This is a genomic window from Allobosea sp. NPDC055594 (assembly GCF_053618995.1).
Genome location: NZ_JBSHIO010000009.1, coordinates 55,874 through 112,902, shown reverse-complemented (window position 1 = coordinate 112,902; position 57,029 = coordinate 55,874). Strand labels below are relative to the sequence as shown.

50 protein-coding genes (3 of these 50 only partly in view) are annotated in these 57,029 nt (G+C 66.9%); 13 read left to right on the top strand and 37 right to left on the bottom strand.

Translation table 11 applies throughout. From position 1 onward, the window contains the following. Positions 1-45 carry the 3' portion of a cbb3-type cytochrome oxidase assembly protein CcoS gene (gene ccoS / locus ACWGRX_RS18725; RefSeq protein ID WP_452118773.1) on the top strand. It extends 210 nt beyond the left edge of the window, so only the last 45 of its 255 coding nucleotides appear in the window; its start codon lies beyond the left edge, outside the window; it ends in the stop codon at positions 43-45. On the opposite strand, the gene ACWGRX_RS18720 is transcribed toward ccoS, so the two are convergent. From ACWGRX_RS18720 to ACWGRX_RS18710, 3 genes are all read right to left on the bottom strand, one after another. Beyond that, on the bottom strand, positions 1-463 hold the 5' portion of the coding sequence (locus tag ACWGRX_RS18720; RefSeq protein ID WP_452118772.1) for a hypothetical protein. It extends 2 nt beyond the left edge of the window; 463 of the gene's 465 nt are visible here — the first part of the coding sequence; it begins with the start codon at positions 461-463; the stop codon is cut by the window's left edge — 1 of its three bases falls inside, at position 1. The genes ccoS and ACWGRX_RS18720 overlap by 47 nt on opposite strands. Positions 464-608: 145 nt before the next feature. Beyond that, positions 609-1,088: an RrF2 family transcriptional regulator gene (locus tag ACWGRX_RS18715; RefSeq protein ID WP_452118771.1), complete on the bottom strand. Its 480-nt coding sequence runs from the start codon at positions 1,086-1,088 to the stop codon at positions 609-611. Positions 1,089-1,233: 145 nt separating this feature from the next. Further along, on the bottom strand, positions 1,234-1,653 hold the full coding sequence (locus ACWGRX_RS18710) for a group III truncated hemoglobin (protein WP_452118770.1): 420 nt from the start codon (positions 1,651-1,653) through the stop codon (positions 1,234-1,236). Between the two features lie 195 nt (positions 1,654-1,848). On the opposite strand from ACWGRX_RS18710, the gene ACWGRX_RS18705 reads away from it, so the two are divergent. Both ACWGRX_RS18705 and ACWGRX_RS18700 read left to right on the top strand, forming a co-directional pair. After that, complete coding sequence (locus ACWGRX_RS18705) at positions 1,849-3,219, top strand: aminotransferase-like domain-containing protein (RefSeq protein ID WP_452118824.1); 1,371 nt, start codon at positions 1,849-1,851, stop codon at positions 3,217-3,219. A 121-nt stretch (positions 3,220-3,340) separates the two neighbouring features. Further along, a complete protein-coding gene (locus ACWGRX_RS18700; RefSeq protein WP_452118769.1) occupies positions 3,341-3,757 on the top strand; it encodes a DUF983 domain-containing protein in 417 nt (138 codons plus the stop codon). Positions 3,758-3,776: 19 nt separating this feature from the next. On the opposite strand, the gene ACWGRX_RS18695 is transcribed toward ACWGRX_RS18700, so the two are convergent. From ACWGRX_RS18695 to ACWGRX_RS18685, 3 genes are all read right to left on the bottom strand, one after another. Further along, entirely contained in the window at positions 3,777-4,814 is a 1,038-nt protein-coding gene (locus tag ACWGRX_RS18695; RefSeq protein WP_452118768.1) for a threonine aldolase family protein, read from the bottom strand. An 83-nt stretch (positions 4,815-4,897) separates the two neighbouring features. Next, complete coding sequence (locus tag ACWGRX_RS18690; protein WP_452118767.1) at positions 4,898-6,280, bottom strand: aldehyde dehydrogenase family protein; 1,383 nt, start codon at positions 6,278-6,280, stop codon at positions 4,898-4,900. Between the two features lie 164 nt (positions 6,281-6,444). Further along, a complete protein-coding gene (locus tag ACWGRX_RS18685) occupies positions 6,445-8,100 on the bottom strand; it encodes an acetolactate synthase large subunit (RefSeq protein WP_452118766.1) in 1,656 nt (551 codons plus the stop codon). A gap of 956 nt (positions 8,101-9,056) precedes the next feature. Between ACWGRX_RS18685 and ACWGRX_RS18680 the strand changes: the two genes are divergently transcribed. Then, positions 9,057-9,545, top strand: coding sequence for a response regulator transcription factor (locus ACWGRX_RS18680; RefSeq protein WP_291635197.1), 489 nt, complete (start codon positions 9,057-9,059; stop codon positions 9,543-9,545). Between the two features lie 28 nt (positions 9,546-9,573). Here the strand turns inward: ACWGRX_RS18680 and ACWGRX_RS18675 are convergent, their stop codons facing one another. From ACWGRX_RS18675 to ACWGRX_RS18640, 8 genes are all read right to left on the bottom strand, one after another. After that, positions 9,574-10,791: a glycosyltransferase gene (locus ACWGRX_RS18675; protein ID WP_452118765.1), complete on the bottom strand. Its 1,218-nt coding sequence runs from the start codon at positions 10,789-10,791 to the stop codon at positions 9,574-9,576. Next, a complete protein-coding gene (locus ACWGRX_RS18670) occupies positions 10,769-11,995 on the bottom strand; it encodes an MATE family efflux transporter (protein WP_452118764.1) in 1,227 nt (408 codons plus the stop codon). The genes ACWGRX_RS18675 and ACWGRX_RS18670 overlap by 23 nt, the downstream gene beginning before the upstream one ends. A 3-nt stretch (positions 11,996-11,998) precedes the next feature. Beyond that, on the bottom strand, positions 11,999-14,242 hold the full coding sequence (locus tag ACWGRX_RS18665) for an NAD-dependent epimerase/dehydratase family protein (protein ID WP_452118763.1): 2,244 nt from the start codon (positions 14,240-14,242) through the stop codon (positions 11,999-12,001). Continuing rightward, positions 14,239-15,504, bottom strand: coding sequence for a glycosyltransferase family 4 protein (locus ACWGRX_RS18660; RefSeq protein WP_452118762.1), 1,266 nt, complete (start codon positions 15,502-15,504; stop codon positions 14,239-14,241). The genes ACWGRX_RS18665 and ACWGRX_RS18660 overlap by 4 nt, the downstream gene beginning before the upstream one ends. Next, positions 15,501-16,466: an NAD-dependent epimerase/dehydratase family protein gene (locus tag ACWGRX_RS18655; RefSeq protein ID WP_452118761.1), complete on the bottom strand. Its 966-nt coding sequence runs from the start codon at positions 16,464-16,466 to the stop codon at positions 15,501-15,503. The genes ACWGRX_RS18660 and ACWGRX_RS18655 overlap by 4 nt, the downstream gene beginning before the upstream one ends. Before the next feature lie 17 nt (positions 16,467-16,483). Then, a complete protein-coding gene (locus tag ACWGRX_RS18650; protein WP_452118823.1) occupies positions 16,484-18,649 on the bottom strand; it encodes a GumC family protein in 2,166 nt (721 codons plus the stop codon). A 169-nt stretch (positions 18,650-18,818) separates the two neighbouring features. Further along, entirely contained in the window at positions 18,819-20,228 is a 1,410-nt protein-coding gene (locus ACWGRX_RS18645) for a mannose-1-phosphate guanylyltransferase/mannose-6-phosphate isomerase (protein WP_452118760.1), read from the bottom strand. Between the two features lie 37 nt (positions 20,229-20,265). Beyond that, positions 20,266-21,573: a polysaccharide biosynthesis/export family protein gene (locus ACWGRX_RS18640; RefSeq protein ID WP_452118759.1), complete on the bottom strand. Its 1,308-nt coding sequence runs from the start codon at positions 21,571-21,573 to the stop codon at positions 20,266-20,268. A 529-nt stretch (positions 21,574-22,102) separates the two neighbouring features. On the opposite strand from ACWGRX_RS18640, the gene ACWGRX_RS18635 reads away from it, so the two are divergent. The 5 genes from ACWGRX_RS18635 (at position 22,103) to ACWGRX_RS18615 (ending at position 27,765) form a co-directional block, all read left to right on the top strand. Continuing rightward, a complete protein-coding gene (locus tag ACWGRX_RS18635; protein WP_291647747.1) occupies positions 22,103-23,083 on the top strand; it encodes a UDP-glucuronic acid decarboxylase family protein in 981 nt (326 codons plus the stop codon). Next, positions 23,080-23,907 carry a WecB/TagA/CpsF family glycosyltransferase gene (locus ACWGRX_RS18630; RefSeq protein ID WP_452118758.1) on the top strand — a complete coding sequence of 276 codons (828 nt, stop codon included), beginning with the start codon at positions 23,080-23,082 and terminating at the stop codon, positions 23,905-23,907. Before ACWGRX_RS18635 ends, ACWGRX_RS18630 begins: the two co-directional genes overlap by 4 nt. Before the next feature lie 39 nt (positions 23,908-23,946). Continuing rightward, complete coding sequence (locus ACWGRX_RS18625; RefSeq protein WP_452118757.1) at positions 23,947-24,939, top strand: NAD-dependent epimerase/dehydratase family protein; 993 nt, start codon at positions 23,947-23,949, stop codon at positions 24,937-24,939. 45 nt (positions 24,940-24,984) lie between these two features. Beyond that, a complete protein-coding gene (locus tag ACWGRX_RS18620; protein WP_452118756.1) occupies positions 24,985-26,457 on the top strand; it encodes an exopolysaccharide biosynthesis polyprenyl glycosylphosphotransferase in 1,473 nt (490 codons plus the stop codon). A gap of 222 nt (positions 26,458-26,679) precedes the next feature. Further along, on the top strand, positions 26,680-27,765 hold the full coding sequence (locus ACWGRX_RS18615) for an acyltransferase family protein (RefSeq protein WP_452118755.1): 1,086 nt from the start codon (positions 26,680-26,682) through the stop codon (positions 27,763-27,765). Between the two features lie 15 nt (positions 27,766-27,780). Here ACWGRX_RS18615 and ACWGRX_RS18610 read toward each other — a convergent pair whose 3' ends face one another. The 6 genes from ACWGRX_RS18610 to ACWGRX_RS18585 form a co-directional block, all read right to left on the bottom strand. Then, the gene (locus ACWGRX_RS18610; RefSeq protein WP_452118754.1) at positions 27,781-29,259 is read right to left on the bottom strand and encodes a right-handed parallel beta-helix repeat-containing protein; all 1,479 of its coding nucleotides are present in this window, start codon (positions 29,257-29,259) and stop codon (positions 27,781-27,783) included. Continuing rightward, entirely contained in the window at positions 29,241-30,608 is a 1,368-nt protein-coding gene (locus tag ACWGRX_RS18605) for an O-antigen ligase family protein (protein WP_452118753.1), read from the bottom strand. Before ACWGRX_RS18605 ends, ACWGRX_RS18610 begins: the two co-directional genes overlap by 19 nt. Positions 30,609-30,823: 215 nt before the next feature. Continuing rightward, entirely contained in the window at positions 30,824-31,987 is a 1,164-nt protein-coding gene (locus ACWGRX_RS18600) for a GNAT family N-acetyltransferase (protein ID WP_452118752.1), read from the bottom strand. A 28-nt stretch (positions 31,988-32,015) separates the two neighbouring features. Continuing rightward, a complete protein-coding gene (locus tag ACWGRX_RS18595) occupies positions 32,016-33,224 on the bottom strand; it encodes an FAD-dependent oxidoreductase (RefSeq protein WP_452118751.1) in 1,209 nt (402 codons plus the stop codon). A gap of 7 nt (positions 33,225-33,231) precedes the next feature. Then, entirely contained in the window at positions 33,232-34,335 is a 1,104-nt protein-coding gene (locus tag ACWGRX_RS18590) for a GNAT family N-acetyltransferase (RefSeq protein WP_452118750.1), read from the bottom strand. A gap of 197 nt (positions 34,336-34,532) precedes the next feature. Next, entirely contained in the window at positions 34,533-35,816 is a 1,284-nt protein-coding gene (locus ACWGRX_RS18585; RefSeq protein WP_452118749.1) for a GNAT family N-acetyltransferase, read from the bottom strand. 573 nt (positions 35,817-36,389) lie between these two features. On the opposite strand from ACWGRX_RS18585, the gene ACWGRX_RS18580 reads away from it, so the two are divergent. From ACWGRX_RS18580 to ACWGRX_RS18570, 3 genes are all read left to right on the top strand, one after another. Next, positions 36,390-37,496 carry a helix-turn-helix transcriptional regulator gene (locus ACWGRX_RS18580; RefSeq protein WP_452118748.1) on the top strand — a complete coding sequence of 369 codons (1,107 nt, stop codon included), beginning with the start codon at positions 36,390-36,392 and terminating at the stop codon, positions 37,494-37,496. Positions 37,497-37,715: 219 nt separating this feature from the next. After that, positions 37,716-38,252, top strand: a complete 537-nt coding sequence (locus ACWGRX_RS18575) for a hypothetical protein (protein ID WP_452118747.1) — start codon at positions 37,716-37,718, stop codon at positions 38,250-38,252. A gap of 23 nt (positions 38,253-38,275) precedes the next feature. After that, positions 38,276-38,689, top strand: coding sequence for a hypothetical protein (locus tag ACWGRX_RS18570; RefSeq protein ID WP_452118746.1), 414 nt, complete (start codon positions 38,276-38,278; stop codon positions 38,687-38,689). A gap of 7 nt (positions 38,690-38,696) precedes the next feature. On the opposite strand, the gene ACWGRX_RS18565 is transcribed toward ACWGRX_RS18570, so the two are convergent. From ACWGRX_RS18565 to ACWGRX_RS18495, 15 genes are all read right to left on the bottom strand, one after another. Beyond that, entirely contained in the window at positions 38,697-39,389 is a 693-nt protein-coding gene (locus ACWGRX_RS18565) for a response regulator (RefSeq protein ID WP_452118745.1), read from the bottom strand. 84 nt (positions 39,390-39,473) lie between these two features. After that, the gene (locus ACWGRX_RS18560) at positions 39,474-41,606 is read right to left on the bottom strand and encodes an ATP-binding protein (RefSeq protein WP_452118744.1); all 2,133 of its coding nucleotides are present in this window, start codon (positions 41,604-41,606) and stop codon (positions 39,474-39,476) included. A 291-nt stretch (positions 41,607-41,897) separates the two neighbouring features. Next, the gene (locus tag ACWGRX_RS18555; protein WP_452118743.1) at positions 41,898-42,347 is read right to left on the bottom strand and encodes a hypothetical protein; all 450 of its coding nucleotides are present in this window, start codon (positions 42,345-42,347) and stop codon (positions 41,898-41,900) included. Next, positions 42,344-43,972, bottom strand: coding sequence for an ABC transporter ATP-binding protein (locus ACWGRX_RS18550; RefSeq protein ID WP_452118742.1), 1,629 nt, complete (start codon positions 43,970-43,972; stop codon positions 42,344-42,346). Before ACWGRX_RS18550 ends, ACWGRX_RS18555 begins: the two co-directional genes overlap by 4 nt. An 89-nt stretch (positions 43,973-44,061) precedes the next feature. Then, positions 44,062-45,051: an MvdC/MvdD family ATP grasp protein gene (locus tag ACWGRX_RS18545; RefSeq protein ID WP_452118741.1), complete on the bottom strand. Its 990-nt coding sequence runs from the start codon at positions 45,049-45,051 to the stop codon at positions 44,062-44,064. A 134-nt stretch (positions 45,052-45,185) separates the two neighbouring features. Continuing rightward, entirely contained in the window at positions 45,186-45,416 is a 231-nt protein-coding gene (locus tag ACWGRX_RS18540) for a hypothetical protein (protein WP_291638160.1), read from the bottom strand. A 165-nt stretch (positions 45,417-45,581) separates the two neighbouring features. Then, a complete protein-coding gene (locus ACWGRX_RS18535; RefSeq protein WP_452118740.1) occupies positions 45,582-45,911 on the bottom strand; it encodes a hypothetical protein in 330 nt (109 codons plus the stop codon). Beyond that, positions 45,908-47,470: a fused MFS/spermidine synthase gene (locus ACWGRX_RS18530; protein ID WP_452118739.1), complete on the bottom strand. Its 1,563-nt coding sequence runs from the start codon at positions 47,468-47,470 to the stop codon at positions 45,908-45,910. Before ACWGRX_RS18530 ends, ACWGRX_RS18535 begins: the two co-directional genes overlap by 4 nt. After that, positions 47,467-48,078, bottom strand: a complete 612-nt coding sequence (locus tag ACWGRX_RS18525) for a fused MFS/spermidine synthase (protein ID WP_452118738.1) — start codon at positions 48,076-48,078, stop codon at positions 47,467-47,469. The genes ACWGRX_RS18530 and ACWGRX_RS18525 overlap by 4 nt, the downstream gene beginning before the upstream one ends. Positions 48,079-48,263: 185 nt before the next feature. Then, positions 48,264-49,208: an arginase family protein gene (locus ACWGRX_RS18520; protein ID WP_452118822.1), complete on the bottom strand. Its 945-nt coding sequence runs from the start codon at positions 49,206-49,208 to the stop codon at positions 48,264-48,266. Between the two features lie 70 nt (positions 49,209-49,278). After that, complete coding sequence (locus ACWGRX_RS18515; RefSeq protein WP_452118737.1) at positions 49,279-50,235, bottom strand: agmatinase; 957 nt, start codon at positions 50,233-50,235, stop codon at positions 49,279-49,281. Positions 50,236-50,277: 42 nt separating this feature from the next. Beyond that, on the bottom strand, positions 50,278-51,048 hold the full coding sequence (locus ACWGRX_RS18510) for an amino acid ABC transporter ATP-binding protein (protein WP_452118736.1): 771 nt from the start codon (positions 51,046-51,048) through the stop codon (positions 50,278-50,280). Continuing rightward, the gene (locus tag ACWGRX_RS18505) at positions 51,045-51,770 is read right to left on the bottom strand and encodes an amino acid ABC transporter permease (RefSeq protein ID WP_452118735.1); all 726 of its coding nucleotides are present in this window, start codon (positions 51,768-51,770) and stop codon (positions 51,045-51,047) included. The genes ACWGRX_RS18510 and ACWGRX_RS18505 overlap by 4 nt, the downstream gene beginning before the upstream one ends. A 1-nt stretch (position 51,771) precedes the next feature. Beyond that, on the bottom strand, positions 51,772-52,431 hold the full coding sequence (locus ACWGRX_RS18500) for an amino acid ABC transporter permease (RefSeq protein WP_291638167.1): 660 nt from the start codon (positions 52,429-52,431) through the stop codon (positions 51,772-51,774). A 25-nt stretch (positions 52,432-52,456) separates the two neighbouring features. Beyond that, complete coding sequence (locus ACWGRX_RS18495; protein WP_452118734.1) at positions 52,457-53,305, bottom strand: transporter substrate-binding domain-containing protein; 849 nt, start codon at positions 53,303-53,305, stop codon at positions 52,457-52,459. 273 nt (positions 53,306-53,578) lie between these two features. Between ACWGRX_RS18495 and ACWGRX_RS18490 the strand changes: the two genes are divergently transcribed. Next, positions 53,579-54,559 (top strand): LysR family transcriptional regulator, encoded by a 981-nt coding sequence (locus ACWGRX_RS18490; protein WP_452118733.1) that lies wholly within the window; start codon positions 53,579-53,581, stop codon positions 54,557-54,559. A 406-nt stretch (positions 54,560-54,965) separates the two neighbouring features. Here the strand turns inward: ACWGRX_RS18490 and ACWGRX_RS18485 are convergent, their stop codons facing one another. Together ACWGRX_RS18485 and ACWGRX_RS18480 are read right to left on the bottom strand one after the other, a co-directional pair. Then, entirely contained in the window at positions 54,966-55,793 is an 828-nt protein-coding gene (locus tag ACWGRX_RS18485; RefSeq protein WP_291647593.1) for an FkbM family methyltransferase, read from the bottom strand. 636 nt (positions 55,794-56,429) lie between these two features. Continuing rightward, a protein-coding gene (locus ACWGRX_RS18480; RefSeq protein WP_452118732.1) for an aldehyde dehydrogenase family protein crosses the window boundary here: on the bottom strand, positions 56,430-57,029 show its 3' portion. It continues 843 nt past the right edge of the window; 600 of the gene's 1,443 nt are visible here — the last part of the coding sequence; its start codon lies off the right edge, out of view; it ends in the stop codon at positions 56,430-56,432.

The window sequence follows — 57,029 nt, the reverse complement described above, 5'->3', positions numbered from 1 at the left end:
ATCTCAGGCCCGCGCCCGCCCGAAGCGCCTCCTCGGCCTCGTTGAGGCGCAGGGCCAGCGGCATCGCCGCGGCGGCGGTGGTCGCAGGTTCGAGGGCGCGCAGGACGAGCGCGCCGACATGCTCGGAAAGTTCCGACAGGCTCGCGGCCGCGTGAAAGGGCAGGACCTCCAAGGCCGCTTCCATGAAGACCTCGCAGGCATCCCGGACATGCTGCGGCTGCAGAGCCGGGAAGCTCTGATGCAGCGCGACGATGCCGCCGCCGTGATCACCGGTCTGTTCGAGCAGCGCGCCCAGAAAGTGAGCGAAGTCCCGCTCGAACTCTTCCCAGCGATTGCCGATGACCCGGTCGAGCCCGCTGCGAAGCCCGGCATGACGGCGCAGGCGCTCGCTCAGCGACTGGACGATCTCGTGCAGGATCTCGTCATCGACGAAGATCGACGGGTCCAGCACCAGCGCTGCCATGCCGGGTATCCTCTGCCTGCGAATGGTCCTGACGCCGCCAGTGGCGAATAAGATTCATTTATAATAGATCTTATCCATCGTGGCTACCACGTCCCTCGGTTGGTCGGCACGGCTGTCCTTTGCTTGAGGAGGCGATCCAGCTTCGTCAGGACGCGGCCTGGGCAGCCCGCCGCCGCGCCGGCTTGGCCGCTATAGGCTGCGCCGGTGCCGCGAGGCCGAAATCCTCAGGCTTCAGCACGAGGTCGGCCAGCGTATAGCGATCCAGCGTCGTGACGAAGGCGGCGAGTGCCTCGCCGAGCACGCCACGCAGCCGGCAGCGTGGCGTCACGAGACAGCGATTATCCGCGCCGAAACATTCGACCAGGGCGAAGTCCGGCTCGGTCACGCGCAGCACTGCCCCTATGCCGATCTCGCCGGGTGGCCTCGCCAGCGTCAGGCCGCCGGTGCGCCCGCGGATCGATTTGAGGAAGCCGGCATGCACCAGAAGATTCGCGACCTTCATCAGATGCGCGCGGGAAATCCCATAGACGGCGGCCGTTTCCTCGATCGTCACCAGCGTCCCGTCCCGGGTCGCCGCATACATCAGGACGCGCAGGGAATAGTCGGAAAAGTTTGTCAGGCGCATTGCGGCTTCCGGCGTTGTCGCGGGCGGCACTCGGTTCTCGGCGGAAGATGTAGCGCTGTGGCATCTTTCGCAACCGCCTTGCGACACTCCGCCCGCTGGCCGCTGGGGTCCAACAGCGCGCGGTCAGGCTCGCCGGCCTCGCTTTCTAGGCCGTCGCGGGCGCGCCGGCCCGGGCTGGCAGGTGCAGCGCTTTGTCTCCGATGTTGAGCCCGATCTGCAGGCTGTCGGCGACGCGGCGCGCCCGCCCGATGAAGAGCGCGGCGGCAGGGCCGGCGCAATGCGTGTTGACGACCCTTTCGAACAGCGCGAGCCAGCGCTCGAAATGCTCCGTCCGCAATCCGAGGCCGAAATGTGCAGTGTGCGGCTTGCCGGCATAGCGCCCGCTCATCAGCGTCAGCGAGGACCAGAAATCGACCAGGGTTGCGAGATGTGCGTCCCAGCCATCACCGATGCGCTCCTCGAAGATCGGACCGAGCAGTGCGTCCTGCCTGACGAGGCCATAGAAATCGTGCACGACCCGTTCGATCAGAGCCTCGGAGACTTGCTGCGGCAGGGGCGGGGCCAAGAAGGGATCTCTTTTAAGATTCATTTGAGATGATGCTTATAGCCATTTGGGGGCCGTCTGTAAATCCTATGGGCGCTCAGCTGGCCGGACCCGGCAGTTGCGACCTTGCGTCGAGGTGACAGGAGCGGCGTGCAACAATATACAGTCAATCATCCGTATTGCCTTACCTGTCATCCGAACCCCGATGCGAAGCCGATGGTCGACTGGACGCCGGATCTGACGCGCAGCGACAAGCCGCGCTATCTCGCCATCGCCGAGGCGATCGCCGAGGATATCGGCAATGGCCGGCTTGCCGCCGGCGATCGCCTGCCGCCCCAGCGCCAGCTGGCGGCGCGTCTTGCGATGGATTTCACCACCGTGGCGCGTGGCTATGTCGAAGCCCAGCGCCGCGGCCTGGTAGCTTCGCGCGTCGGCCAGGGCACCTTCGTCAAGGCGCCTGCCCAGGCGCGCCGGGCGGTGCCGGAGCTGGTCGATCTCTCGATGAACCTGCCGCCGGAGCCCGAGGATCCGGCCCTGATCGCCCGGATGCGCGCAGCACTGGTCGAGGTCGGGGGCGATCTGGTCTCGCTGCTGCGCTATCAGGGCTTTGGCGGTTCGCGCTCCGACAAGGCGGCCGCCGCCCTCTGGCTCGCTCGGCGCGGACTCACCCCTGGGTTCGAGCGTCTGTTCGTCGTGCCGGGCGCCCATTCGGCCTTGCTCGGCATCCTCAATGTGGTGGCGCGGCCGGGCGATGTCGTGCTCACGGAAGCGCTGACCTATCCCGGAATCCGGGCGATCGCGGCCCAGCTCGGAATCCGCTTGCTCGGCCTCGCCATGGACGGCGACGGCATCGTGCCCGCCGCCTTCGCCGACGCCTGCGAGAAATTCCGGCCGAAGGCGCTCTGTCTCAACCCTGTCCTGCACAATCCGACGACGCTGACGGTGCCGCAGGCACGCCGTGTCGAACTTGTTGCGATCGCCCGCCAGCATGGCGTCGCGATCATCGAGGACGATGCCTATGGCTTCGTTCCGGCCGCGCCGCCGCCGCCTTTCGCCGCGCTGGCGCCGGAACTGAGCTGGCATGTCGCGGGCCTGTCGAAATGCATCGGCGCGGGCTTGCGCATCGCCTATGTCGTGGCGCCCGATGCGCGCTCCGGCTGGCCCTTTGCAGCGGCCCTGCGCGCTGCGAGCGTCATGGCCTCGCCGCTGACGGCGGCGATCGCGACGCGCTGGATCGAGGACGGTACCGCCGACGCGATCCTGCGCTTCGTCCGGACCGAAGCCAGCGCCCGCCAGCGGCTTGCCGCGCAGATCCTGGCTCCGGGCAGCTATCGGGCCGATCCGCTGAGCTTCAATCTCTGGCTTGAACTGCCCGCGCCCTGGACCCGCTCGGCCTTCGCCGGCCATATGCAGGCGACCGGGATCGGCATCGCCGCCAGCGACGTCTTCGCCGCCGACGGTCATCCGCCGGAGGCGGTGCGGATCTGTCTGGGCGGGCCGCAAAGTCGCGGCGCCATCCGCAGCGCCCTGGAATTTATGGCGCATGCCCTGGAGAAACCGCCGGAGCTGAGCACGAGTGTGTTGTGAGCGCTGAGGCATAGGGTCGCAAGCCCGGCTGATGACAGGATTGAGTGCATACAATGATCGCAATGACTGCTATGAAGCATTTATGACCGATCAGGACGACCGGAACGCCCCGGAGGCGAAGATGACACCCCGCGTTTGGCCCAAATTATCGCCATACAAGACCGGCATGCGTGGGCGCTGCCCGCGCTGCGGCGAGGGCAAGCTGTTCGACGGCTTCCTGACGCTGAAGCCGCGCTGCGAGGCCTGCGGGCTGGACTACAGCTTCGCCGACCCGGCCGACGGGCCGGCCTTCTTTGTCATGATGTTCGTCTGCATCCCGGCGCTGTCCTTCGCGCTCTGGCTCGAGCTCGCCTATGAGCCCCCCGGCTGGGTCCATCTGATCACGACACTGCCGATCGTCCTGTTGACCTGCATCCCGCCGCTGCGGCCGCTGAAGGGCTGGCTCGTCGCCTCGCAATTCTTCTTCAAGGCCGAGGAGGGCCGGCTGGCCAAGCCGCGTCCCGCCAAGGCGCCTGCGCCCGAGACGGCGCCGCACTGAAACCCGGGCGGCGCCTGCCTCATTTCCGCAGCGAGGCGATGATCTCGAGCGCGCGCTGCACGTCGTCGCTGCTGACGTCGAGATGGGTGATCATCCGGACCAGGCTTGGCCCGAAAGCGCCCGCGCCGAGCCCTTTCGTCTTGGCTGCCGTCACGAAATCGACCGCGCTATAGCCGGCGCCGGCGACATCGAAGAAGACGATATTGGTCTCGATCCGGTCGTCGGCGAGCCGGATCCCCGGCAGTTGCGCCAGCCCGGCCGCGAGCGTCCTGGCATTGGCGTGGTCCTCCGCCAGCCGTGCGACATGATGGTCGAGGGCGTGGAGCCCGGCGGCGGCGAGGAAGCCGGCTTGCCGCATCGCCCCGCCGAGCCGCTGCTTCAGGCGCCAGGCCTCCCGGATGAAGTCGCGCGGACCGGCGAGGACGGCGCCGACCGGACCGCCGAGGCCCTTGGTCAGGTCGACCCAGGCGGAATCGAAGGTCTCGGCATAGTCGCGCGCACTGACGCCGGAGGCGACGACCGCGTTGAAGAGTCTCGCGCCGTCGAGATGGGTGACGAGGCCGCCGGCCTTCGCTGTCGCCGTGACCTGCCGCACGGTTTCGAGCGGCCAGATCGAGCCGCCGCCGAAATTCGAGGTCTGCTCGACGCAGAGCAGCCGCGGGCGCGGCCTGTAGCGGCTTTCGGGCTGGATCGCGCCGGTGACATCGGCGGCGCTGAAAATACCGCGCTTGCCGGGAAGTCCCTTGAGCATCACACCGGCCAGTGCGGCCGGGCCGCCGCCTTCCGAATTGATGATGTGGCTGGACTGATCGCAGATCACCTCGTCGCCCGGCCGGCAATGCACGGCGAGCGCGATCTGGTTGCACATCGTGCCGGAGGGCAGCAGTACCGCATCCTCCTGCCCGAGCATGTCGGCGACGCGCTCGCAGAGCCGGGTCACAGTCGGGTCCTCGCCTTTCTGTTCGTCGCCGACCTCGGCCGCCATCATCGCCGCGCGCATCGCCGGCGTCGGCCTGGTCTTGGTGTCGCTGAAGAAGTCGAGAAAGGCATTGGGCATGGCTTCGGTCTCTGTCGGGGGGCAGGGCGCGCGGGCGGCGGCGGCTCGCCACGGCCGCCCGAGCCTCGATACAGCCGGAGGGATCAGCGCCGGTTCAGCAAGATCATCTTCTCCTGCGTCATGTCGCGCATGGTGTAGGGGATGCCGCCGGTGCCGTAGCCGGATTCGCGCCGTCCGGCGAAGGGCATCCAGTCGGTGCGGAAGGTGGTGGGGTCGTTGATCATCACCGCCGAGGCATCGAGCCGCTCGGCGGCATGCAGGGCGATGTCGATGTCCTGCGCGAAGATGCTGGCCTGGAAAGCGACCGACAGGCCGTTCGCCCGGGCGATGGCGTCGTCCAGTTTCGCATAGGGATAGATGCTGACCACCGGTCCGAAGATCTCGAGTTGCGAAACCTTGGCGTCGATGGGGGGGGCGAGCAGCACGGTCGGCTCCAGCGTCGTCTCCGACAGCCGCTTGCCGCCGGTCGCGAGCTTCGCGCCGCCCTTGACGGCCTCCTCGATCCAGGCGGCGACGCGGTCGGCCTCGCGCGGCTGGATCAATGGACCGACTTCGGTGTCCTTCAGCACGGGGTCGCCGGTGCGCAGCGCGTCGACGCGTGCGACCAGCCGCTCGCTGAAAGCATCGACGATCTCGCGATGGACGAAGATGCGCTGCGTCGACACGCAGACCTGCCCGGCATGGTAATAGCCGCCCTTCACCAGCGGCTCGATGATCTTGTCGAGATCGGCGCTGCGGTCGACGATCGCCGGCGCCGCGCCGCCATGCTCCAGCGCCGAGCGGGCGCCATGCGCCAGTTTCGCATGCAGATACCAGCCGACCTTGGCCGAGCCGATGAAGCTGAGGAAGGCGATGCGCCTGTCGGTGGCGAGCTTTTCCGCCAGCTCCGTGCTTTCCGGAATGAAGCTCTGGCACCAGGCTTCCGGCAGCCCGGCCTCGTGCACCAAAGCGACGAAGTCGCGGCAGCTGAGCGGCGTCGTTCCCGCCGGCTTGACGATCACCGGACAGCCGGTCGCGATCGCCGGGACGACCTGGTGGACGATCAGGTTGAGCGGGTGGTTGAAGGCCGAGATCGCCGCGACGATGCCGATCGGCTCCTTGGTGGTGAAGGCCCAGCGATTGGCCGCGGCAGGCGACAGCCCCATCGGGATTTCCCGGCCGGCGAAGTTGCGCAGCTCCTCGACGGCGTTGTGGATGCCGTCGATGGCGCGGGTCGTCTCGACGATGGCATCGGCGAGCGGCTTGCCGCCTTCACGCGCGATCTGGCGGGCGAAATGCTCGCGCTTGCCCTCCAGCAGGCCGGCGAGCCGCCGCAGGATCGCCATCCGCTGATGCGGCTTCAGCCAGCCATCGCGATCCCGAAACACCTCTTCTGCAGCCTGGAGCTTGGCCTCGAGCGCCGCCGCATCGTCGGTGGCGATCTCCTCGATGGGCGCCCGGTCGAAAGCCTGGACCACTTTCAGCATGGGATACTCCTTCTATCTATCGGTTCCCTTGCCACAGCCCTCATCCAGAGGAGCCGCGAAGCGGCATCTCGAAGGATGGTCCAGCTTTCCCGGGAGACCTCTGAATCATCCTTCGAGACGGCCCTGCGGGCCTCCTCAGGATGAGGGCCGGGGACTGAAATTTTTCAGGCCAACTCGACATCCGGCGAACGGTTGCGCAGTTCCTCGACCAGCACCCGCGTGTTCTCGGAATAGTCGATCGGCACCTCGACGAGATGGACGCCGCCGCCGGCGAAGGCCGCCTCCAGAACAGGCACGAGGTCCTCGACCGCTTCGACGCGCGAGCCCCTGGCGCCATAGGCCTGCGCATAGCGGACGAAATCCGGGTTGCCGAAGCTCATGCCGTAATCCGGGAAGCCGTCGACCGCCTGCTTCCAGCGGATCATGCCATAGGCGCTATCGTTCAAGATCACTACGACGAGGTTGAGGCGCAAGCGTACGGCGGTCTCCATCTCCTGCGAGTTCATCATGAAGCCGCCATCGCCGCAGACTGCCATCACCCGGCGGCCGGGATTGAGCATCGCCGCCATCATCGCCGAGGGCAGGCCGGCGCCCATCGTCGCCAGCGCATTGTCGAGCAGCAGTGTATTCGCGACATGGGTCCGGTAGTTCCGCGCGAACCAGATCTTGTACATGCCATTGTCGAGGCAGACGATGCCGTCCTCCGGCATCACCTTGCGGACGTCGTGGACAATGCGCTGCGGCGTCGGCGGGAAACGGTCCTCCTCTGCGCGGTCGTTGATCCGCGCCAGGATCTTCTGGCGCAGCTCCAGCAGATGCGCATCGGCCTCGAGCTTGCCGCCCAGCCTGTCGGCGAGGGCGGTGACGGTCGCGCCGATATCGCCGATAACCTCGGCATCGGGATGGTAGACCTGCTCGACCGTGGCCGACTGGTAGCCGATATGGATCACCTTCGAGCCGCCGGCGCTCTTCATCAGGAAGGGTGGCTTCTCGACCGTGTCATGGCCGATCGCGATGATCAGGTCGGCCTGTTCGACGGCACGGTGGACATAGTCGCCCTCCGAGAGGGCCGCCGTGCCGATATAGAGATTGGAGCCGCCGGTCACGGCGCCCTTGCCCATCTGGGTGTTGAAGAAGGGCAGGCGGGCGCGGCGCACGAAGGCCGAGAGCGCCTCGACCAGGCGCGGGCGGTTGCCGGCGGCGCCGATCATCACGAGCGGGCGCTTGGCGGCGAGGATCATCGCCGCGGCGCGGTCGAGCGCTGCGGGATCGGCGACCGGTCGTTCCAGCGGGTGCACCGGGATCAGCGGGATGTCTTCGATTTCTTCGGAGGCGATGTCCTCGGGCAGTTCGAGATGCACCGGCCCGGGACGCTCCTCCATCGCGACGCGGAAGGCATCGCGCACCGCGGAGGGAATGCTCGCGGCGCTGACGATTTGCCGGGTCATCTTGGTCAGCGGCTTCATCGAGGCGACGACGTCGACGATCTGGAAGCGGGCCTGTTTGGCGGTCATGATCGCCTTCTGGCCGGTGATCAGGATCATCGGCATGGCCCCCAGATGGGCATAGGCCGCACCGGTCGAGAAGTTCAGTGCGCCGGGGCCGAGCGTTGCGATGCAGACGCCGGGTTTTCCGGTCAGCCTGCCATGTGTCGCCGCCATGAAGGCGGCGGCCTGCTCATGGCGGGTCAATACCAGTTCGATTTTCGAGGTCCGCAAGGATTCGACGACGTCGAGATTTTCCTCGCCCGGCACGCCGAAAATGCGGTCGACGCCCTCGTTCTCAAGCGCCGCGACCAGAAGATCGGATCCCTTGCTCATCCCCTGCCGCCTTTCCGGTCACCTGCCTCGTTGCTGCGAGGCTAGGCTCTTGCCGGACACAGGGGAAGCACGCTTTCGGCGTGGTGTGCCGTCCGTTTGCCGGTTGGCGGTCACGGTGCCGTCGCTGCGAAAAGAACCTGGGGAGCACACATACCTGCCATGATAGCAGAGGCTGTCTGGGAGCACGCTGTGCCGGCGGCGCGGAAGGGCTTGGAGCCGAACGATTTCATGGCCCGCGACGTGACGGCCGGCGCGCCATAATCGGGGCTCGTGAGAGGTACTCCGTTCGAGGGAGGCTGGAGGACAAAAATGGGGGGTAACGAGAAAAGAGCCTCACTGCTTGCGCGGCGAGCTGGATAGTGTCGGCTATGAAGTTTTTTACAAAAAAATATCAATTCATTATAGCATGCAAAGGATCAATATTAATTTAAATGCCATTTTAGAGATGAATATATCTTTGATCAATTTGATATATTGTTCACTGTTCTTCAATTTTGTTTGTTATAATTTAATAGAATTGTGCGATTCGTGTTTCATATTGAAATAACGGGGAGTGATTAAAGGTTAATATTTTAATCAAAATTTCGTGTTCTGGCTAGGGATAGCTTGTCACGCCCCCTCCAGATGAGTATCTTGATGTAGTTATATAGTAGGATAGATGACTATGAATACTGCTGGAGACCAAAATGCTATAGATAAGGGGACTTGTTATGAGTGGAGTGAGTACAGCATTTATCGATCGGTGCGCTCTCTTTTCAGAGGGTGTTCGCGAAATACTTGGAAATCGTGGTTTTGATATCGTAGCTTCAGCTAGTGATTTTGACGATTTTACGAATAAATGCCGAGATCTGAGAGGTTTGTCTCTAATTATTATATGTGTAAATGATGATATCGATTTGATGGAAAGAAGTATTCTAAGTTTTCGAAATTTGTTTTCGGATTCGAAGATCGTCATATTGTCGGATGATTACGATACGAGGCAAGTTCAGCTTGCTTTCAAGCTATCTGTTTCGGCTTATCTTCTGAAGCGGATTAATTTCGTTACACTTGTGAAGTCTCTCGAGCTGGTCATGCTTGGCGAGAGCCTGTTTCCTGCGGATGTCCTGAAGGAGATCGGCAAGGAGCATGGCGTCGACATTCACGTCGAGAAGGAAGTCATTGCCTATTCACCGCCGCCCTCCAATTCGGGCCGCGGCCTGTCCGCGCGTGAGATGCAGATCCTCAAATGCCTGATCCAGGGCGACTCCAACAAGGTCATCGCCCGGCGTCTTCAGATCGGCGAAGCGACGGTGAAGGTCCATATCAAGGCGATCTTGCGCAAGATCCGGGTCCAGAACCGGACGCAGGCCGCGATCTGGGCGGTCAGCCATCTGGAACCGGCGCCGGCGGCCGAGCTCAGCGGCATCGGGTATGGCAGCGAGTCGATCATCGCCGCGGCGTCTTGAGGCTCGTTCTCGAGCCGCGATGTGAGGCTCATCCAGCCAGGTAAAGCTTGCGAAGTTCCGCGACGATCGGCGTCCAGTCTCCGATTTCGGTCGCCATCGCATGTGCTTCCAGCATCATGCTCCGCCAGCCCTCCTCGGAGGACAGCGCCGCCTTGTGAAAAGCTTCCGCGACCGCGTCTGCCGTCAGATCGCGCATGACGAGGCCGGCATTGGCGCTCGCCACCTGTTCTGCGAGCCCGGTTTCCTGCGAAACCACCAGTGGAAGCCCTGCGAGTGCGGCCTCCAGCGCCGCGATCGGCACGCCGTCGAAGCGCGAAGGCTGTACGAAGAAGTGCCAGCCCGACATCTTCCTGTGCTTCTCCTCGCCGAAGCATGGGCCCTGGATATCGATCGCATCGGTGATGCCGAGCGTGGCGGCCATCGCGGCCAGAATGTCTCGCGCCGGCCCGGTGCCGATCAGAACCAGGCGCCCGCCGCCGCCCTGCCTGCGATAAATCGCGAAACCTTCGACCAGGAGATCGAGGCCCTTGTGCACGATCTCGTAGCGGCCGCAGAAACCGAAGATCGGGAACTCCGCAAAGCTGACATGACGGCTGGGACGCCGCGGAACCCCGTCGAAGACGCTGGAATAGGCCGCGTTCGGGACGATCTGGACATTCGCATCGGGGGCGAGCCGGCTGATGATGCGCGCCTCGGCGACGGAGACCGCCTGGACGAAACGCGCCAGCTCCAGCGCCCGGCACTCGAAGAGGCGCAGATAGGCCGCGGTTCGCCAGCTCGCGACACGGCCTCGCGGGGCGAAGACATGCGAATACCGGCCATGCACGGTGACGCCGAAGGGGAGACCGCGTCGGGTGAGCGCCCGTGCCAGCGACGGCAGCAGCAATTGCCGGGCGGTGTGGATATGGAACACCGTGTTCGGCCCGGCTCCCGCCGTCATCGCCGCGATGATCGGTTCGGCGAGATCGTAGACCCTTCCGGCCAGCTGCCTGCCGTCGAGCGGCAGGATCAGGGTCGGCAGGTCGACGGCTTCTCCGCCGCCATCCTGGTCATGGCTGCGCAGGAACAGAATCCTGGCATCGTCGCCAGCGGCGATCTGCTCGCGCGCCATCCTGCGGACGACATGGTGGACACCGTTGGCGGCGGAAGGGTGCGGGCCGGCATCGTCGATCACGACATGGCGGATGTCGAGGCTGGTGCGCGGCGGCGCGGAGCGAACGGTCTCAGGCAGCAGAAGGTCGACCATGGGCAATCATCCTCGTCAGGAACCAGTGCGCGCTCAGCAGCCGGACCAGATTCGAGCCTCCGAGCGCGATGCAGGCGCCGATCAGCCCGTAGGGCTGGACCAGCGGCAGGAACAGCGCCGCGGCCGCCAGCGTGCCGGCGGCGCTGACGAGCAGGGCCAGCCGAGCGGCGTCGACGCCATGCATGAAGGAGCAGATCATGTCGGCGGAGTAGCCGAGCAGCCAGCTGATCGCGAGAATCCGGATCGGCAGGGCGAGCCCGAGATAGCTGGAATCCGCGCCATACAGCAGCAGGAGCACAAGGTCCGGTGCCGCGAGCAGCACCGCATAGCAGGGCAGCAAGGGTAATGTGCCGATCAGGGCATAGTCCCGCGCTGCCTTCCAGGCGGCCCGGTAGCCTTCGCGGGATTTGCGCGCCGCCGCCTGCGGGATGACGTTGCACAGGCCGAGCAGGATCGGGTTGGCGAGGTTCACGACATTGAGCGCCGCCTGGAAGGCCGCGGTCGCCGCGGCGCCGAACATCGCGGTCAGCCCCCAAAGCAGGATCTGGATCCGCAGGGCGCCGACGAAGTTGTTGGCGAGCGACCAGCGCCCGAGCGACCAGAACTCGCTGAAGGTCGGGCGCAGCGTCCTGGCGGCTGGCCGCTCGGCGTGCACGAGGCGGGAGGAGACCAGGAGCGCCACGCCCGATGCGGCCGCCATGCAGAAGAAGACGCCAGGCAGCGTCAGCATGCCCTGTTGCAGCAGGATCAGCACGGCGAGTGGCGCGCCAAGATAGGCGATGCTGTCGCCGACGAGCGCGTCGCGATGGCGGAACTCGGCGAACAGGACGCGCCGCAGCGCTTCCTGTCCCTGCCAGACGGTGAGATGGAGCGCCACGGGCAAGGCGAGATCGGACCGTCCCATGACGACGAGCCCAAGGGCGAGCAGCGCGGCCGCCGGCAGCAGTAGCAGCGGCAGCAAGGCAAGGCTGCGCCCGGCCAGAGTTGGACGCTCTTCCTCGGGCAGTCGCGCGATCCGGATCGACATCGGATAGAAGATCACCGAGCTGATCGAGAGCTGGATCATCAGCAGGATGCCGAAGATCAGCGCGAAGATGCCGTACTCCACCGGCGCCATATGGCGCGCCAGCACAATGTTGAGCAGGAAGGCGCCGAGGCTGACGACGCCCTGATCGATCAAGGTCCAGGAGGCATGGCGCAGCAAGGCTCAACTCGCTTTGGCTAGCGTTGCGGGAGCTTCCGGCGCGGCATGGGTCGAGGCCCGGGCGGCCTCGCCCGCCCGGCAAAGATCGCCATAGGCCCAGCGCAGATAGGCGCCGGTGACCGCCATGCCTTCGGCAAAACCATGACGCGGTCGGTAGCCCAGCAGGCGCGTCGCCTTGTCGTTGCTGGCATAGGCCTGGGATTCGTAGAGGGCGAGCGCGCGCGGATCGGGCAGGTGACGGAGCCCGAAGCGTCGGCCGCCGCCGCCGCCGAAATAGGCCTTGGTCACCAGCTTGTGCAGGCCGGGCGGCAAGGCATCGTAGCCGGCCTGCAGCGCCTGGCGCGCCGGCGGCCAGCGGACGATGATCTGGACCAGGCGCTTCGGGTTGGCGAGCACCGCCTTGATGTCGCGCATGAGGCCGCTGTTCTCGCCGCGAATCCGGGCGCTCGGCCAATAGACCGGCGGTGGAACCTGGATGGCCTGCGCGATGGCGCCGAAGAACTTGCCCCAGCTCACCGGTTCCGGGCCGGAGATGATGAAGCGCTCGCCGACCGCCGCGGGGCGCAGCGCGGCGAGCAGCATCGCGTCGATCAGGTCCTCGATGAAGACGGCATTGCAGATGCCGTCCCCGGCATCGGGCAGGATGACGTCGCCGGTGATCAGCATCTGGGCTGGGGCATCCGCCCAGGGCTTGGAGAACGGGCCGTAGACCACGGCCGGCTGGATGATCGAGGCCGGCACCCCCTCCTCGCGGGCGGCCTTCAGCGTGCGGGCCTCGAGGTCGAGCTTGTTGCGGGCATAGGGCCAGGAGACGTCGCCATCGCGGGTCTCCTCGGTCAGCTTGCCGTCCGGAAACGGCTCATAGACCGAGAAGCTGCTGAGATAGACGAAGCCCTTGACCTTCTGCCTGGCGGCGCCCGCCAGCAACTGTTCGAGCCCGTCGAGATTGGCCTTGCGGGAGCGGTGGTCATAGGCGCAGTGAAAGACGAAATCGACCCCGTCGAAGGCGCGGGCCGCGGGGCCGGCTTCGCCGAGCCTGCCGTTGACGATCTCGACCGGCAGCCGGGCGAGGCGTGTCGCCTGGCCGAAGCTGCGCACGAGGCAGCGCACCTTGACGCCCTGCTCGACCAGCCGCTCGGCGAGCCTGCCACCGATGAAGCCGGCCGCGCCGGTGAGCAGCGCCGTGCTGCCGGCGGGCAGGCGAGGCATGTCGTCCGCGTCGCCATCGACCGCGTCGCTGCGCCAGCCGAGCGTCAGCGGTTCGCGATTGGCGTAGCAGCGCTCGATCAGCGCGACGGAGCGGGCGCCTTCGCTGCCGGGAATGCCGGCAGTGACCTCGCCCGCGACGCTCCGGGCGAAATCGCGCAGCTCGGAATCGAACAGTTCCGGGAAGAGCTGCAGCGGAAGATCGGCCGCCGCCCGCCCTTCATGGCGGAAGGCGAGCGCGTTGGGCGAGCCGTCGAGGACGATGTTCTTGGAGAGATGAACCTCGACGAAGCCGGTGCTGCCCTGGATCTGGATCGTGTCGCGCAGATCGCGGGTGCGGCTGAGCTCGACCGTTCCCGTCGCACCCGAAGCCATCCTGCATTCGAGCAGGCAGTCGGCCTCGACCCCTTGTGCGGCATCGTCGCGGTAGCGCAGCGAGGCGACGTCGCCGAGCCACCAGAGCAGCAGGTCGAGCGTGTGCGCGCCGGTATCCATCAGTACGCCGCCGGCGGCGAGCTCACGCCGGAGCAGCGCATCGGAGCTGGTTGCCCAGTTGAAGACGAAGCCCTCGCGAATGCTGAAGCTGCGGATCGTGCCGAGCGTGCCGGATTCGATCAGCGCCTTGAGCCAGCGCGCGCCGAGCAGATAGCGCCGCAGCAGACCGACCCTGAGGCTGAGCCCGCGGGTCTCCGCCTCGCCGATCATCGTCTGGCACTGCTCCGAGGTCACGGCCAGCGGCTTCTCCATGAACAGATGCTTGCCGGCTTTGAGCAGCTCGGTCCCGATCGGGCCATGGAAGACGTGCGGCACGGCGACGATGGCGGCATCGAACTTGTCGGTGGCCTCGCGCCACTCGGCGGCGCGGACGATATCGCGGCCATGCCGGCCGAGCTTGCCGGCAAGCAGGGCCACGCGCTCGGGCGAGCGGTCGATCAGCACCGAGGGCAGCCAGCCGAGGCGGCGCAGTGCAGGCAGGATGTGATGGTCGACGACCGCTCCGCAGCCGATGATCGCGAGACGCTTGGGGGTGGCGGAGCTCATGCTCGTGTTCCTCGCTGAACCGTATGGGGTAGGCAGTGGGCGGAGACGGCAGAGGCACGGGCCTGCGAGGGCGCTGCGAGCGCCTTTTCATATTCGGCGAAGGCCCGCTCGGCCGCATTGTCCCAGGTGAAGTGCCGGGTGACACGCGCCTTGGCCTGCTGTCCCATGCTCCGCAGCCGCTCCGGCTGCGCCGCCAGCGCGCTGATCGTCTCGCGCAGCCCGCCGACATCGCCCGGCTCGACCAATCGGCCGCTGCCCTGGTCGAGCTGGTGCGGGATGCCGCCGACGCGGGAAGCCAGCACCGGCAGCCCATGGGACATCGCTTCCAGGACGACGAGCGGGAAGGTGTCGGCCAGGGTCGGGAAGACAAAGAGATCGGAACGGCGGAACAGGGCCTCGACTTCGCGATCCGAGACGCGTCCGGTGACGATGATGCGCTGATCGGAGCGCCGCTTGCGGTTGGCGAGGCTGTAGTCGATCTCGGGGCGCGTCTCGCCGCCGACGATCAGGGTGTACGGGCAATTCAGTCCGCTGAAGGCCTCGAGCAGGATCGGAAGGCCCTTGTTCGGCGTGTGGTTCGCCAGGAACATGGCGGTGAGTTCGCCAGGGCGCCGGGCCGGTACGCCGAGCCTGTGCCAGATGGCAGTGTCTTCGCCGCTATCGGCCGGACCGGGCAGAGGCACGCCGTTGGGAACCAGGGCGAAGCTGCCGGCAAAGCCCATCGCCGCAACGATTTCGCGATCCGCAGGCGACAGGCCGAGGACGGCCGCGGCTCCGCGCACCGTCTGCTGCACCGGGCCTGTCACCAGGGCCCGCCAGGCCAGACGGCGCAGCGGGCCGAAGCCGTAGATCCGCGTTCCGTTGGCGATCTCGTTGAAGCCATGCGTCGATACGACATAGGGCACGCCGGCCGCCCGGCAGGCCCGGGCGATCCGGGCCATTTCCAGCGCCGGCATCGGATTGTGCAGATGCACCAGGTCGAAGCCGCCCGTGCGCAGCATCTCGGGGATGTCGGAGCGGTAGAACAAGGTGCGGTAGCGGTTCGGGACCCGGTTCCAGGGCAGCGGCTGAGGCAACCCGACTTTGACCGGTGCGCGCCGCAGGCCGCCGGCGTCCGCCTCGCGCAGCTGCGCCCCCATCATGCTGGCGACGGTGATGTCGCAATGCCGCGAAAGCGCGGCGCTGAGCTGCTCGGCGGCCCGGCCGGCGCCGCTGACGCTGAGATGCGGCGGAGCCACGATCGCGGCGAGGACCTTCATCATTGATATTTCTCCACCAGCGCACGGGCGAGGTCTGGTGCGCGCCAGAGATCGCGCAGCGCGTCGTCGATGGTGAAGGCCGGGACCCAGCCGAAGCGTCGGCGGATCTGGGTGGTGTCGGCGGCCAGGAAGGGGCGGTCGACCGGCCTGATCCGGCTGCCATCCTGCTCCAGCTCGAACTCGATGTCGGCGATGGCGCGCAGCTTGTGCAGGACCTCCTCGACCGAATAGGGCTGCGAGGAGCCGAGATTCACCGTGACCGTGCTTTCCGTTTGCAACCGCCTGGCGGTCGCGATCGTGGCGAAGCCGCGCGCCGCATCCTCGACATGGATGTAGTCGCGCTTCGGCCAGAGATTGCCGAGCCGGACCACGCGATGGCCGGCCTTCAGCTGCGCGACGATCTCGGGCAGGAGATGCGGATTGGTCTCGCCGGGGCCGACCACGTTGAACAGGCGGACGATGACCGCGGAGAGCGAGCGCTGCTGCGCGAGATAGCGGACATATTGCTCGCCATGCAGCTTGCTCATGCCATAGATGTCGTTCGGCTCGAGCGCCGCCGACATCTCGCAATGCGGGGCGAGGTCGGGCTTGTAGACGGCGCCGCTGCTCGCGAAGACGAAGCGCGTGCCGCTTTGTGCCGCGTGCAGGACGCTGACCAGGCCGAGCAGGTTGGTCCGCAGCGCCAGTGCCGGATCGTTCTCGCATTCGGGGATGTAGTGGATCGCGGCCAGATGGACGATGACATCCGGCCGGAACTCCCGGACGAGCCGCGCCATCGCCAACTCGTCGGTGATGTCGAGGCGCTCGAAGCGGATGCGTTCGAGATCGGCCGGCGTGAAGCGGAGCTCGCCATAGCGGAGATTGTCGACGACGCAGACATCGTGCTGCTCGTAGAGCTGGCGGGTCAGCTGGCGGCCGACATAGCCGTTGCCGCCTGTGATGATGATGCGATCGCGCAGGCCCAAGGTCACCTCCCCGGCATTCAGTCGAAATCGGCGTAATATTTGCGAATCCTGTAGGCGGAGGACGGGGCGCGGAAGCTCTGGAAGCTCGCATAGCGCTCGACGTCCACCTGGGTCAGAAGCACGCCGTGGACCCTCATGCCACCGTCGCAGAGCCGTTTCACCGCCGCGGCGACGGTGGCTTTCGGCGTGTCCTGCCAGCGCGCCGCGTGCAGGACGATGTCGGCGAAATGGGCGAGGATCAGCGCATCCGCGGCCAGCAGGACCGGCGGTGCTTCGATCAGCACGACGTCGAAGGACGAGCGCGCCTCCATGACCAGATCCGCGAGCGTCGCCGGCGTGAAGGCGGAGGCGCTGTCGGAAAGGCCGCCGCGACGGTGCACCACCGAGAGCTGGCGCGCTTCGCTGGCCGCCAGCGGTGCCCTTCGCCGCAGCAGCGGATTGCGCAGCGGCATGTCCGCCGGGCTCCATTGCCGGCCGCTTTCGAGCGCCCGCTTGCGCGCGGCGCTGCCGGCGACGATGTCCTCGAGCGCCGCCTTCCCGGTGCCGTCGAGCTCGCTGCGCGGAGAAGCGTCGACGACGAGAACGCGGCGTCCCATCTCGACGAGGCAATGGGCGAGAGCCTCGAGCGCCTGCGACTTGCCCTGCTCGGGGAGGGCCGAGGTCATCAGCAGGACTTTGGCCGGCCCGGATTCCGCGAGACGGTGGGTGGCGATGATCGCGCGCAGGATTTCGCGCTGGGTGGCGGCGTTGACCCGGGCATCGCCTGGCTGCAGCGCCGGCAGCAGGCCGATGCAGGGGCTGCCCGTGGCGGCCAGCACCTCCTCTTCCTTGCGGAAGCCGACATCCCGGCGTTCGAGCAGGAAGGTGAGGAGCCCGCCGAACACGGCGGCGCCGAGCCCGGAGAGCGCCAGGGTCAGCCCCTTCTTCGGGCCGGCCGGGGCCCGGCTTGGTTCCGCCGCCGCCATGATCTGCGCCACGACCGGCTTCAGCTCGGACAAGGCGCGGGCCTGCATATGACCCTCGTTCAAGACCTTGAGGCGCTCGCGCAGCGCATCGGCCCGGCTCTGCAGGGTCCGCAGCTCCGCTTCTCTCGCCCGCGCATCGATCAGGCTCGACTTTGCCTTGCCGACGCCGGTTTCCAGCTCTTCCTCGACACGGCGTGCGCTCTTCACGTCCTCGCTGATCGCAGCCAGCGCATTCGCGACCTCGTTCTGCAGGCGCGCCTCCGCCTCTTGCTGCAGAGCGCGGGCCTGGATCACCGAAGGATGGCGCTCGCCGGTCGCGGCGGCCTGCGTGCTGGCTTGCCGGCGCGCCGTCTCCCGGCTTTCGATCAGCCGCTGAATCTGAGGCAGTGCCGCGATGTCGGGCGGGATGTTGCCTTCGGCGGCTGCCAGCTTGGCGCGCTCGAGCCGCGATTCCTCGTTCACCCGCGCGAGCGTGGCGGCGCTGGCCTGGCTCGAAATCTCGCGCAGCCGCTGCTGCAGCAGCACCGCGCCTTCCGCAGTGGTCTCGACGATGCCGGAGCTGCGGCGGTAGTCGGCGGCAGCGCGCTCGGCCTGTTCGAGGCTCTTGCGCGTGACCTCGATCTGGTCGGCATACCATTCGGCGGCCCGGCGGGCCGAAGCGGAACTCGTTTCGCCGCGATTGGCGAGATAGGTATCGGCGAAGCGGTTGGCGATCTCGGCGGCCTTGGCCGGCGTATTGGCAGTGTAGCCGATCTCGATCAGATAGGAGCGGCTGTCGTTCCGGACCGTGAGATTGCGCGCCAGCTGCTCGATCTGCGACTCGAGTTGCTCCGGATCGGGGACGGGCGCTCCCAGCCGTGCAGCGGGCTTGGCGGCGGCCTCGGCGGCGAGCTGTTCGGCGACCTGGCGGGTAATCGTGCGGGAGCGGACGAAGCGAGATTCGGTCTCGACGAGGGCGCTCGCATCGAGCGGCAGGCCGGCGGTGCGACGGCCGGTCGGATCATCGCGGCTGAAATCGATCTGGACGAGGGAGGTCGCGGCATAGCGCTTCTCGCTCGTCAAAAGGAAGGCCGTGGCGGCGAGCAGCGCCAGCGCGATCAGCCCGATGATCATCCGGCGGCGGCGCCACAGCGCGAGGCCGGCCTCGTAGCCGACATGCTCGAAATGCCGTGGAGCGCCTTCTTCCAGCCGGATCGGATTCTGGAACGCCCAGTTCATGACCTTCACGCGGCCTTCTGTGGCGAAGCGCTGGGCTTGCCAGGGTTGCTCGGGGCGGGGATCGTCGAAAGCGGCGTGTTCCCGGCCGGGATGGCGCGGGCCGGGCCGAAGGCCCAGGGCCCGCACCGTGGCGATGGGTTGCCGGCAAAGGGGCGCGGCGAGCCCATCGTCAGACTCGCTGATAAATGTCCTCGATGCGGACGATGTCGTCCTCACCGAGGTAGTCGCCGCACTGCACCTCGACGAGCTCGACCGGCGTGTTGCCGGGGTTCTCGAGCCGGTGGACGGCGCCGAGCGGGATATGGGCGTGCTGGTTCGGCGTCAGCAGCCGGACCTCTTCGCCGACCGTGACCTGGGCGGTGCCGCGGACCACCACCCAATGTTCGGCGCGATGCCCATGCCTCTGCAGCGAGAGCCGGCCCTTCGGATGGACGACGATACGCTTGACCTGAAAATCGTCGCCGCAATCGGTGACCTGGTACCAGCCCCAGGGGCGATAGACCTTGCAATGGGTGTCGGCCTCCTGCCGCCCGGTCTGGCGCAAGCCTTCGACGATCTGCTTGACCTCGCCGCTGCGGTGGCGGTCGGTCACGAGGATCGCGTCCTTGTTGACGATGACGATCAAATCCTCGACGCCGTGCACCGAGGTCAGCGGCCCGTCACTCGAGACATAACAGCCATGGGCGTCGGAGAGGACGACTTCGCCCCGGCTGACATTGCCGGCCCCGTCCTGGTCGCTGACCGCCCAGAGCAGGTCCCAATTGCCGACATCCGACCAGCCGCAGGCGAGCGGCACCACGACCGCGCGCGCCGTCCGCTCCATCACCGCATAGTCGATCGAGAGCTGTTCGGCCTCGCCATAGGATTTCGCCTCGAGCGCGAAGACGCCGGGCGAGACGGTGGCCTGCTCGGCGGCCCGTGCGACGGCGGCTGCGCTGGCGGGCTGGTGCAGCGCATACTCCTCGATCAGGGTGCGCGCGCTGGCCATGAAGTTGCCGGAGTTCCACAGCATCCCGTCGAGGACATAGCTCCTGGCCCGCTCGGCATCGGGCTTCTCGATGAAGCGCCTGACGGTTCGCGCGCCGCTGGGCAGCGTCTCGCCGGGCTCGATATAGCCATAGCCCGTAGCGGGGTCGGTCGGCAGGATCCCGAAGGTCACCAGCCAGCCGCCGGCCAGCGCCGGCAGACCGGCGAGAACGGCGGTGCGGAAGGCCTCGCCGTCACGGACCTGATGATCCGAGGCGAGTATCAGCAGCGGCACATCGGGGTCGCTTTGCCCGGCTAGGGTCGCCGCGGCGATGATCGCCGGCGCCGTGTCGCGGCGGGCGGGCTCGAGCACGAAGTCGGCCAGAACGTCGATTTCGGCGAGCTGCTGCTCGGCGATGAAGCGATAGGTCTGGTTGGTGATAATCACGGGCCGGCCGAATTCCGGCCCAGTGACCCGCAGCACCGTCTGCTGGAAGATCGAATAGCCACCGACGCGCAGCGCGAACTGCTTCGGGAAGGATTCGCGCGACATCGGCCAAAGGCGCGTCCCTGCGCCACCACACATGATCAGGGGCCGGATTGGGCAGCTCATGTCTCGCTCCAGTTTCAAGGGCGGGGGAAGGGCCGGGTCAGCGCATGGCGGCGGCGGTCGGGGGCAGGTCGGGCTCGGGCAGGCGCTGCCGCTCGACGCGCAGGATGTCCCCGGGTTCGAGCAGGGCGCCTTCGACGACCGGGAAAGTCTCGCTGCGTTGCTCGGTCTGGCGTGTCACGAACAGAGAGCGCTTCGGCGGCCCGGCGGTTTCTTCGGCGAGACCGACCTGGCGCAGCCTGAGCTCCCGGGTCAGCCGCGCGGCGGGCAGTGCCGCATCGGTCTCGGCGAGGCGCTGCACGACGTCCTGCATCTCGCTCCAGACACGGCGCTGGAAGGCCTCGCGTGCTTCCCGGATCCGCAGGCTGAGTTCGCCGAGGGCCAGTCCGTTCGACGAGATGTCGGCATTGAAACGGGCGATGTTGCCGCGATTGCGCGCTTCCTCGCGCTGCAATTCGATCCCGGTATAGCGCCGCGCCAGACCCGAGCTGAGCAGGGCGTTGTAGTCGACGAGATGCTGCTGGATCAGTTCGAGCTGGCGCTTCTCGGCATTGAGCTGGTCTTGCACGAAGCGCTTATTGTCCTGGAGCTTCGGCTCCTGCTGCTGCAGCATCTCGATCTGCTGCTGCAGGGCGGAGGTCTGGAAATTGTGCAGCTCGGTCTCGCTGGCCTTGAGCTGCGTCACGAATTCTTCGGAACCGCGCCCGGCCGCGAGGCTGCTGAAATCGGGGCTGCGTCCGTCACGCTGCGCCTCGAGCCGGATGCGCCGGGCCGTCAGCGTCAGCCTGGTCGTCTCCAGGGCGCGAACCCGCTCATCGGCCTGGACGAAGTCGGTGCGCAGCGCGGCGCGCACCTGTTCCTCGGGAACGCCGAACCCTCCGGCCAATGCGACCGCACCGAGCACAGAAACGCCGTGGCGGTAGGGGTAAACGCCGGCTGTGCGGACATCGCCGACGACATAGATCGGGCGCGGCTCGGTGAGCCGCACGGACACGACCGGATTCTGCAGATAGCCGTCCGCGAGGCTCTTGGCGACGCGCTGTTCGATCTCCCGGAGGGTGAGCCCGCGCACCGATACGGACCCGACCAGCGGCACAGCTATGCTGTAGCTGGAATCGATCATCGTATCGCCGGACATGTCGGCCTGGCCGAAGACGGTGATGCCGATGCGGTCGCCCGGGGCGACGCGATAGGCGTTCTGCTCGGCCGCCGCGGCTGGGAGAAGCGGGAGAGCGAGCACGCAGAGCCCGGCCAGCCAGGACAATCTCACCGTTGCGGCCGGGGCCCGCACTGCCCGCGCCGGAGACGGCGTCAGGGCCTGCGGTTCGGATGTCTGGCGAGCGGGCATTGCGTGGAACCTTCCTGGATGTCTCCGAACCCGGCCTCCGGGCCATCCGTCATCGGTCTGGCGAGGCGGGTTTGTGAGGACACGCTAGAGCACCGCGCCGGTTTCGATCGGGCGCATTAGGGCGACGAGCCGGGCGCGAAAGGGCTACCCCTCGACAGGTTGGCTCCAAGGGTTTGGAAATATTGCGTTGTTTGGCGGTGGCCGTGGTCATTTCATGTCGCATGGTCAGGGCATTGGCGGGGCCGGGATGCCGGAACCCGGCGACGGCACCTCCCTCCAAAGGGCTGCCGCGTCAGGGGCGGTGCGACGGAGTACCTCTGCAAGATGGGCGTGGCTGATTGAGCATGCCTCGAAATAGCAATTGTCTGATTTCGAAATTATAAATACTTAACAATTGGTTATGCGAAGTAAAAATTAAATTTAAATACGAAATCGCGAGGGCTTATTTCCGAAATTTATAGAGATATATTCACGATATTATCTTTCTTTGGATGGATATCCCGCCAACATAAATAATCCGGAGAGTAGAATGAAACGGGTTATGGTTTCTGGAGGGGCTGGTTTCCTGGGCTCTCATCTTTGCAGGAAATTACTGGCCCAAGGAAATGAGGTTGTCTGTGTTGATAATTATTTCACCGGAAATCGTGGGAATATCGCAGATATTCTTTCTGACAAGAATTTTGATGTTCATCGTCACGACATAACGTTTCCGCTCTATGTCGAAGTCGACGAGATTTACAATCTCGCCTGCCCTGCTTCGCCGATCCACTACCAGCACGACCCCGTGCAGACGACGAAGACGAGTGTCATGGGGGCGATCAACATGCTCGGCCTCGCCAAGCGTCTGCGTTGCCGCATTCTCCAGGCTTCGACCAGCGAGGTCTATGGCGATCCCGAGGTCCATCCGCAGCGCGAGGACTATCGTGGCCTGGTCAACATCAACGGCCCGCGCGCCTGCTATGATGAAGGCAAGCGCTGCGCCGAGACCTTGTTCTACGATTATCAGCGCCAGCACGGCCTCGGCATCCGGGTGGCCCGGATCTTCAATACCTATGGCCCGCGCATGCATCCGAAGGATGGTCGGGTAGTCTCGAACTTCATCGTGCAGGCGCTGCGCAACGAGCCGATCACGCTCTATGGCGACGGCAGCCAGACGCGCTCCTTCTGCTATGTCGACGACCTCGTCGACGGGCTGATCCGGCTCATGAACGTCGATGGCGACGTGATCGGTCCAGTCAATCTCGGCAATCCGCACGAGATCAGCGTGCGCGAACTCGCCGAAACCATCATCGAACTGATCGGCTCGCGCTCGGCGCTCGATTTCCGCCCACTGCCGGCCGATGATCCCCGGCAGCGTTGCCCCGATATCGGGCGCGCCTCCGAGCTGCTGCATTGGAAGCCGCGGGTCGAGCTGCGGGAAGGCCTGTCCCGCACCATCGCCTATTTCGACGAGCTCCTGGCGAAGGCCCCGGCTCCCCCGCAATCGCTGGAGCTGAAGGTGGTGGCATGAACACGCCGATCTCCCGCCCGCCGCTGCCACGCGTCGAGATTCTCGGTGTCCGTGTCGCTGCCATCGACCTGCCCAGGGCGCTCGACACGATCGAGTCCTGGATCGCGGCCGGCAAGCACCATTATGTCTGCATCACCGGCGCGCATGGCGTCATGGAGAGCCGACGCGACCCGGTCCTGCGGGCGATCCACAACCAGGCCGGCATGGCGACGCCGGACGGCATGCCCCTGGTCTGGGTCTCGCGCCTGCTCGGTCATGCCGATACCCGGCGAGTTTATGGGCCGGATCTGATGCGGGCGCTCAGCGCCCTTTCGGCCCAGCGGGGCTACCGGCAATTCTATTATGGCGGCGACAAGGGCGTCGCCGATCAGCTCGCCGCGGCGCTCAAGCGCGATTGCCCCGGCCTCGTCGTCGCCGGGACGCTGTGCCCGCCCTTCCGCCTGCTGACCAGCGACGAGGACGACGATGTCGTGGCCCAGATCAATGCGGCCAAGCCCGACATCGTCTGGGTCGGCCTCAGCACGCCGAAGCAGGAATACTGGATGGCGAGCCATGGCGCGCGCCTCGACGCACCGGTGCTGATCGGCGTCGGCGCCGCCTTCGATTTCCTGGCCGGTCGCAAGGCCCAGGCCCCGCTTTGGATGCAGCGCAACGGACTCGAATGGCTGTTCCGACTCTGCCAGGAGCCGCGCCGCCTCGGCCGCCGCTATCTGCGCATCGTGCCGGGCTTTCTCGCGGCGGTCGGCGGAGACCTCGTCCGGCGTTCGGCGACGACCTTCTGGCTGGGTACGCGGCGGCGCCTGCGCCGCCTGATCACCGGCTGAACCCGTATCCAATCCTCCAATCCAGAGCTGGAGAGCGACATGCCTGACAAGATCGCATTGGTCACCGGCGCCGGCGGCTTCATCGGCCATCATCTCGTCTCGTATCTGGTGGCTCACGGCCACAAGGTACGCGGGGTCGACATCAAGGCGCCGGAATACGAGGCCAGCAAGGCACATGAGTTCGCGCTGCTCGATCTGCGGCTTCCCGGCAATTGCGAGAAGGCGGTCGCAGGGGTCGACGAGGTCTATCATCTCGCCGCCGATATGGGCGGGATTGGCTACATCACCTCGTCCCATGCCGCGATCACGCTGCACAACACGCTGATCAACGTGAACATGGTGAAGTCGGCGCGGGAGGCCGAGGTAAAGCGCTTCCTGTTTTCCTCCTCGGCCTGCATCTATCCGCAATATCTGCAGCACAAGCCCGATGTCACGCCACTGCGCGAGGACGATGCCTTCCCGGCCGATCCGGAGGAGGGCTACGGGCTCGAGAAGCTCTATATGGAGAAAATGTGCCAGTACTTTACCGAGGACTGGGGCTTCCCGACCCGCACCGTCCGCTTCCACAATGTCTACGGGCCGCTCGGTACCTATGATGGCGGTCGCGAAAAGGCGCCGGCGGCGATCTGCCGGAAGGTTGCGCTCGCGGCCGATGGCGCCGCAATCGAGATCTGGGGCGACGGCCAGCAGACGCGTTCCTTCATGCATGTCGACGACTGCGTCGAGGGCATCTTCCGCATCATGCGCTCGGACTACGACCGGCCGCTGAATCTCGGCACCGATGAACTGGTCTCCGTCGACCAGCTCGTCGACATGGTCGCCGGGATCGCAGGCAAGCGCATCGTCAAGCAGCATGACCGCTCGCGCCCGCAGGGTGTCCGCGGGCGCAACAGCGACAATTCCCGCCTGCGCGAGGTGCTCGGCTGGGAACCCGGCATCCTGCTGAAGGACGGGCTGAAGCCCACCTATCGCTGGATCGCCGAGATGCTGACCCGGAAGGCCGAAGCCCCGCAGGTGCAGGCGGCCGAATAGCGCCGCAACGGCGCGTCATTGCTGGGAAGGGGGAGGGTGCGCGTCATGCCTCTGGCCATATCCTCGGTTGCCTCGCCGAAACTGAGCGCCACGCGCGTTCCGTCGGTCCCGCGATCGGTGCGGCGGGGCGGTGCCTGGTCGCGCCGCCGTATCGCCGTGGTGACGGCGCTCGTGACCGGCGATCTCCTGGCCGCCGGGCTTGCGGTCGCGCTGACGATGCAGATCGCGCCGGCGGCGCTTCATGATGCCCTCGAAGCCGGTCTGGCCGGGATCGCGCTCGTGGTGCCTTTGCATGCCTCGTTCGGGATCTATGGTTGCTGGGGGCCCTGTCCGATCGACCGCCTGCGGTTGCGCGCGCAGGCCGCGCTGATGCTCTCGGTGATGGCGGCGCTGGCCTTCGCCGCCTGGCAGGGGCCGGAGAGCCTGGCGGCGATCCTCCTGCTTGGGAGCGCGCTGTTCGTCATCGGCCATTACATGGAAGGGCTCGTCCGGTATCTGCTGACGCGGGCCGGGATCTGGGGCGCCCCGACCATCCTTGTCGGCCCGCCCGAGCTCTGCAACGCGATGGCAAGGCGGCTGCTGCGCGATCCGAAGCTGGGGCTGCGCCCGATCGGCCTGATCGGCGACCGGCCGGATGTGGAAAGCGCCGAGGCTGGGCCGGTTCCGATGCTGGGCGGCTCGGCGGATCTGGCCCGGCTCTCGGAACAGGCCGAGGTCGTCATCGTCGCGGCGGCGGCCCTGCTGCCGGGCGAGAGCTGGCCGGGGATCACGCTGTCGGATGTCCGGGCGCCGCATGTCGTCGTCGCCGAGAACGCCGATGGGTTGCCGAATGTCGGCATGCACACGCGCAATCTCGGCGGGGCGCTCGGTCTCGAGGTCCGCTTCGACCTGTTCCAGCCGGGGCATCTCGCGATCAAGCGCTGGATCGATCTCATGGTCACCGTGCCCCTGCTGCTGCTGGCCTCCCCCTTGATCCTGATGCTCGCTCTGGCGGTGAAGATCGCCGATCCCGGCCATGCCTTCTATCGGCAGCGCCGCGTCGGGCGCGACGGTCGTGAGCTCAACGTCCTCAAGCTGCGCACCATGTATGCCGACGCCGAAAGCCGGCTCCAGGAGCATCTGGACCGTAATCCGCAGGCGCGCGCCGAATGGGAGCGCTTCTTCAAGCTCAAGGACGATCCGCGGATCCTGCCGGTGATCGGCCATTTTCTGCGCCGTTCCAGCCTCGATGAGCTGCCGCAGCTCTGGAACATCGTCTGCGGCGGCATGAGCCTGGTCGGCCCGCGACCGTTCCCGGACTACCACATGGCGAGCTTCGATCCCGGCTTCCAGTCGATACGGGTCAGCGTCCCGCCCGGCCTGACCGGCCTTTGGCAGGTCAGCTCGCGCAGCGGCGGCGACCTTGAGGTGCAGCAGGAGGAGGATCTCTTCTACATCCGCAACTGGTCGCTCTGGCTCGACATCTACATCCTGCTCGAGACCTTCCCGGCGGTGCTGACGTCGCGTGGGGCGCGCTAGAGCCCTCGGCAGAGGACCGAGCCGGGCAGGCTCGCCGGAAGCGGAGAGAAAGGCGATGCGGAGAACCGATCGAGATGGCCGCTCGGAAGGCAGGGCCGGGACGTCGGCTTCGATGCGCCGCGTTTCCGAAAGGCGACGGAAGCCGGGGCCTCCCGCCGCGGCCAGGCTGAGCCGGTGAGGGGCGGAACGGTGCAAGCGTCTCGACGTCTGGAGCTGCAGTGGTTGCGCGCCTTCGCCGCCGGCGAGGTCGTGCTCTGTCATTCCGACCTGCTGACCAAGCATTTCTCGAATCTGGCGATCGCCCGGTCCTGGTATCAGCCCTTCTCGGCGCTCGGCGTCGAGCTCTTCTTCATCGTCTCCGGCTATGTTATCGCCGTGCGGGTCGGTGAGAAGGACACCGGCGGCGCCTTTTTTGCGGCGCGCGTCCTGCGGCTGATACCGATGTACTGGTTCTTCACCAGCCTCGTGGTCCTCGTCTATCTGGTCAAGCCGGCCTGGCATCTGATGGGCTTCAGCCCAGATCCGATCAACATGGCGAAGTCCTTCCTGATCCTGCCGCAGCAGGGCTTCCCGATCCTCGGCGTCGGCTGGACGCTCGAGCACGAAATCCTGTTCTATCTCGGCGTGGCGCTGATGCTGGCGACCGTCGGCTCGGGGCGTGGTGCGCGGATCGGCCTTGCCTGGCTGCTGACGGCGCTCGGCGCCGTCGGCCTGGCGCTCGGCTGGCCCGCCGGGCCTGTCCCCGGCGCGAGCACGCTCGGCGCGGCTTTCCTGACGCATGTCTTCAATCCCTTCATGCTGGCCTTCGCCCTCGGTTGGCTGGTGCGCGAACTGGAGGGACGCCGGGCCGCCGACCTCGCCCTGCAAGTGCTGCCGCCGGCCCTGCTCCTGCTCTGGGCCGTCTGGGAGGCGCCTTCGGGCAAGCTGATGCCGCTCTGGCGCATCGCCGCCGCCGGCCTCGTTTTCGCCGGCTTCATCCTGTGCCGGCAAGCACTGCAGAAGGACAGCCGGCTCGGGCGCGGCATGGTGCTGCTCGGCGAAGCCTCCTTCAGCATCTATCTCTCGCACTGGTTCGTGCTCTCGGCCGGCGGCAAGCTGCTCGGCGGCCTCGGCGTGCCGGCGAGCTATGATGTTGTCGTGCGGCTGGTTGGGGTGGCGCTGGCGCTCGCGATCGGCGTGGCCTTCTACCTTGCGCTCGAGAAGCCGCTGGATCGCTGGCTGCGGCCGGGCGGGCGCCTGCGCAGTTTCCGGCTCCTGCCGCACGGCGCGGCCACTGCGCCGGCGCCGATCCCCAAGAAGCCGGGCTGAAGCGGAAGAAGGGGGTCAGCGCGGAACGCTGGCACCGGCCGTCAGGCTACCCTGCTTTTCCTGGCCGCGGGCGCGGAAGTTCGCAAAATCCATCTCCACCGTTCCCCAGACGAAGCGCGGTGGCGGTGCGCCGGTGATGGTCCGGTAGCGGTTGCCGTCGAACAGGTTGCCGCCGCGTTCGATGATCGCGAAATTCTCCGCGCTCGGGTCGGAGACCGAGACGCCGCCGGCCGAGCCGCGGCCCATGAAGGTGATCTCGTTGTCGGTGACGCGGTTGTCGCGTGTCTTGTAGAAGCCGCCGCCCACCTTCCAGCGGTTCTGGTCGATCAGCATGATCGCGCGACCGGATTCGCGCACGACCAGCACATTGTCGTGGACCAGCGCCTGTTCCGAGGCCGCGATCTGGATCTCGGCGCCCCAGTACCAGGGCGCGCCGGCCTGATTGTTCTGCCAGAGCACATTGTTGCGGATGACGGCCTTCGAGGAGAGCTCGAAGAAGATCCCGGCCGAGCTGTTATAGGCGACGCGATTGCCCTCGAAGGTGGTGTTCACGCAGCTTTCGTCGCACCACAGGCCCGGCCCGTCATTATGGTGCACGTTGTTGTTCCGGAAGATGACGTTCTGGCTGACCGTGACCTTGATGCCGCCGGCATCCCAGCTCGGATCGAAGCCGGAACGGTTGTTGCCGAAGATCTCGTTGCCTTCGAACAGGATGTCGGTGCCGTCGGCCGTGGCGCCGATCTGGCCGTTGTCGTGGATCCTGCTGCGCAGGACCTGTCCGTTAGGGCCGACCGAGACGCCGGCGCCGCTGTTCAGCCTGAAGTCGCAATCCTCTATCCGCCAGTTCGGGCCGTCGCCACGGACTGCGCCTTCCTGGGGCGGGTTGGCGTATTTCTCGAAGACCAGCCCCTGGACCGTTACGTCGGCGGCGGCGCCGAACAGGGCGTAGCGGGCGCGCGCGACCTCGACCAGGCGCCCTTCGGGAGCTTCGGCAATCAGGAATTCGTTGCGCAGCCGGTCATGGAAGAAGCGGCCGGGCCGCAATTGCGTGCGGTCGGCGACCGCCTGCAATGGCTTGCCGTCGAGAAAAAGGGCTTCCGGCCACTGGCAGGCTCCGTAGCCGGTCTTGCAGACCCCGTTGGCCGGGCCGGGCGCAGCGATCCCGGCGGCGACCCAGACGCCGTCAACGGCACGAAAGCCAGCGAGGATCGCGGCTCCGCTGAGAATGGCGCCCGGTTCGCCGAAGAAGCGCTGGCCGCGCTTCGGCTGGGCCGATTGCAGCCGGTGCAGCCCGGCCTCGATGCAGAAGGCGGTGCCGTTCGGTGCCGTCGCGACGGCCTGCGAGAGCGAGTGCTCGCTCGTGATGCGAATTGCGCCGGCCGGGCAGGCGGAGGCGGGCCGCGGTTCGGGGGCCGTCGGAGCCGCCGCGCTTGCCGGGGCGGCGGCGAGCAGCAGCATGCCTGCTGCCGCGGCCTTCAGGTGCTCGGCGGCCATGCCGGCCTCCGGCGCTGCGCGAAATCCTGCAGCATCGAACTGCCGATGCCGAGTCCGATGATCGACCAGAACCAGATTCCCAGCATCGGTCCTTCGAGTGCGACGTCGAAGGAGGCGTTGATCAGCATCGACAGGCCGTAGCAGCCAATCCAGATGAACAGTTTGGCAGCTCGCTCGTCGCCATGGCGCAACGCGGCGAGATGGCTGCGCACGAGCATGCCGAACCAGCACAGCAGCAGCACGATCCAGAGGCCGAGTCCGGGCACCCCGGCCCGTGCCAGAATGCCGAGATGGACGTTGTGCGGGGCCCGGACCGGAGCACCGCCCCCCTCCGCTCCGACGACATAGCCGTCATCCTCGGCGAGATTTACGCCGAAGCCCTTGCCCGTCCAGAAATACGGGCCGCGCAGCGTGTAGTCCTGGATCGCCTGCCACCAGCGCAGGCGCCAGGTCTTGGTGCCGTCGAGATTGGAGGCCTCGCTGCGCCCGACGATGCTCTCGACATTGTTGATCAGCTGGGTCGGGCCGATCACCCGCCCGCTTTCGAGCTCCACCTGCAGGCCGAACATCAGGACGATCGCGAACACCGCGCCGCCTCCTGCCGCGATCGGTATGAGCTTTCGCACCTGACCGCCGAGTACGGCCGCGAGAAGCACCGGTAGCAGGAAGGCGAGCATCGCCCCGCGGCTGATCGCGATCATCAGGAAGCCGACGAGCACGGCAACGAGCCAGGGCCAGGGAACGCGACGTAAGCCCAGCAGCACGAAAACGGTCGCGCCGCACAGATGTACTGCCGCCTCGCCCATGCGGACATAGACCACCGGCACGCCGGAGAACGGCCAGGCCAGCAGATGCGAGAGCGAGCTGGTGGTATAGGCGAGGGCCGCGCCGGAAAGCCCGTAGAGCAAGGCGAACCGGCTATAGGTGCCGAGCAGCCGGCCGAGCCGTGCCGGCTTCTGCAGCAGCAGCGCGACGATGATGAAGGCGAAGGTGCCATAGAGCGCGATGACGCTGTCGCGTAGCGCATCGAAACCGTGGACCGGGATGCCCGGCACGGTCCGCACCGCGACCCATCCCATGAAGGCGAGGAGCGCGAGGCTCGGCACAGTCATCAGCATGGCGATCCAGCTGCGCGATGCCATCAAGGCGAGCACGCCGAGCACGAGCGTGATCTCGCCGATGAACAGCGGCGGCACGCCGACATAGGCGAAGCCCTTGCCGAAGATCGCGTAGCCCGCCAGCACGAAGCAGAGCAGCCCGAGATAGCGATCGCCCCAATCCGGCCGCGCCCGTGCTCGCGGTGCCGCGGCGAAGCTGGCCGGCATCTCGACAGAGAGGTGTAGCGGCATGCTCGGCGCCTCTCATTTTCTCGTCGCCAGGGCGTTTCCGTTTTCGTGGAATCGGGGAAACGCTCCAATCCTCTATTTTATCGCGTTTTCTTCATGCGAACCGGCGCTCGCTTCGCTCGAAACTGCTCCAGGCCATTGAAGACGTGTCGGGGGCAGGCCGTCGAGCGGGCGGCGGAGGTACCCCGGCTGGCGCAGCAATGCGGCCGATATGGCCTTCAGCCCAACCGGTGCAGCAGCTTTCCGGCATGCTGGCGCAGCCCGGAGGGTAGGAGGTGGTAGCATTCACGCAGCACCGGACGGATACGCCCGAGATAGGTGGCGGCGAGGCGGCCGCGCCGCGAGACCGGGATGAGATAGTCCGCGATCGGGACCTCCCTGTTCGCCCATTCGAGCTTGTGTCGATGCGCCGGCGCCAGGAAGTCGAAGACGTCGATCGAGAGTTCCGGGCAGCATTCCAGCAGATGCCAGAACAGCAGCCGGCCGGGAGCGTGTTTCGCGAAGCGTAGGTCGTAGCTCTGGACCAGGGACCAGTAGCGTCCCTGGCTGACGGCGCCGATCTCGATGGCGGCGATCTCGTCGCCGGTACGCATATAGGCCGCCAGAAGCCAGCCCTCCCTGGCGAGACGTAGCAGGCAGCCCAGGCTCGCACCATGAGCGTAGCCGGCGCTGACGGCCCCCTTCTCCTGTTGCCAGACCCGCTTCAGCGCGAATGCGTGCTCGAGCAGCAGGCATTGCTCCTCCGGCCGCTGTGCCAGCGCGAAGCTGACCGGCCCATGTTCCGCGAGCTGGCGCTGATGCCGCCGCAGCGCCTGACGCGTGCGGCCCGTGCGCTGGCCGTCGGCGCTGCCGCCGTCGAGGCTGCGGAAATCGAGCATCGGCGCACTCGCCTGCGAGCCTGCCACCCGATGTCGGGCGAGCTGGCTGGCGAGCGCCGTGTCGTCGCGGACGCGGCGCAGCTCGATGGTGTCGACATCATGCCAGTTGCGGACCATGTCCCAGGCGATGCCGAACAGCAGGTCGCGATCTTCCCGCTTGTCGATCAGCACGTCGCCATATTGGGTCGCGGGCTCGCCGAGATGATGCAGGATCCGGCAGAATGAGAGCCGCCGGACGGAGAGAGGCCAGAGCAGCACCAGCGTTCGGCCGCGCCAGATTGTCGCGATCCGGGGCGTTTCCGGCTGACCGCAGGCCCGCGCCGCCTCGACCCATGCCTCGCACCAGTCGGGGCTCTGGAAGAAGCTGGTGCTGGAGCTGCGTCGTTCGAGGTCGCGCCAGGGGCCGAGCAGTTCCGCGTCCCAGGCCGCCTCCTCGCAGCGCAACGTCGTCTCCGGCCAGTCGACCGCGGACAGGAAATGAATCGAAGGCACGGACTCGTTCATGCTGCCGCCTCCCGCAGATCAAGAGATTTCATCGGCCAGCCTGTGCCGGGCCGCGTCTCCAGGAGAGTCTGCCAGCCTGCTGCGACAGGCTGCGCAGGCGCACTAGCCCGCGGCGCGTGAATCCCTTGGCCAGACGGCCGACATAGCGTGCGTAGCCGGCTGCGTGTCCGAGGGGGCCATCGGCGAGGGAACGGGCCTTCAGCGCATAGGCCGCGCGGCGCGAGGACAGGTCGGTCGCACGCTTTTCCGGGTCGGCGTAGAAGGAGGCGATCTTGCTCGCTCCCATGCCGGGCGTCGCCAGCCAGCGTGGCACATGCACCGAGCAGAGCCGCTCGACATCGCACAGCACCTTGTTCGTGCCGGTTCCAGCCGCCGGACAGGAGGTGCCGAAGGCGTCGCCGACCAGCACCACGCCCGGCTGTTCGACATTGGTCGAGACATAGAGATCGGCCGGTCGCACGCGTACCGTGCCCTGGATCGCGAAGGGACCGATCAGCGCAGCCAGCCGCGGCATAACGCTCGTCAGCGCGGCTTCCGGCGTTTCGCGGATCGCTTTGAGCCAGGGATCGTCGAGGCCGCGATAGGTCATCAGGTTGGCGCGCATCACCGTGCCGAGACGGAACAGGGTGAGATAGGCGATGCGATCCTGTGGCCGTTCGCCGTAATAGGTCAGGGAGTCGAAGGGCAGGCGCGCGCTCGCGGTCGGCACGACATCGAAGCCGATCGTGACCGAATGAGTCTGGCTGAGCGTCTGGCAGCCTATTCCCAGCGAGCCTCGCAGGGCGCGATTCAGTCCGTTGGCGAGCACGACAAGCCGGGCCGTCACGACCTCGCCATCCGCGAGCGTGACCGTTTGCTCGTCGTCGCTCAGGCTGATCGCCGCCACGGTCCCGTTCAGGAAGCGCACCTGCGGCGGAATGCCCCGCCGGACTGCACGCACCAGCGGCTGGTAGAGGATGCCGTATTGCTCGACGGCGAGCTTGTCGGCGAGGCGCCCGAGCCGTGCGACCCAGAGCTCGCGATTCTGCGTCGCCGCCGGCAGGACCAGCCCGTCGAGGCCCATGCGCCGCAGCAGGCGGATCTGCGAGGGGTCGAATTTCTCACAGCGGAAATCCGGCCGCGGCGGATCATGGGGGTCGATCAGGAGGACGTCGTGGTCCGTGCGGCCGAGCATCACGGCGGCGCTTGCACCGGCAAGCCCGCCTCCGACGATTACGATGTCTGCCGAGCGCGCCATGGCGTCCTCACTCTTGCGGGTCTTTGGCAGCCTCGCCACGTAGCCGGCGCCGGAGCTGGGCGAGGGTGGGGCGCAAACGATGGTAGAGCTGTCGCGCCGCCTCGCGGCCGCGTCGGTAGGCCTTCTCGCGGCTCGCCAGGAAGAGCAGGCGCAGCTTTCGGCCGGGCTCGACGTCGATCAGCAGATCGCGCACTTCGTGGCGCTCCGGCCAGCGTTCGGCCTGCTGACCGGTGTCGCGGTGATTGCAGGAATCAGTGAAGCTGATCGTCGGATCGGCGAGCAGGCGCATCGTCGTATGCTCGAGCAGCAGAACGCCGGGCGAGAAGCGGCTATAGGTCTCGTCATAAGCGGTGCGCCAGGTGAAGGCTGCGTCTCCGCACAGCAGCACCACCCACATCGCGATCGGCTTCCCGTCCAGCCGCAGCGCCTCGATCCTGACCAGCCGACGCTCTGCCAGGCCGAGAACCAGCTCGCGGGCAAAACGCCCGGTGTTCGGATTGGATGCGAGCGCGCTGTGGCGCGCGGCTTTCCAGCCCGAGGCCTCGAGCCGGAGAAACTCCTCCAGCGCGGTCGCGACTGCGGCTGGCTCGTCGACGAAGCTCAGCGCCAGCTCGCCCTCCTTGCTCAGCTGGCGTCGCTTGCGGGCGAAGCCTTGTAGCCGCCGCGGCGACATCGAGGCGGCCCAAAAGGCCTTCGGGTCGTCGGAAGAGGTCAGGCCGGCGCGAATCCGCGTCTCCAGCAGCCGCGCACTGCCGGCTCCGCCGTCCAGCACGGTCTCCAGAGCCTCCGTCACCGCGGAGCCCCCCGACATGTCGCCGGCCTGGATCAGCTTGGGCAGCTCCGGCATCCGGCGGATCGCCGCCAGCATCGCGGCAAGGACTGTCGTGACCTGTCTGCCGTCGATGACCGGCGTTCCGAGATAGGCGACCGGCCCCGGCGGGCAGACCAGGGCCTTCCAGGGCCAGCTCAGCCGGGTGTGACGCTCCACCAGCAGCCAGGCGCCGAGAAGCCGCGGCGGGACTTCCGCCTCCTGATCGTCGGTCCAGGCCAACAGGACCCGCACCCGATCCGGCCAGGCGCAGGCGAATGCCGTTGCTACGGCTGGGTCCATGAAGACGTTCGGGATTGCTGCGCGGCTGACCAGATCGGCCCAATCGTCCCGCAGGTCGGCAAAGTCGCGGGCGCTCGCCAGCTGTATCCGTGGCGTCTGCGCCGGCCGCGACGGGCTTGCTGCCTGATCATCTGCGAAACGGAGCGGTTCACCCGCTGGCGAGACCCGGCTGAAGCGCGGCAGGGCAGCGCTTTCGCTCACGGCTGCACCTTGCCGGCCTTGCCCGCCGGCACAGCCGGGGCGGCGTGGTGCTGCCTTGCCGCCTGCAGCAGCGCGCGCATGCGCCGAGCCATAGCGCGCAGGCGGCGATGGGCGATCTCCACCGTGCTGACCAGTCCGAAGGCCAGGCTTCGCTGCGGCCGCACTGTGATGATCAGGTCCGAGACCTCACGCCGGCCGGCCCAGAATTCGGCCATGTGACCGGTATCGTGATGATTGCAGGAATCGATCGCATGCAAGGCGGGGTCGGCGAGAAAGCGGTTGGTGACCTCCTGGTGCAGCAGCAGCCCGGGGGCACAGGCGCGATGGGCTTCGTCATAGGCGGACTTCCAGGTGAAGGCCGTCTCGCCGGATTGGACGGTGACCTGCATGGCGATGGCCCGCCCGTCGAGGCGCAGGGCGATGATCTGGGCCTGATCGCGGTTCGCCAGCGCGACGATCGTCCGTTTGAAGAAGCTCGCCAGCGCCGGCGTGCGCAGGATCGCCTGCCCACGGCTGCTCTTGCGCCCCTTCCAGCCCGAAGCCTCGAGCGTGAGGAATTCTTCGATGGCCGGCGCGATCTCGCTGTCGCCCGCATGCCGCGTGCAGCTGACGAGGCCTTGGCGCCCGAGTCGCTGCTGCTTCTTGCGCAGCGCCTTGGCGCGGCTGGGCGCGACCGGGCTGGCCCCGCTGCCTGCGACCGATTTAAGCAGCGCGGGACGAAGCCGGGTTTCGAGCCGGGTGCTGGATGAGCCGCGCCGCGCCAGGACGTCAGCGACGACAGCGGCGACGGGCCCGCTCGCATCGAGGCTTCCGATGCTCAGAGTATCCGGCAGCGAGCGCTCTGTGGCGATCGCGTCCAGCATGCCCGAAAAAGCCGCGGCGGCGTTGTCGCGGTCGAGCACGGGGGTGCCGAGAAAGGCGTGGTCGAGCACCGGCGTCTTGAGCATCGGCACCGGCAGAAACGGAAATGCGTGCTGGCGCGCCAGCGCCCAGAGACCGACCAGTCGACTGGGTGTATCGGGCTGCGGCGCGCTCCAGGCCAGCAGTACCGCGATCTCGGCCGCGCGCGTATCGGCTGCCGCTGCGATGAGCGACGGCTCCAGAAAGGCGTTGTCGGCCAGAGCGCGGCCTGAAAGGTCGCGCCATTCCCGCTCGATCGTTGCCAGACGCTCCGGCGTGGTGATTTCGACCGAGATGGTCGCCTCGCCGAGGTCATCCATCACCTGCCGCGCAACGTGACGGCGTGACTCGTCCACAAGATCGACGGGACCCTGTTGCACCAGCGCTCTCCCCGAGGGTTGGCGCCATTATACGGTTCCGCCCTTCGAGGGCGCTTCTGGCAAACGGGTTAACCCCATTTTGACGCGGTACTCCGACCGGAGCGCGCCCCGTGGATCGATCCAGGCGGCAACACCGCACGCCGTGCCGACTGCCGCGGAAATGTCGGGGGTGCGGTCAGCGCTTCGCATTGGTCGCGGCCCGGCAGGCGACGGAGTGCTTCCGTCGTCCGATCCGCAGCAGCGCCTGCAACTGAACGGCCTGAAGCTGGGCCGTCGGGTCCCCAGGGGCCGTTGCATCGAGAAAAGCTGGGAGGTTTGGAAGTGGACGGCGAAAGAAGCGAAGACCGGCGTTCAGCACACTGATCCTATGGAACGAAAAATTGTGCGTTGCAGCCGAATTCGCGGAGATGGATAAGAATAAATTCTAGGTTATGAAATTTTGATCGCGTCGAAAACGCCTCTCTAAGCTACAAATTCCCCTAGGTTCGACATATCCCGATTGGGGTGGGGTGCCCGCGTCGCCAGTTGATGAGGGCTGCTTCGCATGTCGTGTGCGGGTATCGAGGACAAGCCATGGGCGAGAAGGACAACGGCCTCGATCTCGAGAAGCTCTACAATGTCGTGGTCGCCCCGGAGACCTGGCCGGACGTCCTGAACGACATTGCTCGCTCGGCCAATGCTGTCGGGGCGTGCCTGGCGACCGATGTCGGCAGCAAGACGTTGATCGCGAGGCCGGTTTCGCCCGAACTGGTCGCTCCAATCGACGACTTTCTCGACAGCGGTTGGTACAAGCGCGACTTGCGGGGTTACCGCGCCTGGCCGCTTCTCCGCCAAGGGCGGAAAGTGCTGATCGAGCACGACGTCTCCACCGAGCAGGAGCGGCGCAACAGCGCCTACCATAACGAATGGCTCCGTCCTTGGGACCTGCCGTGGTGGGGTACGCTGGGGTTCTCGCGAGATGGCCAGCATTACGGCCTGGTCATGCTCAGGAACTCCAGGCAAGACGCTTTCACATATGAGGAGTTGCGACCTCTGTCGGGTCTTCGGCACCATCTGGCTCGCGTGTTGACCTTGATCGAAACGCTGTCGACCCAGCGCGCCGAAGCTGTGCTCGATACGATGGATCTGATTGAAAGGCCTGCGTTCCTCCTCAATGCGGCCGGGCGGGTCATCCGCCTCAATACCAATGCAAGGGCTTTGCTCGGGTCGGACTTCACCCTGTCGCATGGGGTGCTGCGCACGACGCATGCGGAAAACAGTGAACGGCTGCAGGCGCTCATCGCCGCGGTCCTGGCGCCGGGCATCTCCGTTACCCGGACGGAGCCGCATTGGATGGCGCTTCGTCGACTGGGGCGCCGGCCGCTCATCGTCAAGGCCATGCCGATCATCGCCGGCCTTTCGGATATCCTCACCGGCGCCAGGGCCCTGCTGACCGTGAATGACCTCGAGAGCAGCAAGCTGCCGACGCCGGAGAAACTGCGCGAAGCATTCGGCCTGACGCCAGCCGAGGCGCGTACGGCGCTCCTCCTCGCTGCGGGGGAGGACCCTGTTTCCGCCGCCCAGACGCTCGGGATCACCTCAGGAACGGTGCGCGACCATTTGAAGGCGATCTTCTCGAAAACACACACCCGTCGTCAGAGCGAGTTGCTCCAGCTCATCGAGCGCATGCGCGGATCATAGCAGTGCTTTGACTGATCTGGGGGGGCGGGGCGGATGGAGTTGACCCGGCTTCGTGGATTGCCTTGAGGTCATTTCCTGGAGAGGACACCGCCGTGGTTTTGAGCTGCGCATCCCCCGGTCCGGATGTCGGGAATCCTCGCGATACAGAGCCCCCTGTTCCGGGGATGGAGCGGTGACGGCTGGCTCCCTAGGCTGTCCGCGAAGATCCGCGAGGTTTCGATGCGCGCCCGCCTTGCCTGTCTGGCCGTCCTGACGCCTGCCATAATGCCCGGCGCCCTTGCCGCCGGGCCCTGTGCGGCGGAATCCGCGCGCTACGTCCAGCGGGGCGACAAGGGGACAGAGCTGGCCTTGCTGGCGGCCGGATCGTTCGGCTCTGCCGCCTCCAATCTGTTCCTGCGCGTTCGCACGGCCCGGCAGAGCTACTGGTTCCGTATTCAGGCCGCCAATGGCTATGGTGGCCTGACGCTTGAAGCGATCCGCGACCCGTCGAGCGTCGCTCCCGCCGAGCGCGGCCAGCCCATCGCGGACGCGCCGGACACAGCCGAGCCGGCCACGCCATTGCGCCTCATTCCCCTGCGTTGCGACCTGACCGAGATCGCGGACGCTCCCCGGGCCGGATCAGTCGCGCCGGCCATCCTTTTCCTGCCCGATCTCGGCCCGGCGCTCTGGTACGATTCCGCCGAGCTCGGCGGCAGCGGCGAGCGTGAGCTCGTCAGCCGTTCGGCCTTCGTGCTGGCCGCATGCGGGCGACGCTGACAGCCTTGCCCGGTACCTGGCCCGTGCGATCCCTGTGGGCCCTGCTGGTCGGGCTGGTCGGCGGTCTGCTGGCCGCCGCGATCGTGCTCTCGGTCTCGACCGGCGGCCTGTTCTTCCCCATGCTGCTTTTCCTCAGCATTGCCAGCCATGGCTTTGCTCCCCTCGCCGCCGCGCTGCTCCATCTTCTGGCCATTGTCGCGCCGGCCGCCCTGATCGCCCTGCCGGTCTCGGACCGTCTTGTCCTGCGCTGGCGGCGCGGCCGTCGCCTCCTGCTGGTCGTCGTCGGGACGCTCGCCGGCAATTGGTGGGGGGCCGCTTACGCCGGCTATCTGTTCGAGGACGAAGGCGCCATCGGTCTGGCCGTGTTCGTGGCGGGGATCGGCGGCTTCCTTTCGGCACTCGCCTATCGGCTGGATCGCCCGGCCGCGCCCGGCTGATCTTTGCTCAGACGATTCCGCGCCGGACCGCCTCGATTGCCGCCTCCGCCCGCGACGAGACGTTGAGCTTGCGATAGACGCTCTTTACATAGCCGGCGACGGTATGGGAGGTGAGGCCCAGAACCTGGGCGGCTTCGGGGATACGCAGCCCCTTTCCGATCAGGGCGAGCACCTCCTGTTCGCGTGGCGTCAGCATCACCGGCTCGGCGGCGGGCTCGGGCTGCCGGCGCGCGAAATGCGTCATGATCCGCCGGGCGACGGAGGGGGACAGGGGCGGCTCGCCGGCGTCGATCCGGTGCAGGTAGCGCACCATCGTATCCTCGTGCTGGTCCTTCAGCAGATAGCCCTGGGCCCCGGCCGCGATGGCCTCGAACAGATGCTGGTCGTCGTCATAGATCGTGGTCACGATCGGGCTGAAACGCGCATGCTGCGCCGCGATCTCGCGGATGAGGTCAATGCCGGAGCCGTCCGGCAGGCCGATGTCGACGAGCGCGATATCCTGCGGGCCCTCGGCGCGGTCGCGTCCCCGCTCGTCGCGCAGCCGTGCCCGCGCGCTCGCCATGGATGTCGCCTCGCGTACGGTGATCCCGGGAAAGGCGGCCTTCAGCATCGCCACGAGCCAGCGCCTGGTGTCGGGCCTGTCCTCGACGACGAGGCCGGTGCGGTCGGCGCGGTGCTGCGGCTCTGTTCTGTCCGTCATGCAGGTTGCGCCATCACCGGGAAGGGGCACGGATCGCGACGATAGGCTCCGCCTGATCCGCTCGCGACCCCGCGATCGCGGGGATCATGGCTGCGCCGTCCTGGCCGGCTCACCGCCATGCGCCATGCTGCGCAGCGGCAGCGAGATCGCGATGCTGGTGCCGTGCTCGACCGGCTCGAAGGCGATCTCCCCGCCGAGTTCGGCGATGCGTCGCCGGATGCCGAGAAGCCCGTGGCCGGTCCGTGCCTCCTCCGTCGACGGCGGTATGCCGTCGCCGTCGTCGCGGATGCGCATCGACAGCATGCCCTCCGACAGGCGCAGCCTGACCTCGACCGCACGGGCATGGGCATGGCGAATGACGTTGGTGATGATCTCGCGATGAAGCGAGATCAGGCCGCGATAGACGGGGTAGTCGAGCAGGCAGTCGCTCTCCTCCTCGCCTTCGAGCAGCCAGCTCAGCTCGATGCCGGCCATGTCGAGCCTGTCTCCGGTCTCGTGCCGCAAGGCGGCGAGAACCTGCGAGAGCGGCAGGCAGTCGGCGGACAGCCCGCCGACGATCGAGCGGATGTCGGCGAGCGCGTCGCGCAGGACCCGCTGCACGTCGTCGACCCCGCTCTTGTGCAGGCCCGAGAGCAGGCGCGCTCCGACATCGTCATGCAGGTCGCGGGCGATGCGGTGGCGCTCTTCCGTCCGGCCACGCTCGTACTCGCTGCGGCTCGCTTCGGAATAGCGCATCATCCTGACGAGCTGCTCGGCGAGCTTGGCGTCCCGCGAGCCGAACAGGCGCCGCCCGGCCCAGCCATAGCGCAGGGTGAGCGCCGGCGTGTCGGCGACTGCGGGAACCGCGAGGTCGAGCCCGTCCCGCAGGATCGCGGCCTGGGCGACGGCCTCGCTCGTCACGACCTGATCGACCGGCTCGAACAGGCGGCCGAGCAGCGAGCGCCAGAGCCGCGAGCGCTCCGTGGCGGAGCCCGTGAAGGAGATGTCGATGACCACCTGGAACAGTTCGTGCCGCTCGACGCTGCGCCGCTCGACCAGCCGTTCCCAGAGCAGGCTTCGCAGCGGCAGATAGGCGAAGCCGACCAGCAGCAGCGACAGGCCGAACGAGGCGGTCGGCTGCAGATGGAGCAGCATGATCAGCAGGCCGTCGGCCGCCAGAAGCAGCAGCAGGCCGCCGGCATAGAAGAGAATCCGGAACGCCCATTCGTCGAGGTCGAACAGCCGGTATCGCGAGACACCGAGCGCGAGGCCGGCATAGATCAGCAGGAAGAAGCCGAAGGCGTGCCCCTGCTGGACGGCGGGGGCAGTGTCGAACAGCACGGGGCTGCTGATCAGCATTATGAAGGGCAGGGCGCCGATGATCACCGAAAGCCCGATCCAGCGCAGCATGGCGCGGCCGCGCGCATCGCGGCGCACGGCGAAACGCTGGACGATGATCAGGCCGATAATGGCGAGCATCTCGAGAAGGGTCGGCAATTGCGCGCCCATTTGCGGGCTCGGCAGGGCATGGGCGAGGTTGAGCAGGATCCAGAGCGCCACCGTGCCGCTGAGAAGGCCCAGCACCCAATTGGGGACGAGCCGGCGCGGATAGACCAGGAACAGGCAGATGACCACGATGCCGAAACCGACCGCGCCGATATTGTTGAGCGCGGCGAGGAAGCGGAACAGGCTGCCGTCGATGGCGAGCTCACGCGAGGAGTAGATCGCCGCCGCGAAGGCCGAGAGCATGATCATCGCACCCGACAGGGCGAAGAGCCGGGTCGACAGGTCCCGGGGGCGCAAGGCCAGTACCCAGGCGCCGATGAGCAGCGAGCCCAGGCCGGTGACGATCTGCACCCAGAACGCCGAAGGCAGCGTCGTCAGCGGCCGTTGTGATGGGGCGATCGTCAGGATCGACGGCGCGCCGTCCGGCGTCGCGACATGCAGCGCGACCTCGCCGGAAGCGAGGACCGAGGCCAGGAGCGACTGCCTGGCGAAGAAGGCCCTGATCAGCTCGTAGCTGTCGATGACATCGGGTTCTTCGATGACGTCGGTCGCGATCAGGCTGATGGCGGTCTCAGGAGTAGCGGAGCGGGCTATTGCCAGGAATTGTCCCGGTTCGACCTTGCCTTGCGCCGGGCCACCGGCATGGACAGCGGTGATCAGAATCTTGTCGCCGGATGGCTCGCCGACAAGCGTCAGGCCGAGCCAAGGCTGCCGCAGAACGGTCACGAGCACCCCGAGCGTTGCTGCAAGGCAAATGACGACGGCAATCTGCAATATGCGGCTCGGAAGCCAGAACACCATCGTCCAACGCCAGCCGCCACATTCCGGAGCTGGGCATCGCTCCCGTGACGGTCCCCACTGCAAGCCGCAGGACAGCATCGCAGCGATCCCTGACCTTGTCGACCGCGTATTCGGCGAGTTCCTGTGGAACCTAACCCTTATGACTTCTGCGTCATCCGGCGCGTATCCTCGTTAGCCTCGCCGATCGATCTCGTTTCGACTGTCCCGCGGCGAGCCGCCGGATCAACGGCAACGGCGATGGCGGATCGCATTGTTCCAATCCGCCCGTCCGGCGACGAGACCGGCAAGCAGGAAGCCGCCATCATCGAGCTTGCGGGCGACGAGGCCCGGCCCCGTAGGCTCCGGCCACCAGGGGAAATCGCGGCCGAAGCGCTTCACGGAGAAGCGGGCCATGGGCCGGCTGCCGTCACGGCGCGGAACGGAGCGCACGATGCTGCCTGGGCTCGGCGAGACGATCTCGATGGGGCGTTCGCAATCGGCTCCTCGGGCGATGATCGTCTCGAAGCCGGGGCGTTCGGCAGGTTCGGTAGCCCAGCGGCCAAGAAAATAGGTCAGCTCGGCCTCGTCGGCTGCGGCCGGTTCTGCCCGAGGCCCATCGGGCAGGCCGAAGAACAGAAGCCCCGACGCGATGACGGCCGGCAGCAGTCGGCGCTGGACACCGGCCGTCCTCACGTCGCTTGCCCTTCGACGACCGGTTCATCGTCCAGCCGCAGGATACGGTCCATCCTTGCCGCGACGCTGTCGCGGTGGGTGATGGCGAGCACCGCCGCGCCGGCATGGCGTTGCAGGAGCGTGTCGAGCACGCGCCTTTCCGTCGCCGGGTCGAGCGCCGACGTGCTCTCGTCGAGGATCAACACATCGGGCGTGAAGAACATCGCCCGGGCCAGGCCGAGCCGCTGCTTCTGCCCGGCGGAAAGTTCCACCCCGTCCTGTCCCAGCCTGGTGTCGTAGCCATCAGGCAGGCCGGCGATGTCGTCGGCGAGGCCGGCGAGCGTCGCCGCCATCGCGATCTCCTCGCGCCCGGCATCGGGTTTCGGCAGGGCAATGTTCTCCGCGATGCTGCCGGTGAAGATATCGATCTCGTGCGGGACCACGACGATCCGGCGCCGCCATGTCCCCAGGGGCACTTCAGCCGAACTCCTGTCACCGAGCCTGATCTCGCCCTCGCCTTGCCGGGCGCGGATCAGCAGGTTGGCTAGGGTGCTCTTGCCGACGCCGCTGCGGCCCAGCAGCGCCAGCGTCTCGCCCGGCGCCAGCGTGAACGACAGGCGGTCGATCACCGGCTGTTCCTGCGGGCCGTAGGAAAAGGTGAGGCCGCAGATGGCGAGAGACTCGGCTGCTGCTTCTCCGGATGTCGACGCCCAATCCACCGCCTCATGCGGTGGCGTCGCGAGCCGGCGCAGGCAGGCGGTCGCCACGATCATCGCCTGAAGATCGTCGACGACCTTCAGCGCCGACAGTGCCGGGGCGGTCAGGGCGCCGCCGAGTGAGAGCAGCAGGACGAAGCCGCCGACGCTCGCCTGCCCCGACATCACGCTCCAGCCGGCCAGCAAGGTTACCGCGGCGATGATCGCACCGCCTGCAAAACGGCCGGCGGCGTCGAGCCTCGCCGACAGCCTGACAACGGAAAGATGGGACGCGCTGTCCTGGTCGAGCCGCTCGCGGAAACGCCGCTCGGCGAAGGCGTGAGCGCTGTTGCGGCGCAAGGTCTCGATATAGGCGACCGCCTCGATCAGATGTCCCCAATATCGGCTGCGGGCCTCGAACCAGCTTGCCTCTCGCCGGCGCAGGCTCGCAGCGGCAGCCAGATGAAGTCCGGCCAGCGCCGCAATAAGAGCGCCGGCGGCAAGGCCGATCCGCCAGTCGACCGCCAGCATGGCGCCGAGCAGAATGATGACGGTACCGACCCCCAGCGCGAACTCGGTCAGCCGATCGCCTGCCCCCTGGGCGAGGCGATCGACCTCCTCGAAAGCTCGCCCGAGCACGCCCTGATCGCGTGCAAGCCCACTATCGGCAGGCAGGCGCAGCATCGTCCCGAAGGCCGGCAGCAGCAATTCCCGGCGGAGCGCCAGCGTCGCCTGCGCGGCAAGCAGGCGACGGACATAGGCCAGACCGCCATCGACGGCGCCGAGGACGAAAATCAGGCTCGCGATCCCCGCTACCAGCCCGGCCTCGCGGCCGATGAAGCCCTCGTCGATCAGGCCGGCGACCAGCCAGGGCGGCAGGAAGGCGAGGATGCTGAGTGCCGCGGCCGCTGCCAGTGCCGGGAGCGTCCGCCGCCGCTGCCGCCAGAGCATGCCTCCGAGGAGGCGTCCCAGGCGGGGCTCGCCGGACGCCGGCAAGCCTCCGAGGAGGGCTGCGAGCCGGGCCGGGGCGGGCGGCGGCGTCATGGCGCCTCGAGCAGGTCCGCCATCGCCTCGGCCATCGGCGCCTTCGTGGTGAGCTCGACCCAGTACCATTGGCCGTTGGGGTTGAGTTCGAGGAAGACGTGGTCGCCTTCCGGCGTCACGATCAGGTCGAAGGCGCCGAAGCGCAGGCCGCAATGCCTGAGATAGGCGCGCAGCGCCGCGTCGACCTTGGGCTCGAGCGGCTCGATGCGGTGCGGCAGCTTGATCGTGTCGACCGCGCGCCAGTCCTGCTCGGCCCCCTCGACGCCCTGGCTGTCGATCCGGCAATTGAAAAGGCGGTCGCCGATGATGGTGACGCGCAGCTCGTGATCCTTTTCGATCGCTTCCTGCAGATAGGTCGGGCAGAGCGCGATCGAGGCCTTCAGATTGGCGAATTCGTCGGGTGCGACGCGGCGCGTATAGGCGACGTGATGGGCACCCTCGATATAATGGCTGCCCATCAGCATAGGCTTGCAGATGACGCCGTGCGGGCAGCCGGCGAAGAACGCTTCCGCCTCCTCGGGATCATTGGTGATGATCGAGCGCGGGACGCGCAGGCCGAGGCTCTGCGCCAGCCGGAGCTGCGGGAATTTGCGCTGGTGGCGACGGTTCTCGTCGGGATTGTTGATCCAGGGAACGCGCCCGTCCATCGGCAGAAAGCCCATGAACTCGCGCATCTCGTCCTTGATGTAGCCGATGACGCCCTCATCCTCGATTCCGGGCGGCGGCAGCGAAGGTTCCGGCTTGCGCATCCAGACCGAGCGCAGGCCGTGCGGGAACAGGCAGTTCCGCCCCCAGATGTCGGAGATGCGGATCGCGCCTTCGATGCCATCGCTCATCGTCACGCGGTACTCCTCGTGAAAATGATCGGTGTTGAGCCGGAAACAGGGCACGCCGCGTTGCTCCAGGATGGCGAGCACCGCATCGACATGCGGGTCCAGCTTCGTGGAGATCATCAGGACGGCAGGGCGGGCATTCGTGGCAGGCATCGGCGAGATTCAGCATTGTGGGAGGACAGGAAGCGGTGGCGAGCGAGCCGGTTCGCCAGATCGCCATGCACCCTGCCGGGCGCGGAGAGGCGATCTGTCTGCTTGTCGGGACAACGGCCGAAAGCCGGAGCCGGTCAGTTGCCGAGCACGTCCGAAGCCAGGTCGGAATCCGAGGTGCGGCCGGAGGTCGAGCTGACGTTCCGCGAAGTCGACGACTTGTGGAAGAGCACGGTGCCGCGCCAGGTCTGCGTCTCCGAATCGTAATAGCCGAGCTCGCCGTCCTCGTACTGCTCGAGGGCATAGGGTTTGGAGTTGGCGAGAACGAAGGGAAGCGGCGTCTTCGTCGGATGAGCTTGGATTTGCATGAGCGCTCCTTTGCGGCAGGCGCGATCGAGATCGAACGCGCACAGACTATGTCGCTGCTTTTCTCGGCGGCCATCCCCCCGTTCATGGGGCCTGCGACGGAAAAGCGGCAGGCTTCGAGCTGGCGAGCTGGTTTCTTCGCGCCGCGCCGTCCCTGCTTAGGCCGCCTAGTGGAGGACGAGGCGGACAAGGCTCGCGACGAGCAGCCAGAGCAGGAGAAGCAGACACAGCAGGCTCAACGCGAGCGACCCCCAGAACCAGATCGGTTCCTCCCGCCGCCGGATGGCGCCGGACAGCCGCGGCAGGATTCCGGTCCGGAGCGCGCCCGAGATTTCCTGCGCCAGCAGAATTGCGACGCAGGCCGAGCCGAAGATGCCGAGTACGGGGACGGTGAACGTGGGAAACTGTGCCAGCTCGGTCAGGCCGAAATAGAGCAGCAGGCCGAGGGCGCCGCAGAGCAGCGCCGTCCTCGCGATCTGGAACAGATGCTCCTTCACGGCCCCGGTCGCGAAGGGCAGGGGGCGCGGCCGGCCAGAAGTCGCTCGACCGGCGCACGGTCATCGGTCAGGAGCATCGCGCATTGCCCCATGGTCGCGCGCAGTCCCGTTTCGCCGTCGAGGCGACGCCAGCTCACATCGCGCGACGCGGGCGGCTCGCCGGCAGCCATGATGCTCACCGGCACCGTGATCCGCCCGGCGTCCGGAACGGAATCCGCACTTTTCCAGGCGACCACGACGACATTGGTCGTGCCCGCCGTCCCGGCTTCCTCCGCCCGCCAGATCTCGACCGCCGCATAGTCGAGAGCGAGCGTCTTCGCGAGGCTGCGCGCCAGCAGCAGCGTGTCGGCGCGATCGATCACGTTCGACAGGAAGACGCCGGTCTCGCGCAGCCGGGCATGGACCAGCGCGCCGAATTCCCGCGTCACGAGATGCGGCGGCGCCGTGCGCGTGCGATAGGCGTCCATCAGCACGACGTCGTAGCTCGGCCGGGCAGGCTGGCTCCGCAGGACGGCGCGGCCATCGCCGATCACCGTATGCAGGGCCGGGCCGGTCGCTGCCATCGCCGTCGCGGCCTCGGCTGCGACGACAGGATCGAGCTCCGCGACGAGCACCGAAACCGGCGGGCTTTGGTTGGCCCAGGCCCGCGGCAGGGTCGCGCCGCCGCCGCCGATGACCATCGCCTGCCGGTCGGCGGAGCGGGCGAAGGCCATGGCGGCGAGGCGGTCCGCCAGCGCGGCATAGCCGAGATGGAGGGCGCGCGGGTCGTCGAGATCGGAAGCGCTGTGCACGCCTTCGTCGAGGATCATGAAGCGCAGGCGCGTATCCTGCGACGAGGTCGTGTCGAGATAGCGCACGCAGGTATAGCGCGACTCGATCGCGCAGGCGCTGCTCCAGCCGAAGAATGCGATGCCGAGCCCGGGCGCGAGCAGGCCGATCGCGCGCAGCATGGCGGCGGCCGGGCGTCCCCGCCAGGGCAGCAGCGCCAGACCGACCGCCGCCCAGGTCGCGGCCGCGGCAAAGGTCAGCCCGGCCGCGCCGACCTGCTCGAGCAGCCAGAAGCCGGCTGCGACCGTCCCGGCAACACTGCCGGCGGCCGATGCGGCATAGATCGCCGCCACCTGCCTGGCCTGTCCGGGGAGGCGCAGCGCCAATTGCAGGCGCAGCGCCAGAGGCGTCACGAAGCCGGCGGCGATGCTGGGCGGCAGGCACAGGGCGGCGAGTCCGATGGTCGAGGCGATGCCGGCGCCGTCTTCCGTCGCCAGGGCATTCGCGACTGGTGCAGCCAGGGCCGGCAGCGCGATCGCGGCGCCGCTCGCGCCGAGGCAGGCCGTCGCCATCAGCCAGAGCAGACGTGCGGGGGGCGGCTGCGGCCCTCCGGCCCTGCCGCCGAGCACATGGCCCAGGGTGAGCCCGAGCAGCACGGCGATGATCGCTGCGGTCCAGGGCAGCAGCGATTGGCCGACATGCGGCGCGCCCAGACGCACGATCGCGAGCTCGACGGCCAGACAGGCCGCCGCGGAGAGGAAGACGGCCAGCGGCAGCAGCGCAACGATCATGCGGGGTGCCGCGTGTCGGCCCGAAATGCCGTGGCCATCAGGAGGGCGGCTGTCACGAGGCCGAGTGCGGCGATGGCGAGGCAGGTGCCGCGCGTGCCGAGCCAGTCGAGCCCGAGCCACAGCACCGCCACGGCGCCGGCTGCGCTGCCGGCGGCACCGGCCGCATTGGCGATGCCGACGAGCGCCCCGTGCCCGCCGCTGTGGCGGATGATCGCCAACATCACCAGCGGCGGTGCGATTCCGAACAGGAAGCCCGGGCCGAGCGTCGGCAGGGCGGCGAAGAGCGCAAGCCGCCAGCGCGCGACCGGATCGGACGCGACGAGCCAGCTATCGAGCACCGGCAGCAGCAGCGGTGTGGCCGCGACCATTGCCGCAGCCCCCGCGACGGCGGTTGCCGCTCGGCATAGCGAGCGCTGCGCTCCGCCGGCGGAGCAGCGGCCACCGACATGGTTCCCAAGCGCCCAGGACAGCAGGAAACCAGCGATGATCGCGGTCCAGCTGTCGGTCGACATGCCCGCATAAGGCGCGACCAGGCGCGCCGCCGCAGTTTCGAAAGCGAGTGCGCAGGATGCGATCAGCGCTTCCGCCAGAAGCAGGGCATGAATCATGGAATGCCGCAGGGGATGTCGAAGCGCGTCGTCATCCCCGCAGTTGCGTGCGGATCAATCCGTTGTGGTAGCCCCCATCTCGGGGGGATCAGATGCCGGCGCCACGGCGTGATCGATGCCGTCGCGTTCTACCTAACGCTGCTCGCCATGCGGCAGGGCAGTACAATGCGCACCGGCAGCCGAGCCTAAGGCCGGTCTCCGGTTGCGATCGCGCTCAGGAATTTCGCGATCGTCAGCGCCCCGAGATAGGAGGTGACGCCGGTCCCGACGTCGAGAGGCGGATTGACCTCGACGAAATCGAAGCCGACGACGGCGAAGCGGCGGGCGACCATGTCGAGAATGCCGGTAAGCTCGTCGAAGCGCATGCCATCCGGCTCGGCCGAGACGCAGCCCGGGACCAGTGCCATGTCGTAGGCGTCGACATCGATGCTGACATAGACGCTGGCGCCGTCGGGGATATGGGCGAGTGTTCCGGTGGCGCCGACCTCCCGCAGCTTCGGCATGGTGACGATGGTGCTGCCATTGGCGCGCGCGTCGCGCACATCGCTGGCGCGCGTCCTGAAGCTGCGAATGCCGATCTGGGTCAGGCTCTCGACATGCGGCAGAGCGTGCAGTTGCCGGAAGGCCTGCCCGTTGGTGTGCCGGAGATCCTCGGTGACCGCCCCGTAATCCATATGGGCATCGAGCTGCACGACATGGATCGGCCGGTCATAGCCCTGCAGGATCGGGAAGGTGATCGAGTGATCGCCGCCGATGATCACGGGCTTGCCGCCGCGCGCCAGCACCGTACGCACCGCCTGTGTCAGATTCTGAAAGGTGCGGGCCGGGTTGGTCGGCCAGATGTCGACGTCGCCGCAATCGACGAGGCGGCCCGAGGTGACGAGGTCGGGTGCCAGGACGCTGTCGCTGTCGATATCATAGAGCCCGCCGGTGCCGAAGCGGAGCGAATGCTCGCGGATGACGCGTGGCGCGAAGCGCGCGCCCGGTGCGAAAGGCGAGCCCTCGTCGAAGGGGACTCCGATCACGGCGAACTCGGCCGCGAGGGCCGCCATGTCCGCGCAGTAGTTTGCGCGCAGGAAAGTCGGCACGCCGACGAAGCCGCGGTTCAGGCGGTCTGCGGCACCACGCATCTCGGTCACGTCTTGCTCCATGGAAATGGCGAGCGGGTCGCGGCCAGCGCCAGACGCTGGCCGCAGGAACTCATTTGTCGAAATAGCCGGCGCGCACGGCCGCGCCGATCAGGTTGAGGAACAGCCTGCCGGCCGTGATCGCCGAGATCCGGTTGACGTCGCGCGACGGGGTGATCTCGACGATGTCCATGCCGACCACCCGGCCCTTGCCGACCAGCCCGTGGATCAGCTTGCGGGCCTGATGGAAGGTGACGCCGCCGGGCGCGGGCCCCTCGACGGCGGGCATGATCGAAGGATCGAGCCCATCGGCGTCGATCGTGATGTAGTAGCGGGCATTGTCGGGAATGCGCGCGAGGATCGCGTCCATGCCGACATCGTGCAACTCGTAGGCAGTGACGATGTTGGCGCCATAGGCCTGTGCCGCCTCGACATCGGCGCGCCTTGCGCTGCCCTGCGAACGGATGCCGATCTGGAAGATGTCCGTGACATGCGCCATTTCCGAGGCACGCCGGATCGGGCTGGACAATCCTTCTCGCACGCCCCCGACATCGTCGCGCCAGTCGATATGCGCGTCGATCTGGACAAGGACGAGCGGGCCTTCGCCGTCGAGGGCCTTGAGCACCGGGATCGGGATCGCATGGTCGCCGCCGATCACCAGCGGCATCGCGCCCGAGGCGACGATCTTGCGCATCGCCTCTTCGGCCCGCCGCGCATGCGAGGCCGGATCGTGCATCTCGCCGACCACGTCGCCACAATCGACCATGCGGATCGGCCTGTCGTCGAAGAGCGGCCCGCCAATGTCGAAATCATAGCGCTCGAGCGAGCGCGAGACCCGGTCCGAGGCCTGGCGTACCGCCGTCGGCCCGTTCGACTGGTCGTTGCTGACATTCCTGATCGTGTAGGGATGGCCGTAGGGAATGCCGAGGAAGGCGATGTCGGCCTTCAGATTGTCGAGGTCGAGGGCGAGCTCGGAGAACAGGAAGGTGGCGTGGCCATGCTCCGGCGCGCTGGTCAGGGTTTCGGTCATCTTGCCCTCGATGGTGGCTCGGAAGAGGGTCGCCGCGGCGACCTACTGGAAGTGCGAGAGGAACAGCCGCAGGCGTTCCGAACGCGGTCTGTCGATGAGTTCGTCCGGCGGTCCCATCTCGGCGATGCGGCCGGCGTCGAAGAAGACGATGCGGTCGGCGACCTTGCGCGCAAAGCCGAGTTCGTGGGTCACGACGACCATGGTCATGCCCTCCTCCGCGAGCTCCTTCATCAGGCGCAGCACGTCGCCGACGACCTCCGGATCGAGCGCCGACGTCGGCTCGTCGAACAGCATGAGTTCCGGCTTCATGGCGAGCGCGCGGGCGATCGCGACGCGCTGCTTCTCGCCGCCCGACAGGTCGGCGGGCATGCGCTCGGCCTTGGTCGCGAGGCCGAAGCGGGCCAGCAGCGCCCGCGCCTGCGCCTCCGCCTCGTTGCGATCGACGCCGCGCAGCCTGATCGGTGCGCGGGCGACGTTCTCGAGCGCGGAAAGATGCGGCCAGAGATGGAATTGCTGGAAGACGAGGCCGACGCGCGGGCGCATCCGGTCGAGCTGGCGGGCGGACTGCAGGCGCGTCCCGCCGGCTGCGGCGGGCTCGCGGCCGATATAGTCCCCGGCGATCCGCACCGTGCCTTCGTCCGGCCGCTCGAGATAGTTGATGCAGCGCAGGAAGGTGCTCTTGCCGCAGCCGCTCGGGCCGATGATGCAGACGATCTCGCCGGCTTCGACATCGAGATCGACGCCAGCGACCGCCGTCATCGCACCGAAGCTTTTGCGCAGGCCGCGCACGCTGAGCACGGGAGGCGCGGTCATGAGCGGGGCTCCGGCTCGAGCGAGAGATAGCGTGCCGCGAGGCGATGGCGCGAGGAGAAGCCGCGCCGCGCCTGGCCGCCCAGTCGCCGTTCCGAGGACCGGAAGCCCGCTGCCAGCAGCGCGGTCAGCCCCCAGTAGATGGTGGCCGTCGCCAGGAAGACCTCGAAGGGCGCGAAGGTCTGGCCCTGCACGATCAGTCCCTGATAGGTCAGTTCGGCGACGGAGAGCGTCGCCAGCACCGCGCTTTCCTTGACGAGCGAGATCGAGGTGTTGGTCGCCGCCGGAATGAAGAAGCGCAGCATCTGCGGGAAGATGATCTCGCGCAGAGCCCGCAGATAGGACATGCCGATGGCACGGGCCGATTCCATCTGGCCGCGCGGCACGGAGAGGATGGCGCCGCGGACGATCTCGGCGAAATAGGCACTGCCGAACAATGCGAGCGCGACGATGCCGGTCGTCGTCGGCTGCAGCCTGAGGCCGAAGAAGGGCAACCCGTAGAAGAACAGCGACAGCATCACGATGAATGGGATGTTGCGGAAGAGCTCGACATAGGCCACCGCCGGCCAGCTCATCACGCGGCGAGGCGAAAGCCGCAGCAGCGCGACCGGGAAGGCGATGAGCAATCCCGAGATGATGGCGGCAACCGAGATATAGACGGTCGCGACCGCACCCTGGGCGAACAGCCCGGCATTGTCGGTGATGATCGAGAGGTCGAGCGTCATCCTAACCCCTCCTTACCGCCAGCCGGCGCTCGAGCATGCCGCCGAACTGGCTGACCAGGACATTGAGCACGAGGATGATCGCCGCCGCGGCGAGCATGGTCTCGAACGGCCGGAACGTCGTCGCCGAGATCTGCTGGGCGGCACGGAACAGCTCGACCACGGTGATGACAGAGAGCAAGGCCGTGCCCTTGAGGATGATGGTCGCCTCGTTGACCAGCGGCGGCAGGATGCGCAGCAGCAGCTGTGGGATCACCACCTTGCCCCAGATGGCGCGGGCCTTGAGGCCGAGCGCGATCGCCGCTTCCACGGGGCCGGGGTCCATGTCGGCGAGGCCGCCGCGCATGATCTCGCTGATGAAGATCGTGCTGTTGAAGGCGATGGCGCAGATGCCCGCCGTCAGCGGATCGAGCTGCAGGCCGAGGGCCGGCAGCCCGTAATAGAACAGGAAGATCTGGATCAGAACCGGCGTGCCGCGAATGAAGCTGATCACGACGCCGATCACCAGGTTGAGCGGCGCGATCTTCAGCGAACGCAGGATGGTGAGCAGGATGCCACCGGCGAGGGCGAGAGCCATCGCGGCGGCCGCGATGGCGATGTTCGTCCCCGTTGCCCGCAACAGCGCGGGCAAGGCGGCGAGCGCGGCCTCGACACTGAAGTCCATTGCGGGAGCGCCTGCTCGTTCGCGCCTAGAGCGCGCCGGCCGGCAGGTAGCCGGTATCGGGCAGGTCCAGCTTGATGCCGAGCCATTTCTCCTGCAGCTCGCCCATCTTTCCGCTGGCGCGCAGCTCCCTGAAGACGCCGTTGACGAAGTCGCGGAGCTCGGCATCCTCCGGGCGGGTCGCCCAGGCGAGGTAGGTCTTGCGCTCGGTCGCCGGTCCGACGATCTCGAAGACCCCCGGCCGGTCGCGCATCAGCAGCAACATGAGCGGAAGATTGGCGATCGCGGCATCGACGACGCCGCTGCCCACGGCCAGGAAGGTGTCGGAGAAGGCGGGGAACAGCTTGAGCTCGGCAAAACCCTTGCCGCCCTCGGCCTTCAGCTTTTCATCCAGAGCCTTGGCCGTCGGCTCGACTGAGGAGGCGAGCTGCGTCGCGACCACCTTGCCGTTCAGATCGGCCAACGAGGAGATCGCCGCATTGCCCTTGCGCTTGAGCACATGCGCCTGGCTGATGCCGGTCGGCATGGTGAAGGCGTAGCGTTTGGCGCGCTCCTCGGTCAGCCCCAGCGAGGTTGCGACCAGATCGAATTTCTTGGCGATCAGGCCGGGCAGGATACCCTGGAATGGCAGGTCGAGCTGCTTCAGCTTGACGCCGAGCTTGCCGGTAACCTCCTCGAGCAGGTCACGGCCGAGGCCTACCAGCTTGCCGTCGCGCACGAATTCGAAGGGCGGGTACTGCCCTTCGGTGGCGACAACCAGCTCCCCGGCCTTCTTGATGCGTTCAAGGGTGGTCTCGGCGCTGGCGCTACGGCCGGAAACTCCGAGCAGGCCGGCCCCCAGGATACCGCGGTTCAATGCACGACGTGTCAAAAGCATGGACAGTTCCCCTTACCGCCAAGTGCCCGCCCGATCATTGTCATGCGGGCGTCTTCGTAGAGCGGAAGAAGGCTTAGGCGCTCGCCCGGAACCGGGCAATCGAAGCCGTGCCCAAGAAATGGACAGCGGCAAACCCGGCGCTGAAGCAGAGCTGATTAAACTGCCATATTACAATGGCTTATGAGCTGCCCTCCGTGAGGCAATGGCGGTCATTATGCGAGAAGCTCATAATTCAAGTGACCAGATCGGAATAAAAAGCACTATGCTGAGCCGATGGAACGGGCTTTTCTCAACCTTCACCTGCGCGAGCTCGCGATCTTCGCCGCAATCTGCGAGCGCGGCAGCCTGTCTCTCGCGGCTCGCGATGTCGGGATCACGCCGTCCGGCGTGTCGCACGCGCTGACCCAGCTCGAGCGCCATTTCGGCGCGCCGCTGCTGGATCGCTCCCGCCGGCCGACGATGCCGACCGTGCTCGGCAGCATCGTCAGGCGTCATGCGGAGCTGATGATCACGCAGGCCAAGGTGCTCGATGCCGACGTCCGCCTCGGCTTCGACGCGCTGTTGCCGAGCATCCGGATCGGTCTGATCGACTCGCTGGCGATCCATTTCCTGCCCCACTTCATCCGGGGTGCGAAGCAGCAGATCCGGGCGTTCTCGATCTCGACCGATTTCAACAATGGGTTGCGCGCGCGCCTGCTGGACCGCAGCCTCGACCTGCTGGTCGCAGCCGGCCGCTTCGACGATGCGGCTGGGCTCGAACGCCATGACGTGATGGATGAGCCGATCGTGCTGCTGGTGCCGAAGGGCGCGCCCGATCTGTCCGATCTTGCCGCCTTCAAGGCCTATGCGACGCAGAACACCTTCGTGCGCAACAGCCTGAGCAGTGCGCTCGGCCGGCTGATCGACCGCCATCTGAGGCGGATGAAGCTGGAGCCGGAGTTCGCCTTCGCCTTCGACAGCGTCGACTCGGTCGCGGCGATGGTCGCGGGCGGCTTCGGCTGGGCCTTGTTGCCGGCGACCTCGATCGCGCGCAGCATAAGCCATCTCTCGGCGATCGAGCTGCGCCGCTTTCCTGGCCCGGCCTTCAGCCGGCCGGTTTCGATCGTGGCCCGGGCTGGCGAGCTCGGCCCATTGCCCGCCAAGGTCGCCGATGTCGCGCGGGCGATCTTCCGCGATGTCTATCTGCCCATGTTCCGCGAGTTGATGCCCTGGGTGACGCAGGAGGTGAGGCTGCACCCGCCCACAGCAATCTGACGTCGCCAATCCTACCAAATGCGGGTCCGAAGCGCCCCTGGATTTGTCGATGTCTTCGCCTCGAAGCTCGAGGTTGGGAGGCCAGGATCGAGCCTGGCTATTTCAGCGACGAACTTGGACATGTCTGCAGTGCAGGATGCGGTTCTGGTCGGAGCCGGCGCTATCGGCGCCGGTTCGGCATGCATGGTGGTCGCCGCCGATCCGGGTCGAGAGCGCCGGATGTGACAAGTTCGATGTTGACGCACAGGACAAGGCGCGGGCGGAGAAATGCCGGCTCGACCGCGCCGCGCAAGCTACTTTTCGCTGACCGGCCCTATGACAGCGCGCCTTGGCGAAACGACAGCGTGCTCGCTTCGATCCGCAACGGGTTGCGACGCCATGAGCCGGTCCCCCAGGCGCTGCTCGCCTATCTTGCGATCAGCCGCCAGCGCCAGGCGTCCAGATGCGTCCAGAAGTCATCCGCGATCGGTTGAGGCGCAAAAAGCCAATTGCGGTCTTCCCCAGCTTCGGCGACGTCAACCGCCCGCCGGAGCCGCCAGGTCGCCTTTGAGGTAATGTGATAGGCGACATAGCCGCTGTCGCGCAGAAAATCGTTCATGAACGCGGCCGATTCGCCAGACGGCAGCACTTCGACGACGATCATGGGCCGCAGCCTCGCGATCGTCTTGGCCGCTCCGCGGATGACGTCGGGCTCTGTCGTCTCGGTATCGATTTTGAGCACGCCGATTTCAGCCGGCGCCAGATTATCGAGTGTGTCGCACTCGACATTGATCTCGCCCGAATGGGCTCGAAATTCGGGATTCAGGCTGTTGGACGCATCGGAGCGGGCAGACAGATAGAATTTTACGGCCCCCGACTTGGAGGAAAGGGCCACGCGCCTCAAATCGATCGGCAGGTAATGCCGCCGCGCAGCATCCTCCAGAGCATCAGCCAGTTCGGGCGTGGGCTCGAAAGATACGCAAGGGCGGCGCAAAGTTGCGGCAACAAGGAGCGAGAAGACGCCAACGTTCGCTCCGACATCGTAGAACGGCCCCTTGGTCACCTGCATTGCTGCGAGGCAAGTAGCGATCGCATGCGGCTCATGCGCTCCCAGCCCGTGCTTCTCGATGACGCGCGGGACATGGCAATGCGCTGGCGCAGTGAGGCTGATCGGCGGATAGGAGCCTGCGGCGAGAGTGACGGTCCGCATTTCCGGGACTTTAGTCGGTGCTGACGCAAATTCAGTGGCTGTCATCGAAACCCTCAGAAACGCATATCTCAATCATGCTGCAGGTTTGGCCGCGTCAAATTCGGCCAATGCAATTTTATACTCGTCACCATGTTAATCGCGACAGCACAGATTGACTACCCGTTCTCGGACGACCCGCAGTTACACGGGTAAAACCTCGATAGATGTCTCGCTTGCCCCTGTTGCCGGTCACCATTGTGTCACGGCGCGGCATAATAAGGCTTTGCCCACCCCAGTCAAACCTGTGACGTCGATCGGACGGGCAATGATCTGAGGCCCTGCTTCTCCTCAAGATTTGAGTAGAGGCCGTCGCAGTATCCACATCATGCTGGACCACAGGGCGTCGCGACGAGCCAGAGAAAATCAACGAGGATCTATCGCAAGGAGTCGCCGCGGGAGCGCCGGTTGCCGCGCAATCCGTTCTCGACCGGGCGCGTCAACCGGCATTCTCCTGCATGTTCATCCGGCTCCTTTGAGGGCTCTGAAGCTTCGCAACCTCAGCTTCCTCGGGCGGGACCGGATGGGCAGCCTATCGAAAGCTCACAACTGGAGCATCGCCCGAAAAGTGGAATCCACCTTCCGGGCCGATGCTTTCACAAAGAGACAGGTCGGCAATCCACCTCGGGCAGGGCGCTCGGCGCTCTAGCCCTGCGCAGTCCAACCGGAGATTGCCTTGGGCTCGAGGAATTCCTCGATTCCCCAGACGCCGCCCTCCCGCGCCCGCCCCGACGCCTTGACCCCGCCGAAAGGGGCGCCGGGCGCGCGCGGATTGCCATTCATCTCGACCATGCCTGACTTCAGGCGCGAAGCGACACGGTTGCGCTTCTCGCCATCGCTCGACTGGACATAGTTCGTCAGCCCATAGGGCGTGTCGTTGGCGATCTCGATCGCCTGCTCCTCGCCGTCGAAGGGGATGATCGACAATACGGGGCCGAAGATTTCCTCGCGGGCGATGGTCATCTGGTTGTTGACGTCGGCGAACACGGTCGGGCGGACGAAATAGCCCCTGTTCTGCCCATCCGGTCGGCCGACGCCGCCCGTGACCAGCCGGGCGCCCTCGTCGATGCCCTTCTGGATCAGGTCCTGGACCTTGCGGAACTGGGCCTCCGAGGAGAGCGGGCCGATATGCTTGCCCGGCTTGTGCGAAGAGTCGACCGCGACGCCTTCGGCAACCGTCTTGGCCTCCTCGACGACGCGATCATAGATCGAGCGCTCGACCAGCATGCGGGTGGGCGCATTGCA

What these genes read in the sequence shown, in the direction of transcription:
- ACWGRX_RS18715 (WP_452118771.1), bottom strand. Translation starts at nt 1,088, where the DNA reads ATGCGCCTGACAAACTTTTCCGACTATTCCCTGCGCGTCCTGATGTAT.
- ACWGRX_RS18705 (WP_452118824.1), top strand. Translation starts at nt 1,849, where the DNA reads ATGGTCGACTGGACGCCGGATCTGACGCGCAGCGACAAGCCGCGCTAT.
- ACWGRX_RS18700 (WP_452118769.1), top strand. Translation starts at nt 3,341, where the DNA reads ATGACACCCCGCGTTTGGCCCAAATTATCGCCATACAAGACCGGCATG.
- ACWGRX_RS18695 (WP_452118768.1), bottom strand. Translation starts at nt 4,814, where the DNA reads ATGCCCAATGCCTTTCTCGACTTCTTCAGCGACACCAAGACCAGGCCG.
- ACWGRX_RS18690 (WP_452118767.1), bottom strand. Translation starts at nt 6,280, where the DNA reads ATGCTGAAAGTGGTCCAGGCTTTCGACCGGGCGCCCATCGAGGAGATC.
- ACWGRX_RS18685 (WP_452118766.1), bottom strand. Translation starts at nt 8,100, where the DNA reads ATGAGCAAGGGATCCGATCTTCTGGTCGCGGCGCTTGAGAACGAGGGC.
- ACWGRX_RS18675 (WP_452118765.1), bottom strand. Translation starts at nt 10,791, where the DNA reads ATGGTCGACCTTCTGCTGCCTGAGACCGTTCGCTCCGCGCCGCCGCGC.
- ACWGRX_RS18665 (WP_452118763.1), bottom strand. Translation starts at nt 14,242, where the DNA reads ATGAGCTCCGCCACCCCCAAGCGTCTCGCGATCATCGGCTGCGGAGCG.
- ACWGRX_RS18660 (WP_452118762.1), bottom strand. Translation starts at nt 15,504, where the DNA reads ATGATGAAGGTCCTCGCCGCGATCGTGGCTCCGCCGCATCTCAGCGTC.
- ACWGRX_RS18650 (WP_452118823.1), bottom strand. Translation starts at nt 18,649, where the DNA reads ATGAACTGGGCGTTCCAGAATCCGATCCGGCTGGAAGAAGGCGCTCCA.
- ACWGRX_RS18645 (WP_452118760.1), bottom strand. Translation starts at nt 20,228, where the DNA reads ATGAGCTGCCCAATCCGGCCCCTGATCATGTGTGGTGGCGCAGGGACG.
- ACWGRX_RS18640 (WP_452118759.1), bottom strand. Translation starts at nt 21,573, where the DNA reads ATGCCCGCTCGCCAGACATCCGAACCGCAGGCCCTGACGCCGTCTCCG.
- ACWGRX_RS18635 (WP_291647747.1), top strand. Translation starts at nt 22,103, where the DNA reads ATGAAACGGGTTATGGTTTCTGGAGGGGCTGGTTTCCTGGGCTCTCAT.
- ACWGRX_RS18630 (WP_452118758.1), top strand. Translation starts at nt 23,080, where the DNA reads ATGAACACGCCGATCTCCCGCCCGCCGCTGCCACGCGTCGAGATTCTC.
- ACWGRX_RS18625 (WP_452118757.1), top strand. Translation starts at nt 23,947, where the DNA reads ATGCCTGACAAGATCGCATTGGTCACCGGCGCCGGCGGCTTCATCGGC.
- ACWGRX_RS18620 (WP_452118756.1), top strand. Translation starts at nt 24,985, where the DNA reads ATGCCTCTGGCCATATCCTCGGTTGCCTCGCCGAAACTGAGCGCCACG.
- ACWGRX_RS18610 (WP_452118754.1), bottom strand. Translation starts at nt 29,259, where the DNA reads ATGGCCGCCGAGCACCTGAAGGCCGCGGCAGCAGGCATGCTGCTGCTC.
- ACWGRX_RS18605 (WP_452118753.1), bottom strand. Translation starts at nt 30,608, where the DNA reads ATGCCGCTACACCTCTCTGTCGAGATGCCGGCCAGCTTCGCCGCGGCA.
- ACWGRX_RS18600 (WP_452118752.1), bottom strand. Translation starts at nt 31,987, where the DNA reads ATGAACGAGTCCGTGCCTTCGATTCATTTCCTGTCCGCGGTCGACTGG.
- ACWGRX_RS18595 (WP_452118751.1), bottom strand. Translation starts at nt 33,224, where the DNA reads ATGGCGCGCTCGGCAGACATCGTAATCGTCGGAGGCGGGCTTGCCGGT.
- ACWGRX_RS18590 (WP_452118750.1), bottom strand. Translation starts at nt 34,335, where the DNA reads ATGGACCCAGCCGTAGCAACGGCATTCGCCTGCGCCTGGCCGGATCGG.
- ACWGRX_RS18580 (WP_452118748.1), top strand. Translation starts at nt 36,390, where the DNA reads ATGGGCGAGAAGGACAACGGCCTCGATCTCGAGAAGCTCTACAATGTC.
- ACWGRX_RS18575 (WP_452118747.1), top strand. Translation starts at nt 37,716, where the DNA reads ATGCGCGCCCGCCTTGCCTGTCTGGCCGTCCTGACGCCTGCCATAATG.
- ACWGRX_RS18565 (WP_452118745.1), bottom strand. Translation starts at nt 39,389, where the DNA reads ATGACGGACAGAACAGAGCCGCAGCACCGCGCCGACCGCACCGGCCTC.
- ACWGRX_RS18550 (WP_452118742.1), bottom strand. Translation starts at nt 43,972, where the DNA reads ATGCTCTGGCGGCAGCGGCGGCGGACGCTCCCGGCACTGGCAGCGGCC.
- ACWGRX_RS18545 (WP_452118741.1), bottom strand. Translation starts at nt 45,051, where the DNA reads ATGCCTGCCACGAATGCCCGCCCTGCCGTCCTGATGATCTCCACGAAG.
- ACWGRX_RS18540 (WP_291638160.1), bottom strand. Translation starts at nt 45,416, where the DNA reads ATGCAAATCCAAGCTCATCCGACGAAGACGCCGCTTCCCTTCGTTCTC.
- ACWGRX_RS18530 (WP_452118739.1), bottom strand. Translation starts at nt 47,470, where the DNA reads ATGATCGTTGCGCTGCTGCCGCTGGCCGTCTTCCTCTCCGCGGCGGCC.
- ACWGRX_RS18525 (WP_452118738.1), bottom strand. Translation starts at nt 48,078, where the DNA reads ATGATTCATGCCCTGCTTCTGGCGGAAGCGCTGATCGCATCCTGCGCA.
- ACWGRX_RS18520 (WP_452118822.1), bottom strand. Translation starts at nt 49,208, where the DNA reads ATGCGTGGTGCCGCAGACCGCCTGAACCGCGGCTTCGTCGGCGTGCCG.
- ACWGRX_RS18515 (WP_452118737.1), bottom strand. Translation starts at nt 50,235, where the DNA reads ATGACCGAAACCCTGACCAGCGCGCCGGAGCATGGCCACGCCACCTTC.
- ACWGRX_RS18510 (WP_452118736.1), bottom strand. Translation starts at nt 51,048, where the DNA reads ATGACCGCGCCTCCCGTGCTCAGCGTGCGCGGCCTGCGCAAAAGCTTC.
- ACWGRX_RS18505 (WP_452118735.1), bottom strand. Translation starts at nt 51,770, where the DNA reads ATGACGCTCGACCTCTCGATCATCACCGACAATGCCGGGCTGTTCGCC.
- ACWGRX_RS18500 (WP_291638167.1), bottom strand. Translation starts at nt 52,431, where the DNA reads ATGGACTTCAGTGTCGAGGCCGCGCTCGCCGCCTTGCCCGCGCTGTTG.
- ACWGRX_RS18495 (WP_452118734.1), bottom strand. Translation starts at nt 53,305, where the DNA reads ATGCTTTTGACACGTCGTGCATTGAACCGCGGTATCCTGGGGGCCGGC.
- ACWGRX_RS18490 (WP_452118733.1), top strand. Translation starts at nt 53,579, where the DNA reads ATGGAACGGGCTTTTCTCAACCTTCACCTGCGCGAGCTCGCGATCTTC.
- ACWGRX_RS18485 (WP_291647593.1), bottom strand. Translation starts at nt 55,793, where the DNA reads ATGACAGCCACTGAATTTGCGTCAGCACCGACTAAAGTCCCGGAAATG.